41 protein-coding genes, 1 tRNA gene and 2 rRNA genes (2 of these 44 cut by a window edge) are annotated in these 57,671 nt (G+C 65.6%); 24 read left to right on the forward strand and 20 right to left on the reverse strand.

The genetic code is table 11. From position 1 onward, the window contains the following. The 3 genes from ACGGKE_RS16565 to ACGGKE_RS16575 all read left to right on the forward strand — a co-directional run. Positions 1–2,463, forward strand: a 23S ribosomal RNA gene (locus ACGGKE_RS16565) (it extends 335 nt beyond the left edge of the window). Between the two features lie 118 nt (positions 2,464–2,581). Then, positions 2,582–2,696: ribosomal RNA gene (rrf, locus tag ACGGKE_RS16570) — 5S ribosomal RNA — on the forward strand. 184 nt (positions 2,697–2,880) lie between these two features. Continuing rightward, a tRNA-Met gene (locus ACGGKE_RS16575) sits at positions 2,881–2,957 on the forward strand. 360 nt (positions 2,958–3,317) lie between these two features. On the opposite strand, the gene ACGGKE_RS16580 is transcribed toward ACGGKE_RS16575, so the two are convergent. Beyond that, positions 3,318–4,310 carry a 2-hydroxyacid dehydrogenase gene (locus ACGGKE_RS16580; RefSeq protein WP_394442303.1) on the reverse strand — a complete coding sequence of 331 codons (993 nt, stop codon included), beginning with the start codon at positions 4,308–4,310 and terminating at the stop codon, positions 3,318–3,320. A gap of 247 nt (positions 4,311–4,557) precedes the next feature. On the opposite strand from ACGGKE_RS16580, the gene ACGGKE_RS16585 reads away from it, so the two are divergent. Then, positions 4,558–5,208, forward strand: coding sequence for a carbonic anhydrase (locus tag ACGGKE_RS16585; RefSeq protein ID WP_394442306.1), 651 nt, complete (start codon positions 4,558–4,560; stop codon positions 5,206–5,208). Between the two features lie 50 nt (positions 5,209–5,258). On the opposite strand, the gene ACGGKE_RS16590 is transcribed toward ACGGKE_RS16585, so the two are convergent. From ACGGKE_RS16590 to ACGGKE_RS16610, 5 genes are all read right to left on the reverse strand, one after another. Continuing rightward, positions 5,259–6,071: a class I mannose-6-phosphate isomerase gene (locus tag ACGGKE_RS16590; RefSeq protein ID WP_394442309.1), complete on the reverse strand. Its 813-nt coding sequence runs from the start codon at positions 6,069–6,071 to the stop codon at positions 5,259–5,261. Continuing rightward, complete coding sequence (locus tag ACGGKE_RS16595) at positions 6,068–6,988, reverse strand: ROK family protein (RefSeq protein WP_394442311.1); 921 nt, start codon at positions 6,986–6,988, stop codon at positions 6,068–6,070. The genes ACGGKE_RS16590 and ACGGKE_RS16595 overlap by 4 nt, the downstream gene beginning before the upstream one ends. A 381-nt stretch (positions 6,989–7,369) precedes the next feature. Next, positions 7,370–8,623, reverse strand: a complete 1,254-nt coding sequence (locus ACGGKE_RS16600; protein WP_394443075.1) for a DUF3526 domain-containing protein — start codon at positions 8,621–8,623, stop codon at positions 7,370–7,372. Continuing rightward, positions 8,620–10,062, reverse strand: a complete 1,443-nt coding sequence (locus tag ACGGKE_RS16605) for an ABC transporter permease (RefSeq protein ID WP_394442314.1) — start codon at positions 10,060–10,062, stop codon at positions 8,620–8,622. Before ACGGKE_RS16605 ends, ACGGKE_RS16600 begins: the two co-directional genes overlap by 4 nt. Further along, a complete protein-coding gene (locus ACGGKE_RS16610; protein WP_394442317.1) occupies positions 10,059–10,796 on the reverse strand; it encodes an ABC transporter ATP-binding protein in 738 nt (245 codons plus the stop codon). Before ACGGKE_RS16610 ends, ACGGKE_RS16605 begins: the two co-directional genes overlap by 4 nt. 150 nt (positions 10,797–10,946) lie before the next feature. On the opposite strand from ACGGKE_RS16610, the gene ACGGKE_RS16615 reads away from it, so the two are divergent. From ACGGKE_RS16615 to ACGGKE_RS16670, 12 genes are all read left to right on the forward strand, one after another. Beyond that, entirely contained in the window at positions 10,947–13,130 is a 2,184-nt protein-coding gene (locus ACGGKE_RS16615; protein ID WP_394442320.1) for a TonB-dependent siderophore receptor, read from the forward strand. Between the two features lie 13 nt (positions 13,131–13,143). Beyond that, positions 13,144–14,949, forward strand: coding sequence for a M14 family metallopeptidase (locus ACGGKE_RS16620; RefSeq protein WP_394442323.1), 1,806 nt, complete (start codon positions 13,144–13,146; stop codon positions 14,947–14,949). 130 nt (positions 14,950–15,079) lie between these two features. Next, the gene (locus tag ACGGKE_RS16625) at positions 15,080–15,739 is read left to right on the forward strand and encodes a TetR/AcrR family transcriptional regulator (protein ID WP_394442327.1); all 660 of its coding nucleotides are present in this window, start codon (positions 15,080–15,082) and stop codon (positions 15,737–15,739) included. Between the two features lie 202 nt (positions 15,740–15,941). After that, entirely contained in the window at positions 15,942–16,811 is an 870-nt protein-coding gene (locus ACGGKE_RS16630) for an alpha/beta fold hydrolase (RefSeq protein ID WP_394442330.1), read from the forward strand. Then, positions 16,811–18,418: a carboxylesterase/lipase family protein gene (locus tag ACGGKE_RS16635; RefSeq protein ID WP_394442333.1), complete on the forward strand. Its 1,608-nt coding sequence runs from the start codon at positions 16,811–16,813 to the stop codon at positions 18,416–18,418. Before ACGGKE_RS16630 ends, ACGGKE_RS16635 begins: the two co-directional genes overlap by 1 nt. 11 nt (positions 18,419–18,429) lie before the next feature. Then, the gene (locus ACGGKE_RS16640) at positions 18,430–18,945 is read left to right on the forward strand and encodes a DUF3237 domain-containing protein (RefSeq protein ID WP_394442336.1); all 516 of its coding nucleotides are present in this window, start codon (positions 18,430–18,432) and stop codon (positions 18,943–18,945) included. Then, positions 18,942–20,033 (forward strand): hypothetical protein, encoded by a 1,092-nt coding sequence (locus ACGGKE_RS16645; RefSeq protein ID WP_394442339.1) that lies wholly within the window; start codon positions 18,942–18,944, stop codon positions 20,031–20,033. Before ACGGKE_RS16640 ends, ACGGKE_RS16645 begins: the two co-directional genes overlap by 4 nt. A 98-nt stretch (positions 20,034–20,131) precedes the next feature. Further along, complete coding sequence (locus ACGGKE_RS16650) at positions 20,132–20,587, forward strand: type II 3-dehydroquinate dehydratase (RefSeq protein ID WP_394442342.1); 456 nt, start codon at positions 20,132–20,134, stop codon at positions 20,585–20,587. After that, positions 20,584–21,876 carry an MFS transporter gene (locus ACGGKE_RS16655; protein WP_394442345.1) on the forward strand — a complete coding sequence of 431 codons (1,293 nt, stop codon included), beginning with the start codon at positions 20,584–20,586 and terminating at the stop codon, positions 21,874–21,876. The genes ACGGKE_RS16650 and ACGGKE_RS16655 overlap by 4 nt, the downstream gene beginning before the upstream one ends. A 71-nt stretch (positions 21,877–21,947) precedes the next feature. Next, positions 21,948–24,932, forward strand: coding sequence for a TonB-dependent receptor domain-containing protein (locus ACGGKE_RS16660; protein WP_394442348.1), 2,985 nt, complete (start codon positions 21,948–21,950; stop codon positions 24,930–24,932). A 130-nt stretch (positions 24,933–25,062) separates the two neighbouring features. Continuing rightward, positions 25,063–25,857, forward strand: a complete 795-nt coding sequence (locus ACGGKE_RS16665) for a shikimate dehydrogenase (protein WP_394443077.1) — start codon at positions 25,063–25,065, stop codon at positions 25,855–25,857. Then, positions 25,854–27,737 (forward strand): bifunctional sugar phosphate isomerase/epimerase/4-hydroxyphenylpyruvate dioxygenase family protein, encoded by a 1,884-nt coding sequence (locus ACGGKE_RS16670; protein WP_394442351.1) that lies wholly within the window; start codon positions 25,854–25,856, stop codon positions 27,735–27,737. Before ACGGKE_RS16665 ends, ACGGKE_RS16670 begins: the two co-directional genes overlap by 4 nt. 20 nt (positions 27,738–27,757) lie before the next feature. Here ACGGKE_RS16670 and ACGGKE_RS16675 read toward each other — a convergent pair whose 3' ends face one another. After that, positions 27,758–28,696, reverse strand: a complete 939-nt coding sequence (locus ACGGKE_RS16675) for a LysR family transcriptional regulator (protein ID WP_394442354.1) — start codon at positions 28,694–28,696, stop codon at positions 27,758–27,760. A gap of 102 nt (positions 28,697–28,798) precedes the next feature. Here ACGGKE_RS16675 and ACGGKE_RS16680 point away from each other — a divergent pair, with 102 nt between their 5' ends. After that, a complete protein-coding gene (locus ACGGKE_RS16680) occupies positions 28,799–29,881 on the forward strand; it encodes a Rieske 2Fe-2S domain-containing protein (protein WP_394442358.1) in 1,083 nt (360 codons plus the stop codon). Here the strand turns inward: ACGGKE_RS16680 and ACGGKE_RS16685 are convergent. The 5 genes from ACGGKE_RS16685 to ACGGKE_RS16705 all read right to left on the reverse strand — a co-directional run bounded on the left by ACGGKE_RS16685 (position 29,863) and on the right by ACGGKE_RS16705 (position 36,431). After that, positions 29,863–31,188, reverse strand: a complete 1,326-nt coding sequence (locus ACGGKE_RS16685) for an MFS transporter (protein ID WP_394443079.1) — start codon at positions 31,186–31,188, stop codon at positions 29,863–29,865. The genes ACGGKE_RS16680 and ACGGKE_RS16685 overlap by 19 nt on opposite strands. A gap of 22 nt (positions 31,189–31,210) precedes the next feature. Further along, a complete protein-coding gene (locus ACGGKE_RS16690) occupies positions 31,211–31,765 on the reverse strand; it encodes a DUF3237 domain-containing protein (protein WP_394442361.1) in 555 nt (184 codons plus the stop codon). Positions 31,766–31,808: 43 nt separating this feature from the next. Then, positions 31,809–33,968 (reverse strand): acetate--CoA ligase family protein, encoded by a 2,160-nt coding sequence (locus ACGGKE_RS16695; RefSeq protein ID WP_394442364.1) that lies wholly within the window; start codon positions 33,966–33,968, stop codon positions 31,809–31,811. A 70-nt stretch (positions 33,969–34,038) separates the two neighbouring features. Then, complete coding sequence (locus ACGGKE_RS16700; RefSeq protein ID WP_394442367.1) at positions 34,039–34,899, reverse strand: p-hydroxycinnamoyl CoA hydratase/lyase; 861 nt, start codon at positions 34,897–34,899, stop codon at positions 34,039–34,041. 104 nt (positions 34,900–35,003) lie between these two features. Next, positions 35,004–36,431: an aldehyde dehydrogenase gene (locus ACGGKE_RS16705; RefSeq protein WP_394443081.1), complete on the reverse strand. Its 1,428-nt coding sequence runs from the start codon at positions 36,429–36,431 to the stop codon at positions 35,004–35,006. Between the two features lie 99 nt (positions 36,432–36,530). On the opposite strand from ACGGKE_RS16705, the gene ACGGKE_RS16710 reads away from it, so the two are divergent. Further along, complete coding sequence (locus ACGGKE_RS16710) at positions 36,531–36,977, forward strand: MarR family winged helix-turn-helix transcriptional regulator (protein WP_394442371.1); 447 nt, start codon at positions 36,531–36,533, stop codon at positions 36,975–36,977. A gap of 80 nt (positions 36,978–37,057) precedes the next feature. On the opposite strand, the gene ACGGKE_RS16715 is transcribed toward ACGGKE_RS16710, so the two are convergent. The 7 genes from ACGGKE_RS16715 to ACGGKE_RS16745 all read right to left on the reverse strand — a co-directional run bounded on the left by ACGGKE_RS16715 (position 37,058) and on the right by ACGGKE_RS16745 (position 48,591). Further along, positions 37,058–40,279: an amidohydrolase family protein gene (locus ACGGKE_RS16715; protein ID WP_394442375.1), complete on the reverse strand. Its 3,222-nt coding sequence runs from the start codon at positions 40,277–40,279 to the stop codon at positions 37,058–37,060. 67 nt (positions 40,280–40,346) lie between these two features. Further along, positions 40,347–42,572 (reverse strand): TonB-dependent receptor, encoded by a 2,226-nt coding sequence (locus ACGGKE_RS16720; protein WP_394442379.1) that lies wholly within the window; start codon positions 42,570–42,572, stop codon positions 40,347–40,349. 59 nt (positions 42,573–42,631) lie between these two features. Further along, positions 42,632–44,302 carry an amidohydrolase gene (locus tag ACGGKE_RS16725; RefSeq protein ID WP_394442382.1) on the reverse strand — a complete coding sequence of 557 codons (1,671 nt, stop codon included), beginning with the start codon at positions 44,300–44,302 and terminating at the stop codon, positions 42,632–42,634. Next, complete coding sequence (locus ACGGKE_RS16730) at positions 44,299–44,913, reverse strand: FMN-binding negative transcriptional regulator (RefSeq protein WP_394442385.1); 615 nt, start codon at positions 44,911–44,913, stop codon at positions 44,299–44,301. The genes ACGGKE_RS16725 and ACGGKE_RS16730 overlap by 4 nt, the downstream gene beginning before the upstream one ends. 73 nt (positions 44,914–44,986) lie before the next feature. Then, complete coding sequence (locus tag ACGGKE_RS16735) at positions 44,987–46,462, reverse strand: PLP-dependent aminotransferase family protein (RefSeq protein ID WP_394442388.1); 1,476 nt, start codon at positions 46,460–46,462, stop codon at positions 44,987–44,989. A gap of 55 nt (positions 46,463–46,517) precedes the next feature. Further along, the gene (locus tag ACGGKE_RS16740) at positions 46,518–46,820 is read right to left on the reverse strand and encodes a hypothetical protein (protein WP_394442390.1); all 303 of its coding nucleotides are present in this window, start codon (positions 46,818–46,820) and stop codon (positions 46,518–46,520) included. Positions 46,821–46,905: 85 nt separating this feature from the next. After that, a complete protein-coding gene (locus ACGGKE_RS16745) occupies positions 46,906–48,591 on the reverse strand; it encodes a histidine kinase famiy protein (protein ID WP_394443083.1) in 1,686 nt (561 codons plus the stop codon). Positions 48,592–48,746: 155 nt separating this feature from the next. Between ACGGKE_RS16745 and ACGGKE_RS16750 the strand changes: the two genes are divergently transcribed. Next, on the forward strand, positions 48,747–51,335 hold the full coding sequence (locus tag ACGGKE_RS16750; RefSeq protein ID WP_394442392.1) for a PAS domain-containing protein: 2,589 nt from the start codon (positions 48,747–48,749) through the stop codon (positions 51,333–51,335). On the opposite strand, the gene ACGGKE_RS16755 is transcribed toward ACGGKE_RS16750, so the two are convergent. Beyond that, positions 51,332–52,222: a LysR family transcriptional regulator gene (locus ACGGKE_RS16755; RefSeq protein WP_394442395.1), complete on the reverse strand. Its 891-nt coding sequence runs from the start codon at positions 52,220–52,222 to the stop codon at positions 51,332–51,334. The two genes, ACGGKE_RS16750 and ACGGKE_RS16755, sit on opposite strands and share 4 nt — an antisense overlap. Before the next feature lie 138 nt (positions 52,223–52,360). On the opposite strand from ACGGKE_RS16755, the gene ACGGKE_RS16760 reads away from it, so the two are divergent. The 5 genes in view from ACGGKE_RS16760 to ACGGKE_RS16780 are tightly spaced (at most 5 nt apart) and all read left to right on the forward strand, a layout consistent with a single transcriptional unit that may run on beyond the window. Beyond that, entirely contained in the window at positions 52,361–53,476 is a 1,116-nt protein-coding gene (locus tag ACGGKE_RS16760; protein ID WP_394443085.1) for an acyl-CoA dehydrogenase family protein, read from the forward strand. Further along, positions 53,473–55,074 (forward strand): carboxyl transferase domain-containing protein, encoded by a 1,602-nt coding sequence (locus ACGGKE_RS16765; RefSeq protein ID WP_394442398.1) that lies wholly within the window; start codon positions 53,473–53,475, stop codon positions 55,072–55,074. Before ACGGKE_RS16760 ends, ACGGKE_RS16765 begins: the two co-directional genes overlap by 4 nt. A 5-nt stretch (positions 55,075–55,079) precedes the next feature. Further along, the gene (locus ACGGKE_RS16770) at positions 55,080–56,942 is read left to right on the forward strand and encodes an acetyl/propionyl/methylcrotonyl-CoA carboxylase subunit alpha (RefSeq protein WP_394442401.1); all 1,863 of its coding nucleotides are present in this window, start codon (positions 55,080–55,082) and stop codon (positions 56,940–56,942) included. Next, the gene (locus tag ACGGKE_RS16775; protein ID WP_394442404.1) at positions 56,939–57,391 is read left to right on the forward strand and encodes a MaoC family dehydratase; all 453 of its coding nucleotides are present in this window, start codon (positions 56,939–56,941) and stop codon (positions 57,389–57,391) included. The genes ACGGKE_RS16770 and ACGGKE_RS16775 overlap by 4 nt, the downstream gene beginning before the upstream one ends. Continuing rightward, positions 57,388–57,671, forward strand: partial view of an HpcH/HpaI aldolase/citrate lyase family protein gene (locus ACGGKE_RS16780; RefSeq protein WP_394443088.1) — the start only. It continues 553 nt past the right edge of the window; the window shows 284 of its 837 coding nt (coding positions 1–284); its start codon is at positions 57,388–57,390; its stop codon lies beyond the right edge, outside the window. The genes ACGGKE_RS16775 and ACGGKE_RS16780 overlap by 4 nt, the downstream gene beginning before the upstream one ends.

Genomic DNA, 57,671 nt, shown 5'->3' on the forward strand with positions numbered 1-57,671 from the left:
GAACGATCTGGAAAGTTCGGCCATAGCGGGTGACAGCCCCGTATGCGAAAATGAAGTGTCAGGACTTGAGTAGGGCGGAGCACGTGAAACTCTGTCTGAACATGGGGGGACCACCCTCCAAGCCTAAATACTCGTACATGACCGATAGCGAACCAGTACCGTGAGGGAAAGGTGAAAAGCACCCCGATGAGGGGAGTGAAACAGTACCTGAAACCGGATGCCTACAAGCAGTTGGAGGGCTCTTGAAGCCTGACAGCGTACCTCTTGCATAATGGGTCTGTGACTTAGTGTATCGAGCAAGCTTAAGCCGTTAGGTGTAGGCGCAGCGAAAGCGAGTCTGAACAGGGCGACCATGAGTTCGATGCATTAGACCCGAAACCCGGCGATCTAGGCATGACCAGGCTGAAGGTGCGGTAACACGCACTGGAGGGCCGAACCGTTTAATGTTGAAAAATTATCGGATGAGTTGTGTTTAGGGGTGAAAGGCCAATCAAGCCGGGAAATAGCTGGTTCTCCGCGAAATCTATTGAGGTAGAGCGTCGGATGATTGCCGTTGGGGGTAGAGCACTGGATGGATGCGGGGGTCGCGAGATCTACCAATTCTAACCAAACTCCGAATACCAACGAGTCTAGTCCGGCAGACAGACGGCGGGTGCTAAGGTCCGTCGTCAAAAGGGAAACAGCCCTAACCTACAGCTAAGGTCCCCAAGTCACGTCTAAGTGGGAAAGCATGTGGGATTTCCAAAACAACCAGGAGGTTGGCTTAGAAGCAGCCATCCTTTAAAGAAAGCGTAACAGCTCACTGGTCTAAACAAGAGATCCTGCGGCGAAGATGTAACGGGGCTCAAGACGTGCACCGAAGCTTAGGGTTCAGTCCTTTGGACTGAGCGGTAGCGGAGCGTTCCGTAGGCCGTTGAAGCGGGAGGGTAACCGACCGTGGAGGTATCGGAAGTGCGAATGCAGACATGAGTAGCGATTAAGAGGGTGAGATGCCCTCTCGCCGAAATTCCAAGGGTTCCTGCTTAAAGCTAATCTGAGCAGGGTAAGCCGGCCCCTAAGACGAGCCCGAAGGGGGTAGTCGATGGGAACCACGTTAATATTCGTGGGCCTGGTGGTGTGTGACGGATGGCGTAACTTGTTCGGCCTTATTGGATTGGTCCGGGCAGGGAAGTTGTCCCAGGAAATAGCCCCACCGTATAGACCGTACCCTAAACCGACACAGGTGGAATGGTAGAGTATACCAAGGCGTTTGAGAGAAGTATCCTGAAGGAACTCGGCAAATTGCCTCCGTACCTTCGGAAGAAGGAGGCCCCACATATGCGCAAGCACTTGTGGGGGGCACAGGCCAGGGGGTAGCGACTGTTTAGCAAAAACACAGGGCTCTGCTAAGTCGGCTTCAAGACGACGTATAGGGCCTGACGCCTGCCCGGTGCCTGAAGGTTAAGAGGAGGAGTGCAAGCTCTGAATTGAAGCCCAGGTAAACGGCGGCCGTAACTATAACGGTCCTAAGGTAGCGAAATTCCTTGTCGGGTAAGTTCCGACCTGCACGAATGGCGTAACGACTTCCCCACTGTCTCCAGGATATGCTCAGCGAAATTGAATTCTCCGTGAAGATGCGGAGTACCCGCGGTTAGACGGAAAGACCCCGTGCACCTTTACTGCAGCTTCAGAGTGGCATTAGGAAAGAACTGTGTAGCATAGGTGGGAGGCTTTGAAGCGATGACGCCAGTTGTCGTGGAGCCATAGGTGAAATACCACCCTGTTGTTTTCTGATGTCTAACCTCGCACCGTCATCCGGTGCAGGGACCCTCTGTGGCGGGTAGTTTGACTGGGGCGGTCGCCTCCTAAAGAGTAACGGAGGCGCGCGATGGTGGGCTCAGGACGGTTGGAAACCGTCTGTTAGAGTGCAATGGCATAAGCCCGCCTGACTGCGAGACTGACAAGTCGAGCAGAGACGAAAGTCGGTCATAGTGATCCGGTGGTCCCTCGTGGAAGGGCCATCGCTCAACGGATAAAAGGTACGCCGGGGATAACAGGCTGATGATTCCCAAGAGCTCATATCGACGGAATCGTTTGGCACCTCGATGTCGGCTCATCACATCCTGGGGCTGGAGCAGGTCCCAAGGGTTTGGCTGTTCGCCAATTAAAGTGGTACGTGAGCTGGGTTCAGAACGTCGCGAGACAGTTTGGTCCCTATCTGCCGTGGGCGTCGAAATTTGAGAGGAGTTGACCCTAGTACGAGAGGACCGGGTTGAACATGCCTCTGGTGTACCTGTCGTCCTGCCAAGGGCGCAGCAGGGTAGCTATGCATGGACGGGATAACCGCTGAAAGCATCTAAGCGGGAAGCCTCCCTCAAGATAAGATTTCATCGAGCCGTGATAGACCATCACGTTGATAGGTCGGATGTGGAAGCGCAGTAATGCGTGGAGCTAACCGATCCTAATTGCTCTGTTCGCGCTTAAGGGCCCCACCATCAACGACAGCTCTGATCTGTCGCCAGATGGCGGTCGTGAAAGCAGCCAGATATCAAGATAAAGTCCGCACGGGCATCGATTAAACCCAAAAGCGCCAGCTCCATTGCTTGGTGACCATAGCGTCAGTGACCCACCCGATCCCATCCCGAACTCGGCCGTGAAACCTGACTGCGCCGATGGTACTGTGGCTCAAGCCCCGGAAGAGTAGGGCGTCGCCAGGCATTGAAGCTCGCGCTTTTGACAATAAACCCATTCACACCCCTCCCGGGCAAAACGCCAACGGGCCGCAAGGCCCGCAAGGCCAAATGGCCGCCCGGACCCGGCATCAGCCGGGGAGGACAGCCCAAGGATGCGCCCAAAAACATGGATGCATCCGCCGGCGACTGAGGACCGGATATACCACGGCGCGGGATGGAGCAGCCCGGTAGCTCGTCAGGCTCATAACCTGAAGGTCGCAGGTTCAAATCCTGCTCCCGCAACCAAATCCCCCAAGCAGCACATAGCCACAGGCCAACAGCCCAAAGGACTGGGCGTCGTAGCGTCATCGCCCCACGCGAAAAACCTCAAGAGCTGCGGCACATATGTCGTCCCCATCGGGCGAGTTATCCACACAGACCGACCTTCAGCAACCAGGCGCGTCTTTCGCACCTGTGGGAACACGTCTAAAACTCATCCCCCAACGTCGCACGCCGATCCTGCGCCCGCAAACAACATCTATGCCCAGCGCGCAAAACAACCGCGTCCGATTATGCTGTCCGATCAGCGGGGCGCCGCTCACAGCATTATGACGGTCTCGAGCGCCAGACATGTGGCGGAAGGTGGCGATCAGCAAGCCGAGCTATTCAGAGCAACTGGTTGGCCAGCGGCCGCTTGGCTGCAAAATCCGCGATATTACCCAAGGTCGTCCGCGCGATTGCCGTCAACGCCTCCTCGGTCAGGAAAGCCTGATGGCCAGTCAGCAGGACATTGGGGAAGGTCAGCAGGCGCTGGAGCATGTCGTCGTCGATGATCTCGCTGGACAGATCGTCAAAGAAAATACCGGCTTCCTGTTCATAGACATCCAGCGCGACGCCGGCGACCCGCCGCTGTTTGAGCGCGTCGATCAGCGCCCGCGTATCGATCAACGCGCCGCGGCTGGTGTTGACGATGACGAGCCCGGCTTTGGCCACGCGCAGGACCTCCGCATCGATCAGGTGTCGCGTTTCGGGCGTAAGGGGGCAGTGCAGACTGATAATCTCAGCCTCCCGCAGCAATGTTTCGCGGGAAACATATTCGATTCCTATTGTGACCAGGTCTGCGTCGATGACGGGGTCGCTCGCGAGCACTCGGCAGCCGAAGCCTGCATGCAGAGCTTTGGCCACCAGCCCCCCGATCTGGCCGGTTCCAACCACGCCTACTGTTCGCCCAAATAGATTGCGCCCCACTAGTCCGTCGAGCGCGAAATTATTCTCGCGCACCCGCGACCAGGCGCGGTGGATCTTGCGGTCCAATGCCAGCAGTAGCGCGATGGTGAACTCGGACACTGCATGCGGCGAATAGGCCGGCACGCGCACCACCGTGATCCCCAGCGACCGGGCGGCGACCAGATCCACATTATTATAGCCAGCGCATCTCAGGGCGAGGAGGCGAACACCCGCCTGCGCGAGGGCGGACAGCACGGGGCGGTCGGCTATATCGTTCACGAAGAGGCAGACCACGTCATGACCCTGCACCAATGTCGCGGTCGCGGCCGTCAGCGATGTCTCGAAAAAATCAAGGGCGAAGCCATGATTGACGTTTGCGGCGCTGAGAAATTCGCGATCGTAACTGCGGGTGCCGAACACGGCGATGCGCATGGCAATGATCCTCCTCAACTGGGTCCGCCAGCTTGCCTGGTGCAGCCCTTCCTGTCCATCCGGCCTGAACGCACGCACGTCTGGCTCTGGCCGGTATTTCGCTGTAGCATGCTTATATCACCACCGTCGGAGCCGCCTGATGACTCATGCCTCGAAGCCTGATGATGACGATGCGATGCGCTGTCCGTCCACGCGACGTGACCTTTTGGCCGCGTTGGCTGTGACGGGTATCGCAGGCGGGTTGGCGATGACGCCTGACCCTGCGGCTGGCGCCACCCTGGCGGAAAATGCGGCGCTGACGCCGGACCAGGCGCTCGCGGAGATTATGGCGGGTAATGCCAGGTTCGTGGCCGGCGCGCCCGTTGCTCATATGCGCGACCTGGCGATCATCCGCGCCAAAGCCGCCGAAGGCCAGTGGCCGATCGTGGGCGTGCTGTCCTGCGCCGACTCGCGCGTGCCGGTGGAAATGGTGTTCGATGAGCCGATCGGGCGGCTGTTCGTCACGCGGGTTGCGGGCAACATTACCACGCCGGAGATCATCGCCAGCCTGGAATATGGCGTGGCGGTTCTTGGCATCAAGGCGATCGTCGTCATGGGGCATTCGAGCTGCGGCGCTGTGAAGGCTGCGATCGACAATCCCGAAGTTCCCGGTCAGATCAGCGCCCTCTTCCCGGCATTGCTACCGGCCGTCTATATGAGCCAGAGCCGCGATCCGATGGCGGTCACGCGGCAGAATGCGATCATTCAGGCCGCAACGTTGATCAACGCGTCCCCCGTGATCGAGGCGAAGGTCAATGCGGGCGAGCTAAAGGTTGCACCTGCCATCTATGACGTTGCGACCAGCAAGGTGGAGATATTGCCCATCCCGGCCGGGATGCGGGAACAGTCGGTGAAATAGGTCGAAGGGCAGGGGGCACGCCCTTGCGCCTTCGACAACGCCAGCAAATCCTATGGCGTGGGCCGCGCCACCAGCGCGTGCGTCGGAGCATCGACCAAAAGATCGGCGCTGTCCTCAATCAGCCAGCACTCGCCGGCCCGCCATGGCTGACCGTCGATCAGGCCTGATCCGCGCAGGGGAACGAACCAGCATAATGGATGCTCCCAGTGCAGTGCATCACCGGGCCCAGCGATGACGCTTTCCAGTAAGAAGGGCGCGCCGGGCTCATCGAGCAGGACGCTGCTGGCATCTTCCGCAACATAGTGGTCGGGTCGCGCATAAGGTTCGGCGCGGCTCACCGACAGGCCATCATCCAGATGCAGTTCGCGCGGTCGGCCATAGTCGTAGAGCCGATAGGTGACGTCATTATTTTGTTGCACCTCAACTAGGGTGAGGCCGCGGCCGATGGCGTGGATCGTTCCGGCGGGGATGTAGTAGAAGCTTCCAGGCTGAGTAGGCTTCCAGTCGATCATCTGCTCGATCGATCCGTCGAGCGCGGCGGCCCGCAGGGCGTCGGTGCCGACTTGGTGCGTCAGGCCGATGCCGAGGCGCGCATCGCCTTCCGTTTTTAGTACGTGCCAGCATTCGGATTTGCCGCCGGCAAGGCCCCGAGCCTGCGCCTGCCTGTCATCGGGATGCACCTGGATCGACAACCGCTCGCTGGTGAATAGATATTTGACCAGCAGCGGCTGCGGCATGTTGTCGGGCCCAGTGAACCAGACTTCGCCGATGTGCTGGTCCGGCGTCGCGCCGTAGCGCGCCGGAACGTCCGTTCGTCCCCATGGTTTTTCGACGACATGATGCGCGAGTCGATGGCAGGTCATGCGCGTGCTTCTTCCAATGCCGTTGCCGCAAGAGCAATGGCGCCCAGGGGCCCAGCCTGGGCGCCCAGTTCGGGTGCCACGATATAGGGTCTGGTGTCCGGCAACGCCATATAGCCGTTGAGGCTGTCGAGCAGCGCTGCATTGATGCGGGGCAGAAGATGGGGCTGGTTCGCGAGCACGCCGCCCCCCATGGCGATGCGCAAGGGGCCGGTGCTGCAGACCAGGGCATGGACCATGCTCGCCAGCCCATGGACGATCGGTGCCCAGACCGGATCGTCATGGGGCGCGTCGTGGGGCGCACGGCCCTTGAGCCGAGCGACGAGTGCAGGCCCCGATGCCAGGCCTTCCACGCAATCACCATGGTAGGGGCAGCAACTGATGAAATCATCCCCGGCCATGCGCGGCACGCGAATATGGCCCACTTCGCTATGGCCGATGCCGCGCGTCGGTGCGCCATGAACGATCAGGCCGACGCCGATGCCGGTGCCGACCGTCACATAGGCGAAGTCGGCCAGGCCCTTCCCACTGCCCCACAGCATCTCCGCCATGGCGGCACCATTGACGTCGGTGTCGAAGGCGACTGGCACGCCGAAGGGTGCCGACAGGGTTCCCACAATGTCGGCATCCGGCCAGCCGCGCTTGGGCGTGGCCAGTATATGACCATAGGTCGCGGACTGAGGACGGATGTCGACGGGTCCGAAGGATGCAAGACCAAGAGCCGAAAAGCCCCATTGCGCCTGCCATTGTCCCAGGATCGTCAGGATGGCCGGCAATGTGTCTTGGGGCGTGGTGGTGGGGATGGTCTGCTGATCCAGAATGGCGCCCGGCGCCGTCGCCAGCGTGCAGATGCATTTTGTGCCACCCAGTTCGACGCCGGCAAGCGGGCGGTCGTCAGATGGATAGGACGTACCAGGCATGTGGATGAACCTATCCTAAGACATGGGCAGTGAGGGGCGAAGCTTCTGCCTGTAGACCAGTGAAAGAGCAACCTTCTGCCAGCAATCCCTCTACATGGGCAGCTCTTATCGAAACATTCTCATAAGACCCGAAAGTAATGAATTCTCGTGATCGAACCGCCCTCGACATGACCGGCTGAACAAGCATCGTTTCCCCGCATCGACGATCAGATCAGGCGGCTTGGGAGCGTCAGGCTGCGCGTTTGCGACCCGCAGCAGCCTGTCGGGCCACGCCGACTTGGCTGCATGCCAGGAACCAGACAGTCGACGATCATCCTCTCCTAACCCTTGTCCTCCATGCGAAGCATTCCGACCGGAAGGGTTGCAACGGGTCACTTTCGATCAGGAGGACGGAAACCGCGGCGTTCGGGCGAAATCTTCCTTGCCGAACGGGGTGTCGGTGAAGAGATAGCGGTAGTAGAATTGGCGCAGCGTCTGGTGATAGGCGCGGATGCGGTCCTGATAGGCAAGCTGCGCCTGCATGTCCGTATCCGCCAGACGTGCCAGCGCCGCCTGCACTCCGACCGATGGCAGCACCCATCCGAGCGCTCGCGCCGCGCGATCGCGCGCTTCTATGCCGTTGCGATAGGCTGCCGCCTTGGGCGCGACGCTTTCGTCACCGACCTGATGAAAGGCGAAATACCATTTCCAGTGGAAGGCCGGCGGCAGCGGCGGGCTGTTGCGCCATTCGGGATGGCTTGCATAGAAGCGCGTCATCGTTTCGTCGCGCGGGATGTCCCAGGCGCGGTTGACCGCCTCACGTTGCGCCAGGCTGAGTTCGACGCCCTGTCCGACCGGGATCGCCTGGTTGATGGCGACATGCGCTATGGTCGGCAGGATCAGGGTCAGGACCAGCCACAGTCCGGCGAGCGTCGCGGCGTTGGCCACGGAGCTCCAGCGCAGGCGGCCAACGAGCAGGGTCAGGCCGATCCAGAAGAGGAGATAGGCGCCGATCAGCCCGAGCACCGCTAGGCCTTGGCCCGCTGAAACGCCTGACAGCAGCATCCCCACCAGAAGCGGCAGCGCCAGCGCCGCATAAAGCAGGCCGCCGCGCAATGCCACGCGCCGCACCCAGAGCCGTCGTGCGCGACCCGGCAGCGCGTCGAGCATCCGCAGCCGTCCTGCCTCCCGCTCGCCCGACACCAGGTCATGGAACAGCGCAATCACGAACAGCGGCGCCAGGTAAACGAGCACGAACGCGAAATCGAACCGGCCGGGCAGCGCCAGCTCGGGATTGAACGCCTCGCCATCATAAAGCTGCGCCTCCAGCCCGAGCGCGCGCACGCGCAGGATATAGGGCGCAACGTCCCGCAGGCCCAGCGATGCAAAGGCGAGCGGTTCGGGCGTGTCCCAGGTGGCATGGAAGCTGTAATAGGCCGCATTGCCGGGGTCCTTGCCCTGATCCACCCATGCGGCGATGGCGGCAAGGTCGCGCTCCTGTTGCGGCGCGATCCTGGCAATGACGTCCCGCTGGCGCGCCACTTCGGCCATGCCGGCCGCGACCGCCGCGACCGAAAGCAGGACGACCAGGATCAGCGCTAGCATCGCCATGCGCGCCCGCAACAACAGGGTCAGTTCAGTGCGCAGCAACATTATCGACGGGCCTTCTGGACATGACGGGCGATGGGAATGAGCGCCAGGGCGGCAATCGCCAGCCAGACGAGCAGCAGCAGCAGGCCCGGCAGGCTGGCGCGCAGAAGGTCGCTTGCCGGGGCTGGCTGGAACCGGAATTCCGGGACGACATGCCAATTGTGGGCGGAAATGCGCTTGCGCGCGTCGGCGCCTGCATCCTGCGCCACATCGTCGGCATAGGTCACGGCATCGGCCTGCAACTGGTTGAGCTGCTGGACCATGGCGAAGCGATAGGCTTCGGCTTGCTCGAGGAAACGGCGATGCCCGTCCAGATCGGTGCCTGCGGCAGCCATCGACAGCCGGCGCAGCGCCACGGTCGGGCTGATCAGGCCAAAGCCGTTCATCAGCCCGCTTTGCGCCGACTGGATGGCGTAGCTGCGATCGGCATAGTCGTCGAACAGGCGGGACGTCAGCTTCTCTCCCTCCAACGCAAGCAGCCCCTTGTAGTTGACCGGCAGATCCTCGACGCGGCTGACGCCATATTGGCGCAACATCTTCTGCTTGAAGGCGGTGAAGAAAGGATCGTCGGGATTGTGGCTGTCACCCAGGCGGCGCAAATCCTCCTGGATCGCGATGTCGGTTTCCAGCCGTGTGGGCAGGGCATGAGCTTTGGCGGCTATGTCCGGCGCGACGCGCGGAACCAGGATCACCAGCACCGCCCAGAGCGCCAGCAAGGCCAGCAGCGCGTCCCGGCCGCGGCGCATCAGGGCGGACACCAGGATGACGATGACGGCCCATAGCGCCAGATAGGCGGCATAGCCCAGCGCGATGACCGCCATGGGGCCAGCGAGTGCGCCGGGCTGGCCTGCGATCAGCAGAAACGCGATCATCGCCGGCAGGCCGATCAACGCCGCCACGGCGGCGAGCGCCAGCAGCTTGCCGGTCACCAGCTGCCGCGCCGACACCCCCTGCACCAGCATCTGGCGCAAGGTGCCGCGTTCCCGTTCGCGCGCAACGGCCCCATAGCCCAGGAAGATCAGCAGCAGCGGCGCGATGACCTGCAGCACGAAGGCAGGAGTCAATTGGCCAAAGCGGATCAGCAGAGACGATTGGCGGACGTCCCCGAAATTCGCCGTATTCTGCCGGTGCCCCTCCAGGAACATGCTGTTTCCGGTAAAGGCGTCGACACCCGGATCGAAGGCGGCGAGCGGTCCCAAGGGTCGGAAGATGAAATTGCCATAATGCACCATGCGATGCGGATGGCGATCGGGCTGCGATTGAAATGCCTCCGCCGCCTGCGTCTGGAAGCGCGCGCGGGTTTCGGCGATGGACCGTTGGTGCGACCAACTGATGAACGCGGCGGCCAGCGTGAGCAGAACCAGCAGCGCGAAGGCGACGACGGCAACCCGGTTGCGGCGCATCAACCGCAGTTCATCGCGCGCGATCAGCGATATGGCGCTCATGCGGCGACCGCGTCTGCCGCAAACTTGCGGTGCAGGTCGCGCACGTCGAACCGATCCGCGCCTTGCGCCGCGGCTTCGTCGACGATCCGCCCGGCCTCCAGGAAGCCGATGCGGTCGGCGATGTCCGCCGCCGACAACAGGTCGTGCGTCACCATCAGCACGGCCGCGCCCCGGCGCGCGACATCATGGACCAGCCGGTTGAAGTCCGCGGTTGCCCTGGGGTCGAGGCCCGAGGACGGTTCGTCGAGCAGCAGCACCGGCACGTCGCGCAACAGGGCGATCGCGATCGCGACCTTCTGCCGCATGCCCTTGGAAAAGCCGCCTAGGCGCTTGTCCCAGGCGGCTTCCTGCAAAGCGGTCGCCTCGAACGCGGCGTCGATTGCCTGCGGCTCGGGGTGGCGACCGGCCAGCGCCAGCAGATAGGCGGCATTTTCGCGCGCCGTCAGATGATCGTAAAGCGCGACATTCTCGGGCACATAGGCGATCTGCGCCCGCGCCTCATCCGCCTGCGTCGCCGGGTCATAGCCTGCGACCTCGACCGTGCCGGCGTCCGGCCGGACAAAGCCCAGCAGCGCCGACATGGTGGTCGACTTCCCCGCACCATTGCCGCCGAGCAGCGCATAGATCTCGCCCGCCGCGACATGCAGCGTCAGCCCGCGCAGCACGGCATGGCTGCCATAGGAAAGATGAACGTCGTTCACGACAATGCGCTGGCCGTTGGCGGTCAGAGACATGGATGATGGCTCCCTGGATGATCGTCCCCCAGCATTTCGGCAACGCAGCAACTTGTCAATGAAATGTTATAACGTTGTTGACCTCGCGCGCTCTGACTTTGTAAGGGCGGCGTTCAATGAGACGCCGTCTCATCCTGATCAGGGGGAACCATGTCCAGCATCCGCTCGCAGCGCAGCCGCGCTGTCTCCACGCGCATTCAGCGTCTTCGCTCCACCACGCTGGCCCTGCCGCTGGCGATCGCTCTTTGCGTCGCGCCTGCCGCCGCCCAGACCAGCGATGCCGTGCATCACGCCGATGCGATTACCGTCACGGGCGTCCGCCAGGCCTATCGTGGTGACTTCGCCGTGCGTGAAATCCCGCAGTCCATTGCCGAGATCGATGCCGAAACGCTGCAGCAGAACAACATCCTGCGCCTGACCGATGCGCTCGACATGAATGCCTCGGTCGCGCGGCAAAATACGCTGGGGGGCCTGTGGGACAGCTTCGCCATTCGCGGCTTTGCCGGTGATGAAAATCTGCCGAGCGGCTATTTGGTCAATGGGTTCAACGCTGGGCGCGGCTTTGGCGGCCAGCGCGATGTCGCCGGCATCGAACGGGTTGAGGTTCTAAAAGGTCCTGCCGCGGCCCTCATCGGCCGGGGCGAGCCCGGGGGAACGATCAACCTGGTCACCAAACAGGCGGAGGTCGGCCGCAATTTCGGCACGGCGACGCTGCAATATGGCAGCTATGACCGGGGCCGCGCCGACGCCGACGCCAATCTCGCCCTGACAAACGGGGTCTCGGCGCGGCTGATCGGCTATTATGAGGAAGGCGACAGCTTCCGCGACTATGTGCATCAGACGCGCTGGGGCTTCCTCCCCTCGATCGGCGTGGCACTCAGCGACCGCACGCGCCTGACCTATGATTTCGAATGGACGCGGGTGGAGGTGCCGTTCGATCGCGGCATCGTGGTCTTGAATGGCGATTTCGGCACGGTGCCGCGGTCGCGCTTCCTGGGCGAACCCGGCGACGGTGACACGGTGGCGCGCGCGACCGGTCATCAGTTGCGGCTGGAGCATGATCTGAACGACGATTGGAGCCTGCTCGTCGGCGCAAGCCATCGCGACACGTTGCTGACCGGCTTCTCCTCGGATGCCGAAACCGTGGCATCGCGGCAGATGCTGTATGTCGATGGCCATTCGCTCTCGCGCCAGCGCCGGTCGCGCCGCTATGATGCCGAACATAGCGTTCTGCGCGCAGAATTGTCGGGCCAGTTCGACACGGGAGCGCTGCGCCATCGCATCCTGATCGGCGGGGATTTCGACCAATTCGAATATGATAATTATTTCACGCGGTTCCGCCCGCCAGCCGTCAGCAGCGCGCCCAGCAATGAAGCGGGCTATGTGATCGACATCGACAATCCGGTCTATGGCCAATATCCGCTCCCGAAAACGGCCGTCATCACCAATCGCCTCGATACCCAGCGCAGCTTCGGCTTCTACGTGCAGGACCAGATCGAACTGACCGACCGATTGCAAATCCGCATCGGTGGACGTTATGACAATCTACGGCTGGAAACGGAGAACCGCCTTTCCGCCGTGCTGAGCGAGCGCAGCCGCAGCCGCTTCAGTCCCCAGGCCGGCATCGTCTACGAACTGAACGACCCGCTCACCCTCTATGCCGCCTATGGCCAGGGCTATCGCGCCAACGTGGGCACGGATGCGAAAGGCGTCATCTTCGATCCGGAAACCAGCGAGTCGATCGAGGCTGGGCTGAAACTGACGGCGTTGGGCGGCAAGCTGACCGGTACAGTCGCGCTGTATCAGCTGACCAAGGATAATGTGCTGGCGAGCGACGCCAATAATCCCGGCTTCTCGGTCGCCATCGGCAAGGCGCGCAGCCGCGGCGTGGAACTGGACCTCAACGGCCATCTGCCCGGCGACGTCGATGTGCTGCTGAGCTACGCCTATACCGACGCGGAAGCTCGGTCGAGCGTGCTCGATCCCAATTATTCCTTTCAGATCAACCCGGGCGACCGGCTGATCAACATTCCCCGGCACAGCCTCAATGTGCAGGCGGCCAAGCATTTCATGATTGCGGAGCGTGAGGGACAGCTGGGCGCCGGGGTGCAATATGTCGGCAAGCGATCGGGCGAAACCGGAACCGACTTCATGCTGCCTTCGCATACGCTGGTGCGTCTGTTCGGCCATATCGAGCTGATCGACGGACTGGAACTGTTCGGCACGGTGACCAACCTGTTCGACGAACATTGGTATGCCAGCAGCTATGCGTCGGTCTGGGTCCAGCCCGGTGCGCGGCGCACCGCGACCATCGGCCTGCGTGCTCGCTTATGAGAGGGAAGGCGATATGAAAAGCAAGGTCCTCCTGCCGGTGCTCGCTGCCTTGTTCGGCGCTCATGGCGCGATCGCGCAGGATGCGGCGCCAGCGCCGCTTGCGACGCTGCCGGCCGCCATCCTGCCGCCCGCCTTGCCTTGGTCGGGCGCCAGCGAACGACTGATCGTGGCGCAGTCCGATCCCTGGATCACGCCGGCCGAACGATCCGACTTCGCGACTACGCCCCGCTATGACGAAATGCGGGCCTGGCTGGAGCGACTGGCCGCCGCATCTCCGCTCATCACGGTCGAGCATTTCGGCCGCACGGGTGAGGGGCGCGATCTGCTGATGGTGCGCGCCAGCAAGGGCGGGGCGGGCAAGCCTGTCGTTCTGGTCCAGGCCGGCATCCACGCCGGCGAGATTGACGGCAAGGACGCGGGCCTGATGCTGCTGCGCGACATCGCGCTGCGCGGCAAGGACGGCCTGCTGGACGAGGTCGATCTGGTGTTCGTGCCGATCTACAATATCGACGGGCATGAACGGATGAGCCGCTGGAACTTCCCAGCCCTGCGCGGCCCGCTGGAAAAAGGCTATGTCGGCAATGCGCGCAACATCAATCTGAACCGCGACTATGCCAAGGCGGATGCCCTTGAAACCCGCGCGATGATCGCGCTGCTTCAGCGGCTCGATCCCATTCTCTACATCGACTGCCATGTCAGCGATGGCTTCGACATGCAATATGATGTGACCTTCACCTATGCGGGCTGGGGGCGCTACGCCTATCATCGCGCAACGGCCAACTGGCTGATGGGGCGGTTCGGCCCGCATGTGACGGCGGCGCTCGACCAGGCGGGGCATCTCCCGATCCTCTATCCCAGTCCGATCGACACGCGTGATCCCGCCAAGGGCCTTCGCCAGGCGCCCGAAGGCCCGCGCTATTCCACCGGCTATGGCGACTTTATCGGCGTGCCGACGGTGCTGGTCGAAAATCACATGCTCAAACCCTATCGTCAGCGCGTGCTGGGCACCTATGTGCTGCTGGAAGCCGCGCTCAAACTGGCGGGCGAGGACAAGGACAGCATCATCGCGGCGAAGGCGCGCGATCGAGCGAGCCGACCCGCGACGATGCTGGCACGCTGGAAGACGGCGACGCAGCCGGTCGACTGGATCGAGAATTTCAAGGGCGTTGCCTTCAACACCTATCGCTCGGCGGCGACGGGCCGGCTGGAGCAGCGCTGGTCCGGGACGCCCATCCAGTTCCGCATGCCGATCATCGGGCAAGAGCCGGTGGAGACGGTTACATTGCCAAAGGCCTGGTGGATATCGCCCGCGCAGACCGAGGTGATCGACCGACTGCGGCTGCACAATATCCGTTTCGAAACCATCGCGGCGCCGCGCACCCTGATGCTCGATCAGGTTCATGTCCATGAACCCGCGGTGCAGCGGGCGCAGGATGGGCGTCTGCCGCTGAAGGCGCGCTTCACGCACGAAAACAGGACGCAGACCATGCCCGCCGGTTCGATCCGCGTGCCGTCCGACCAGTCGCTCGGCCTTCTCGCCGCCGCGCTGCTGGAGCCCGAAGCGCCCGACTCCTTCCTCGCATCGGGCTTCTTTCCCGAAATGCTTTCGCCCGGTCCCGGCGCCGAGGATTTTGTCCGCGCGCCGCTTGCCGAAGCGCTGCTGGCGCGGGATGCATCGGTCAGGCAGGCGTTCGAAGCCAGGCTCGCCGCCGATCCCGCCTTCGCCGCCGATCCCGACGCGCGTCTCGACTGGCTGACCAATCGCCTGCCCGACCGCAGCCCTTTCCGCCATCTCTACCCGATCCGACGGGAGCCCTGACCCGCGCATCTTCGCGCATATCGACCCGGCGCTGCATCCGGCGGAGCCGGCGCGGTGCGAATTTAGTTGCTGACATTTCGGCGCGCCGAATATGTGAAGGATCGCGAGCAGGATTGAAGGAAGAAAAAACGTGGCTGAGTCCGCCCTGAAGAAGAAGGAGATTGGCCGGGGGACACGGGCAACCGATGCCGAGGAGACGCGCTTCAACATATTGGAGGTCGCGGCCGCAGAATTTGCGGACAAGGGGTTGAGCGGCGCGCGCATCGACGAGATTGCCGAGCGCACCAATTCGTCCAAGCGGATGATCTATTATTATTTCGGCAGCAAGGAAGGCCTGTATCGGGCAGTGCTGGAGCGGGCCTATACTGCGGTGCGTGAAGTGGATGCCGACAATCGCCGCGACGATCTGGATCCGGACGCGGCGCTGCGGGACGTCGTTGGTGTCACCTTTGACTATCACAACCAGCATCCCGAATTCGTCCGGCTGGTGATGAACGAGAACATCCTGCGAGGCGCGCATGTGGGGGAGGTGCCGGGCATCCGCGAGCGCAACCGCAAGGTGATCGATCAGTTGCGCGCGATTCTGGCGCGGGGCGTTGCCAGCGGCCATTTTCGCGAAGGGGTCGATCCGGTCGAACTGCACATGACGATCAGCGCGCTCTGCTTCTACAATGTCTCCAACCGCTATACTTTCTCCTTCGGGTTCGAGCGCGACATGAGTTCGCCCAAGGCGCTGGCGCGGCGGCGGATGAGCGTAATCGACGTGATCGAAAGCTGGTGCCGCGCCTGAGGCGGGTTGCCATCCGGCGCGGCCTGGCCTATCCATGTACGAAATGGTTCGCTCAATGAAGCTGTAGACCATGTGGGAGAGAGATATGCGCCTTCAAGCCGCCAAGTCCGTCGCTGCGTTTCTCATGCTGGCGGGGGTCGCTCCAGCGGAGGCGCAACCTCCCAGTCCTGCAACCTCTCCGGAGCCCGCCTTGGGCGATCCGATGCCCGACCGGGTTCTGATCCTGGCCCACGGCGTCAGCGTCAGCGCCGACGTCATCTATTCGACCATCCCGGGCTACCGGCCCTTGACCCTGGACCTCTACCGTCCGGCCGAGCGATCCACCGCGCTGCCGCTGGTCATTTATGTCCATGGCGGCGGCTGGATGAATGGCCATACGCGTCAGTCCGGCGCGTTCAGCGATTTCACCGCGGTGCTCGCAGACCTGTCGGCGCGCGGTTACGTCGTGGCATCGCTCGAGTATCGGCTGTCGAAAGAAGCGCCTTTCCCGGCCGCGATCGATGACGTGCGCACCGCCATCCGCTTCCTCAAGGGCAATGCCGCGCGCTATGGTATCGATCCGCGCCGCGTTGCCATCTGGGGCGGTTCGGCGGGCGGGCAGCTGGCCGCGCTTGCCGCGCTGGATTGCGGGCGCGAACCAGGCGGTGAGGACAAGTCTCATGCCGAACAGGGCGACTGCGTCCAGGCCGCTGTGGGATGGTATGGCGTCTATGATTTTTCGACCATGCCCCAATCGGCCATTCCGCACGCGGAAAATGCCTATCTTGATTGCGAGAAGGGCGCTTGTCCCGCCGACCGTGTCGCGGCGGCGAGCCCTGCCGCCCATGTCGATGCGAAGGACCCGCCGATGCTGCTGATCCATGGCGCGCAGGACAAGGTCGTGCCCGCCAGTCAGTCTCGCGAACTGGCGGCGAAGCTCGAAGCCGCCAAGGCGCCGGTAACGCTGGAAGTCATTCCCGATGTCGGTCACAGCTGGATTGGCGCGGACGCCGTCGCCACCCGCGCGGCGAGCCTGCGCGCGCTCGATCTCAGCTTCCGCTTCTTCGACGCGCAACTCAAGGCGGCGCGCTGATGCGCGCCTGGTGGGTGGCGCTCGCATGCGCCGCGCTGGCGACGGGTCCGGCGCCCGCGCAGATCGTGGAGCGTCCCGCCGGGCCGCCGGTGCAAACGCAGGCCGGCCTGGTGGCGGGCAAGCAACTGGCCTCGGGCGTGCGCGCCTGGCTGGGGGTGCCCTTTGCCGCGCCGCCGCTGCGGGACCTGCGCTGGCGCGATCCACAGCCGCGGGCTGCCTGGCAGGGCGTCTGGAACGCCGATCGACCCGCGCCCGAATGTATCCAGTCGCTGCGCGGCCGCACGATCAATCATTATTTCGGTGAGGAGGCGACCAGCGAGGATTGCCTCTATCTCAATATCTGGGCCCCGCCCGCCCCGCCCCCCGCGGGCAAGACCTATCCCGTCATCGTCTGGATCTATGGCGGCGGCTTCAATGTGGGGTCGGCGTCCATGGCCAATTATGCGGGCGAAGCGCTGGCCGCCAAGGGCGCAGTCTATGTCAGCATCGCCTACCGTGTCGGCGTGCTGGGCTTCCTCGCGCACCCGGCGTTGAGCGCGGAAAGCGGAGGCGGATCGGGCAATTACGGGCTCAAGGACCAGATTGCCGGGCTGGAATGGGTGAAGCGCAATATCGCCGGCTTCGGCGGCGATCCAGGCAATGTGACTATCGCAGGGCAGTCGGCCGGGTCGATGTCGGTGTCTCTGCTGCAGGCCAGCCCCGCGGCCAGGGGGCTGTTTCATCGCGTGGTGGGCATGAGCGGCGGCGCCTTTGGCGGCCAGATGGCGCCTGCCCCTCTGGACCAGGCCGAAGCGGAAGGACTGGCGGTGCAGCAGGCGGTGGACGCCCCCTCGATCGAGGCGATGCGCGACATGGCGGCCGATCGGCTGGTCGCGCTGTCGGCTACCGTCAGGCGTCGTCCGATCGTGCTGGATGGTCGGGTGGTGACGCAGGATCCGCAGGCGATATTTGCCGCTGGCGCACAGAGCGACGTTCCGACTATGATCGGCTTCACCAAGGATGAAAGCTTCCGCTCGCTGGGGCCGGTCCATTCGGTAGTCGATTTCGAAAAAGCGGTGCGCGTGACCTTCCCCGCCACAGCGGAGCGCGTGCTCGCCGCTTATCCCGCAACATCGGCGGAAACCGCGCGCCGGGCCGCGCGCGATCTGGAGCGCGACCTGACGCTGGGCCTGCAAATGGCGCAGTGGGCCAGGGGGCAGGGTGCGACGGGCAAGGCGCCGGTCTATGCCTATTTCTTCACCCGGACTCATCCCTATCGGCCCGGCGTCCGCTTTGCGGATCATGATCCCGCCACGGTCGGCGCCTATCATACGGCTGACGTGCCCTATTGGCTCGGCACGCTCGACAGCCTCAACCTCTTCCGCCCGACCCGCGACTGGACCGCGGAGGATCGCGCCCTGTCATCGCAAATGATGGCGCATCTGCTGGCCTTCGCCCGCTCGGGCGACCCGGGCGGGGGCTGGACCGCCTGGTCGCCGGCGCGGCCGCGAGTCAGGCGGCTGGACGTGACGGGCGGCATGGCCGACTGGCCGCATTGGCGCGCGCTCCCGCTGCTCGAAAACTCCGCGCCGGCCGCGCCGGTCGAACGTCCGAGGGTACGGGATTGAGCGCCGGACCGATGGTCAGCCGTCGCGGTCTGATCGGCGGCGGCATGGCGTTGCTCGCGGCGCCGCTCGCGGCAGCGCCGCCGCGCGACGACGAGCCCGGCCTGGTCTTCGTCTATGAGGCGATCGTCACGCTGGAGCCCATGGTCGAGGTCGGTCGCACGCCGCTCGGCATGCGCCGGCGCGTGCCGATCACCGGTGGCTCCTTCGCTGGTCCGCGGATCCGGGGCACGGTGCTGAGCGGCGGTGCGGACTGGCAACTCCAACGCGCCGACGACTGGACGGTGATCGAGGCCGATTATATGATGCGGGCGCAGGACGGCGCGCTGATCCATGTGCGCAATGTCGGCCTGACCAACAGCCGTGTTGCCGGTGCGACATCCCGATACCTGCGCACGGTTCCACGCTTCGAGGCGCCCGATGGCCCGCATGGCTGGCTTAACCAGGCGATCTTCATCGGCACGATCGGCCCGCCGCCGGCGGACGCGCCCACACCGTCGGTGCGCATTCGCGTCTATCAGGTGACATGAAGCGGGCCGCGCTCTGCCTCGGCGTCGCCCTGATCGGCGGGTGCGCCAGTTTGTCGAACGAGACAGCGAAGCCGACATGTGCGGCGACGTCGCAATTCGCCTTTGTCTGTGGGGCGACGAAGCCCGAAGATCTGGCGGTGGTGCCCGGAACGCGATGGGTGATCGCGAGCGGCTTTGCGACCGGGGCCGGGCTGAAGATCGTCGATGGCCGCGCGCGCCGGGCGTATAAATGGTTCACCGGACGGACGGACCAGGTTGCGCCCGATGCCCGCTATCCCGATTGCGCAGGGCCGCCCAATCCGGCGCTGTTCACCGCGCGGGGGATCAGCCTGCGGGTAACGGCGCCGGGACGGGCGCGACTGCTGGTCGTCAACCATGGCGGGCGGGAGGCGATCGAGATATTCGCGGTCGATTTCCGCCGCCCCGATGCCGCGCCCCTGCTGCGTTGGCAGGGGTGCCTCGCCATGCCGGCGGGGCATGTCGCCAACAGCGTCGCATCCTATAGCGACGGGACGGTGATCGCGACGGTGCTGACGCGGCCCGGCACCAGCATCACGGACTTCGTGATGGGGCGCGATACGGGCGGGGTGTATGAACGCGGGCCACGGGATCGGGTGTTTCGCCTGCTGCCCGGCACGCAATTGGCGGGTAATAACGGGCTGGAGACGGCACGGGATGACAGCGGCTTCTACGTCATCGCCTTCGGCCCGCGGCAGGTGGTCGCCTATGCCCGGAGGGATACGCGCCAGCCGCTGTGGCGCCTGACCGCCCCCGACTTCATGCCCGACAATATCCACTGGGATGGCGATCGTTTGCTGCTGGCCGGCATGGCGCGGGACGAGCCGGCCTGTGGCGGGACGCGCAAGATCATCGATGGCGTCGCTGACACCATGGCCTGCCATCGCGGTTGGACGGTGGCGCAGCTCGATCCGGTGGCGCAGCGGTTCACGCTGGTCGCATCCGGCCCACCCGACCCGCTGTTCAACGGGGTTTCGGCGGCGGTGATCCTGGACGGCGCCTTGTGGCTCGGCTCCTATCAGGCGGATCGCATCGCCATCCGGAGTCTCAATCACGATGATATGAACTAGTTAGTACATTTTACTTGCGTCGTCGCTTGGCGAGGCCTATAGATATGACTGCAAGATCGGGACGCGCATCCCGGCGGCTTGGGGAGGATGGGCCGATCATGGGCCAGAAAGTCATTCATGTTCTAAACGGGCCCAATCTCGACCTGCTGGGTCAGCGGGAGCCCGCCATTTACGGCCACCAGACATTGGCCGATGTGGAAGCCCTCTGCCGGGCAGAACTGGACGGCCGGGATGTCGGCCTGATCTTTCGCCAGACCAACGCCGAACATGAAATGGTGGGCTGGCTGCACGAGGCGCGGATCGGCGCCTATGGCGTCATCCTCAACCCCGCTGCTTTCTCCTACGCCGGCTATTCCATATTGGACGCGCTCAAAATGTGCGATTGCCCGATCATCGAGGTGCATATCTCCAACATCCATCGACGCGACGAACCCTGGCGCGCGCAATCGATCATGACCCCATCGGTGACGGCGATCTTTTCGGGCGCAGGCATTGACGGCTACGGGCTGGCGGTGCGCCACCTGCTCCAGATCGACCGGCGCAAAGCGGCATGAGGGCGCCGTCGCTCAACCCGCGTCGCACTCGCGCGCGCATCGGCATATTGGCGCTTATCAGCATCGCCACGCTGCTCAACTATATGGACCGGGCGGTGATGGGCGTGGCCGCGCCGTCGCTGACGGCGGAACTGCGGATTTCGCCCGAGATGATGGGATTCATCTTCTCCGCCTTTTCCTGGACCTATGCGGCCGCTCAAATTCCCGGCGGACTGCTGCTCGATCGGCTCGGCACGCGCATCACCTATGCCGGGTCGCTGATCCTCTGGTCCTTCTTCACCCTGCTCCACGGCATAGCCGGAAATGTGGCGATGCTGTTCGGCTTCCGCCTTGCGCTGGGCGTGGCGGAAGCGCCTTGCTACCCGTGCAACAGCCGCATTCTCAGCAGTTGGTTCCCGCAGGATGAACGGGCGCGGGCCAATTCGGTCTATGCCGTGGGGCAATATGCAGGGCTCGCTTTCTTCAGCCCGCTGCTCTTCTGGATCGTGGGCAGTTTCGGCTGGCGCGCGCTGTTCCTGATTGCCGGAGGCCTGGGCGTCGCCTTCGGGCTGGTCATGTATGCCCGCTATCGCGATCCGGGCGAGAGCCCCCGAGTCAATCAGGCGGAGCTGGACTATATTCGCGCGGGCGGCGGGCTGACCGCGATCCGGCAGGAAAGCGCCGCGCCCTTTTCCTGGGCGAATGTCCGCAAGCTGCTGGCGCGGCGGCAGATATTGGGCGCATCGATCGGCCAGTTTTGCGGCAATTCGACCCTGGTCTTCTTCCTGACCTGGTTCCCGACCTATCTGGCGACCGAGCGCGGCATGGACTGGCTGAAATCCGGCACCTTCGCCGTGCTGCCCTATATCGCGGCGTCAGCGGGCGTCTTGCTGGGGGGGCAGGTGTCGGACCTGCTGATCCGTCGCACCGGATCGGCCAATATCGGGCGCAAGCTGCCGATCGTGGCGGGCCTGCTGCTTGCCTCGACGATCATCGCGGCCAATTTCGTCGAGAGCAACGCATTGGTGATTGCAATCATGTCGATCGCCTTCTTCGGGCAGGGCATGGTCAATCTGGGCTGGACGCTGATTTCCGATGTCGCCCCGCGCCAATTTGTCGGCCTGACCGGCGGGGTGTTCAACCTGTGCGCCAATCTGGCGGGGATCGTGACGCCGATAGTCGTCGGCCTGATCGTCGGGCAGACCGGTTCCTTCTACGGCGCGCTAGCCTTCATCGGCATTCTCGCGCTGATCGGTGCGGCCGCCTATGTCTTCATTGTCGGTGACGTGAAGCGGGTCGAACTCGACTGAATGAACAGGGAAGGGTGCGTCACAGCGCTCGCTCGTGAACGAACCAGTTAGTAAAATAATGGGAGGATAGGATGAATTCGATTGTGCATGTGCAGCTTCGCCTGGGCGGATCGCTCGCCGCCCTGGCGCTGAGCGTAGCGATGGCGCCGGCCTTCGCGCAAGGTCAGCCCCCGGCCGAGGACGCCGCGACCGCGCTGTCGCCGCAGGTCGCCGACGCTCCCGTCGATGCCACTGCGGAAACGCCTGCCGGTGTCGCCAGCACGGCTGATATCGTCGTCACCGGGTCGCTGATCGCTCGCCCGAACAATGTCGCGGTTAGCCCGATCGTCACCGTCTCGGACGAACTGGTCCAGCAGAGCGGCCAGATCACGCTGGAGGACTCGCTCAACCAGCTGCCCGGCTTCACCCCGTCGGGCAATGCCGGCACTGGCGGCCAGGGCGGCGGCGGGCGCGCCACGCTCAACCTGCGAGGGCTTGGCTCCAACCGCAACCTCATCCTGCTCGACGGCCGCCGCCTGCCGCTGTCGGACATCAATGGCAATGTCGACATCAACATCCTGCCGGAATCGATCATCGGATCGGTCGACGTCATCACCGGCGGCGCATCGGCCATTTACGGGTCGGACGCCATGTCAGGCGTCGTCAACTTCAAGACCGACAAATATTTCGACGGCGTGCGCGCCGACATCCAGAATGGCGACAGCTTTCGCGGCGATTACGGCAAGTTCAACGCCTCGCTCGCGCTCGGCACCAAATTTGCCGACGATCGCGGCCGGTTGATGCTGGCGCTCAGCTACGCTCAGCGCGATCCGCTGTCGGGCGCTCAGCGCAGCTTTTTTGGCGACAAGGTGCCCTCCAGTTTCATCGGCACCGGCGCATTCGTGCCCGATGCCCTCAACCTGCCAAGCCAGGGGGCGCTCAATGGCGTGTTCGCCCGCTATGGTGTGACCACGCCCGTCAACCGCACGCTGAACCTCGGCTTCAACGACAATGGTTCGCTGTTCGTCCAGACAGGAGCAATCAACTATCAGGGCCCCACGACCGGCGCATATGCCGTGGTCGGCGGCAATGTCCGCATGCCGGTTGGCCCGCAGTTGCAGATACTGAACGCATTCGAACGCAAATCCGCCTTCGCCAAGGGCGAGTTCGACCTGACGGATGCGCTGACCGCCTATGGCCAGTTCCTCTATGTCGACTCCACCGTCACGACCGAAAGCGGCAGCAGCCTGACGCAGTTTGCACCCTTCACCACGATCCCTGTCACCAATCCCTTCATCCCCGCGGACCTGCGCACCCTGCTGGCCTCGCGCGCCAATCCCGGTGCGGCCTTCCGCTGGAGCGCGCGCTATGTCGGCATCCCCGACAAGGGGTGGGACGAAAATTACAAGGTGCAGCAATATCTGGCCGGTCTGAAAGGCACAATCGCCGGCTCGTGGAAGTTTGACGCCTTCGCCTCATATGACGAAACCGTCCACGACCAGTCCATGTTCAACGCGGTGCTCAAGAACCGAGTGCAGACGCTGCTCAACGCGGCGGATGGCGGCGCATCGATCTGCGCGGGCGGGTTCAATCCCTTCGGCATCGTCAACGCGATCAGCCTGTCGCAGGAATGCCAGGACTATATGACCGCAACGGTCAACAGCCGCGAACGGCTGACGCAGACGCAGGTTCAGGGGCAGATTAACGGCCCGCTGTTCAACCTGCCGGCGGGACCCGTGCAGCTGGCGCTGCTCGCAGGCTATCGCAAGAACAAATATAAATATGATCCCAGCCCCGACCTGGTCAGCAACAACGTGGAATCGGTGGTCGGATCCAACCCGGCGCGTGGCGAAATCAGCGTCAAGGAATTCGCGGCGCAGCTGGACGTGCCGCTGCTGTCGGATACGCCCTTCTTCCACGAACTGGGGATCGGCGCGGCGTTCCGTTATTCGGACTATAAGCCGAGCGGCAGCGTCGAAAGCTATGAGGTCGACGCGCGCTGGCAGCCGGTCGAGGCGCTGCTGATCCGCGGCAGCTACCAGCGGGCGGTGCGCGCGCCTAATATCGGCGAGCTGTTTTCACCGGTCACGGGATCGCAGCTGGCGATCGGCACGCCGCCCGCCGCGATCGGCGATCCGTGCGACATCCGGTCGGCCGCGCGAACCGGCGCCAACGGCGCGCAGGTGCGCGCACTGTGCCTGGCGCAGGGCATTCCGGGGGCGGCGATCGACGCCTATCAGTTCGCCACCACCGCGACCGGCGGCAACATCCAGGGCAATCGCAGCCTGACGCCGGAAAAGGCCAACACCTTCAATGTCGGCTTCGTGCTCAACCCGCGCTTCGCTTCGCCCTGGCTGTCAGGCTTTTCGCTGTCGGTCGATTATTACAACATCAAGATCCGCAACGTCATTTCGACCATCAATGGCCTCACGGTGCTGGCGAAATGCTATAATCTGGATGGGTCGAATAGCAGCTATTCCAACAGCAACGAATTCTGCCAGCTGATCGAGCGCGACCCGACCGGGCAACTGGTCGCCATCGCGCAGCCCTATCTCAATCTCGGTGCGCTCGACACCGACGGTGTCGATGTTCAGGTCAACTGGTCCCTGAAGCTGTCGGAGGCCGGACTGGGCGACGGGTCGGGCAATATCTATGCCTCCTCGGCGATCGGCTGGCTCAACCATTATAAGGTTCAGACCCTGCCCGGCACCGCGTCGCAGGATTTCGTCGGCACCAGCACGCCCGGCCGACCGCTGCCCAAATGGAAGGCGCTGACCACCGTGGGCTACAGCTCCGACGTGTTCGGCATCGGCTTGCGCTGGCGCTACCAGGGCAAGCTGCGCGACATCAGCGCGATCACGACGCCGGCAGCCGAGCAGGTCGGGTTGAAGCCCTATAATCTGTTCGACATCTTCTCGACGGTGGATGTCACGCGCAATTTCCAGCTGCGCGGCGGCATCACCAATCTGTTCGATCGGGACATTCCTTTTGTCGCCAGTTCGCAGAATGGCACCGACCCGGGCACTTACGACATGGTCGGCCGGTCCTTCTATGTCGGCGCGAAGTTCAACTTCTGACACCTCTCTCCTTGCCGTCCCGGCCCGGTCCGGGGCGGCTCCTTTTCAATTCTTGGATTCTACAGACTTGACCCAGCCTCGCTACCTCACCGGTCTTATCGGACGCGACATTCAGGCATCCTTGTCGCCCATGCTGCATGAAAGCGAGGGCGATGCGCAGGGGCTGCGGCTGATCTACCGCCTGTTCGATCTCGCCGCCCACGCCATGGGCGTGGAGGATCTGCCGCGCCTGCTCGACGCCCTTCAGCTGACGGGCTTCGCCGGCGTCAATGTCACTCATCCCTACAAGCAGGCGATCACCGCCCTTCTGGACGAACTTTCGCCCCAGGCGCAGCAGATCGGATCGGTCAATACGGTGGTGTTCAGCGCCGGGCGACGCATCGGCTATAATACCGACATCTACGGCTTCGCCCAGAATTTGCGCACCGGCCTGTCGCCGGAAGCGCGTTTTGGGCGCGTGGTGCAGATGGGTGCGGGGGGCGCCGGGGCCGCGACCGCTCATGCGCTGATGGAGCTTGGCGTGGGGGAACTCACCCTGTTCGATCCCGCGCAGCAACGGGCGCAGGAACTCGCCGCCGCGCTCAACGCCGTGCATGGCGCAGGCCGCGCGATCGTGGGCGACGATCTTCCCGCCTCGGTCGCCGCTGCCGACGGGATCGTCAATGCGACGCCCATTGGCATGAAGGGCTATCCTGGATCGGCCATTCCCCGGCCGTTGCTGCGCCCGGCGCTATGGGTGACGGACATCGTCTATTTCCCGCTGGAAACGCAATTGCTGCGGGACGCGCGCGAAGCGGGTTGCGCGACGCTGGATGGGAGTGGCATGACGGTGTACCAGGCGATACGCGCATTCGAGCATTTCACCGGGCGCGCAGCGGACCCGCAGCGGATGAGCCGGAATTTCCGGGCCGCGCTGAAACCATGATCGAGGAGACGCGCGTGACATTGGGCATCGCAACGGTTTCGCTCAGCGGCACGCTGGAGGAAAAGCTGCGCGCGGCGGCCGCTGCGGGCTTCGACGGTGTCGAAATATTCGAAAATGACCTGATCGCCTCGCCGCTCAGCCCGCGCGCGGTTCGGATGATGATGGACGATCTGGGCCTTGCCTGCCTGCTCTACCAACCCTTTCGCGATTTCGAGGGGATGCCCGGCGCGATGCGGCAACAGGCGATGGATCGCGCCGAAGCCAAGTTCGACCTGATGGGCGAACTAGGGGCCGATCGCATCCTGGTTTGCTCCAACTGTTCGCTCCATGCGCTGGGCGAGCGCAACCGCATCGTCGCGGATCTGCGCGAGCTGGGAGAGCGGGCGGCCAGGCGCGGGATCATCGTCGGTTATGAAGCGCTCGCCTGGGGCCGGCACGTATTCGACCATCGCGACGCCTGGTCGATCGTCGAACAGGTGGATCATCCCGCGATCGGCATCATTCTCGACAGCTTCCATTCCCTGTCGCGGGGCATTCCCAGTGACAGCATCCGCGCCATTCCCGGCGACAAGATCGCTTTCGTGCAGCTGGCCGACGCGCCCCGGCTAGACATGGACCTGCTGTATTGGAGCCGCCATTACCGCAATTTCCCGGGGCAAGGCGGGTTGCCGGTGGACGATTATGTCGCCGAAATCCGCAAGACCGGCTATGCTGGGCCGCTGTCGCTGGAAATCTTCAACGATCGCTTTCGCGGCTGGTCGGCGGATCTGATCGCCGCCGATGGCCTGCGGTCGCTGCGCCATGTCGAGGATGCCGCCGGGCGTCTGCTGGGCCGCCCCACTGCCGTGCCGCCGCCGCCAGCGCAGGTGCGGCCGGAATTTGTCGAGTTCGCGGTGGCGCCGGATGACGAGAGCGCGCTGGCAGCGATGTTTCGTTCGCTCGGCTTTGCGCGCACCGGGCGGCATCGCAGCAAGGCGGTGACACGCTGGCAGGCCGGATCGGTCAACCTGGTCATCAATGCCGAACCGGCTGGCTTTGGCCATAGTTTCCAGGTGACGCACGGTCCGTCCATCTGCGCGCTCGGCCTGGTTGTCGGCGATCGCGATGCGGTGGCGGCGCGCGCCGCGCATCTGGGCATCAGCCAGGTCGGCGATCAGGAAGCGCCCGGCAATCTGGCGGTGCCCGCGCTGCGCGGCATTGGCGGCAGCCTGGTCTATCTGGTCGGGGAGGGCGATGTCGCCGCCATGTGGGCGGATGAATTCGCGTCGACGGGCGAAGCGCCCGACCCGCGGCCGCTGACCATCGACCATCTCGCCGCCGTCGTGCGGATCGAGGAATATCTGTCCTGGCAGCTCTACTGGCGATCGCTGTTCGGGCTGCAGCAAAGCGCGCAGGCGGACGTCATCGACCCGTCGGGCCTGGTGCTGAGCCAGCCGCTGCAGTCGCCCGACGGCGCGCTGCGCCTGACGCTCAATGCGTCCGATGCCGCGGGCACGCTGTCGTCCCGCTTCGTCGAGCATAATTTCGGCGGCGGCTATCAGCATGTCGCGCTCGCCGCGCCAGACCTGATGGAGCGGGCGAAGGCGCTGCGGCAATCGGGCGCGGACCTGCTGCCCATCAACGGCAATTATTATGCTGATCTGGCCGCACGATTCGGCCTCAGCGCGGAAGACACGGCGCGCCTCGCCGAAGCGCACATGCTCTATGACCGCGACGAACAGGGCGACTACCGCCAGCTCTACAGCCGCGCCTTTCGCAAGCGCTTCTTCTTCGAATTTGTCGAGCGCCAGCGCTATCAGGGCTATGGCGCGCCCAATGCCGGCGTTCGCCTGGCCGCGCAGGAGCGGTTTCGCACCGATGACGCCCTGATTGATCCCTGACAGGCGCAGGCGCGCGGGCGTCAGCCTTCGTCGCCGGCCTCCAGCGTCGGATCCTGCCCCAGGAACAGCTCGGCGATCAACCGCCGCAGCCACACCGATCCCGGATCATGATGCGACCGGCGGTGCCAGAGCTGCTGCAATGGCACGGATGGCGCAGCGAAGGGCAGGGGCAGCAGATCGAGCCCCGCCATGCGCGCATAGATGCGCCCTACGCCAAGCGGCACGGTGGCGATCATGTCCGATTGGGCGACCAGCAGCGGAACGCTCATGAAATGGGGCGAGCGCAGCAGGATGCGTCGCTGCAGGCCAAGGTCGCGCAGACGCTCCTCCAGCACTTGCTGGCTGCGGCCGGGCTGCTCCACCACCACATGGTCGGCGGCCAGGAAGGCCTCCAGGCTCATCCCCGCGTCCCCATCGCCCCAGCCGGCGCGCGCGATGCAGACGAACCCCTGTTCGAACAGCCTCTGGGTGAAGAGATTCTGCCCTTCCAGCCCCAGGAAGAAGCCCAGCGCCAGGTCGATCGATCCGTCCGCCAGCCCATGCCGCATTTCGGGCAGCGAGGCGGTGACGGAGCGTAGCGTGACGCCCGGCGCGCATCGACGCAGGCTGGCCATGAGGGTGGGCAGGAAGGTCAACTCGCCCAGGTCCGACAGGCTGAGGGTGAAGCGTCGTTCCGACTGCATCGGATCGAAGGGCGCAGCGGTCACGATTTCCGAACGGACCGTCGCCATGATTTTCAGCACGGGTTCGCGCAATCCTTCGGCGACGCGTGTCGGCACCATGGCCCCGCCCTGCCGGACGAACAGCGCATCGTCGAAATGAGTGCGCAGCCGGCGCAGCGACAGGCTGACGCTCGGCTGAGTGACGCCCAGCGCCTGCGCCGCGCCCGATACGCTGCGCGCCGCGAACAGCGCCTCCAGAACGCGCAACAAGTTGAGGTCCAGCGAATCTATTTCCATCGCTTATAGTCTATATAGATTATATTGCTGATGCCTATGGGGCGACTTGGCGGTAAAATCCTTTCTGCCCCGTCTGAGAAGCGGGGCGAATGGAGAGATGCGATGAAACCGACTTCCGACGCCAAGCCTTGGCCCCGCAACGCCTGGTATGTCGCCTGCACCCCCGATGAGCTGACCGACAAGCCCTTCGCGCGCAAGATTTGCGGCGAACCCATGGTATTCTATCGGGGCGCCGACGGTCGCGTCTCGGCGCTGGAGGACTTCTGCCCGCACCGCGGCGCGCCGCTTTCGCTGGGTTTCGTGCGTGGCGGCGATCTGGTGTGCGGCTATCATGGGCTGGCGGTCGGCTGCACCGGCCGGGCGGCCAGCATGCCGGGCCAGCGCGTCGATATTTTTCCCGCCATCCGCGCCTTTCCGGTGCTTGAGCGCTACGGCTTCATCTGGGTCTGGCCCGGAGACCCCGAACGGGCGGACCCGGCCGAGCTGCACCCTCTGCCCTGGGCGGAGAGCGATCAATGGGCCTATGGCGGCGGCCTCTTTCATATTGCCTGCGACTATCGGCTGATGATCGACAATCTGATGGACCTCACCCACGAAACCTATGTCCATGCGTCCAGCATCGGGCAGAAGGAAATCGACGAAGCGCCGGTGGCGACCCGCGTCGAGGCGGGGGAAGTCATCACCAGCCGGATGATGGACAAGGTGGTGGCGCCGCCCTTCTGGCGCATGGCGCTGCGCGGCGCCGGTCTGCCCGACGACCAGCTGGTCGATCGCTGGCAGATCTGCCGCTTCAGCCTGCCCAGTCATGTCATGATCGAAGTAGGCGTCGCGCTGGAAGGGCAGGGCGGCTATGAAGCCGACGCCAGCGTCAAGGCATCCAGCATCGTCGTCGACTTCATCACGCCCGAAACGGAAACGTCGCACTGGTATTTCTGGGGCATGGCGCGCCAGTTCGCGGTCGATGACGCCGCGATCACGGATTCAATCCGGCAGGGACAGGCGCAGATTTTCGGCGAAGATCTGGCGATGCTGGAGCAGCAGCAGCGCAACCTTCTGCGCTGCCCCGACCGGCGCTTGCTCAAACTCAATATCGACGCGGGCGGCGTGCGGTCGCGGCTGATGATCGAGCGGGCGATCGCACAGGAAAATGTGGCGCCCGCGCCGCTTCAGGCTGCTGGGGGCTGAACCGCGCCACGACCGCGACCGAGCGCGAACAGCGCGCCGGCCGCGATCAGTGATCCCGTCGCCATGCCGAGCGCCACCATCGGCAGTCCGACATCCAGGCTGAAGAGAAAGCCGGCGACGATCGGGCCGAGCGCCGCGCCGCCGCGGCCGATGCCGATGACGATGCCGGTGCCCCCGCCGCGCACCGATGTCGGGAAGGACTGGGCGATGATGGCGTAGAGGCCGACAACGCCGGCATTGGTGAAGAAGCCCGCCGCCGCCGCGACCATCGACAGTCCAGACAGGCTGGCCTGCCCCTGGCCGAAGATCGTCACCATGACCGTGGAGACCAGCATCGCCGCGATCACCAGCGCGCGAATGCCAATCCGCCAGCTCAGGATGCTCAGCAGCAGCGCGCCCAGCAGCCCGCCGACATTGGCCCAGACCAGCACGCCGCCCGCCGTCGATGGCGTATAGCCCATGTCGACGACAATCTTGGGCACCCATTTGAGGATGAAGTAGAAGGTCATGATGTGCGCGAAATAGGCAGCCGTCAGCAGGATGGTGACGCGCGCCAGGCCCGGCGCGAACAGCGCGGCCAGCGATGCCTTGGGCGCATGATCCTCGGCCGGCGGCAGCGTGTCGACCGGCCCATGGCCCATGCGGCGCAGCAGCGTATTGACCTTGTCAAGCGCGCCCCGGGGCCGTCGCTGCAGCAGGAAACCGATGGATTCGGGCAGCAGCACCAGCGTCAGCGGCAGGAACACGCCGGTGACGATCGCGCCGAACAGGAAGACGTCCCGCCATCCGCCCGACACCAGCAGCATGGACGCGATCGATCCGCCCAGGATCGCGCCGATCGGATAGCCCGCCGCCATGACTGCGACCGCCAGGCTGCGCGCGCGGGCGTTTGCCAGTTCGGCCACCATGGCGTTGGTGCAGGCGAGCATGCCGCCGATGCCGAGGCCGGTGATCAGGCGGATCGCCGACAGGCTGGTGACGCTGGTCGCCAGCGTCGCGCCGAACATGCCGGCCGCCATGATGACCAGGCACAGCAGGATGGTGGGGCGACGCCCGGCGCGGTCGGCCAGTCCGCCGAGCAGGATCGAGCCCACCGCCATGCCGATCAGCTCCATCGACAGCACAATGCCCAGCGCCGCGCGGTCGACGCCCCATTCGGCGGCGATGCCGGGCGACGCGAAGCTGATCGCCAATACGTCAAAGCCATCAAGCGCGTTCAGCAGGATGCACAGGATGATCGCGGCGATCTGCAGCCGGCCCATCGGCGCCTCATCCAGCATTCGCCTGACATTGGTCGGCTCTTCCATCATCCTCTTTTATCCTTGTCGTTCAGCTTGCGGCGAAAATATCCAGTCGCACATGATCGCTATAGCGCCCTGCGGTGCAGAGAAAAACCGTGCGCCCCAGCCAGCCATGGACGCTGTCGCTCGCCACGTCGAAGCGCGGCGTGGTGCGGAAATAGTAAAGCGCGGGATCGACGACCTGACCGGCGGCAATGCGCGCCAGCACCTCGGGCGGGCCATGGCGATAGCCCGGATTGGTGACGGAAATGAGCGTGCCGTCCTGCGCCTGGAGCGTATAGCGGGCCAGGATATCGGCGGTGCCATCCGCGCGGATCGATTGCCAGTCGGCGCCGCCGGGCAGCACTTGGCCCTGTAGGCGGGGACCCTCCACCGTGCCGCCGGTGATCGGGATCACGCGCTTGCGCACGCCATCCACCATGCCCAGTTCCTGCGGCGGGCCGATGAGGACGCGCAGGCGGAACGCCAGGCTGAGCGCAGGTGGCGTCAGCGCCTCGGCGTCCGCCGCCTGCGCAGGCGCCATGGCGCTCGCCAGCGCGACGCCAGGCATGGCGCGCAGCAGGCTGCGCCGCTCCACGCTCATGCACCCGTCCTCTCGCCGGTCGGCTTGGTTCGGTTCGTGCCGCTCAGCCATCGGCGGGCGCCGTGAGCATCAGCGCATCAAGCGCGACCGCGCCCTGGTCCTGCGGGTAGATGATGACGGGGTTGAGGTCGATTTCACGGATGGCGGGCTGCGCCAGCAGCAGGCGGCCGAGCGTCGCGATAATGTGCGCCACGGCATCGACGTCGAGCGCCGGCGCGCCGCGAAAGCCCCGCAGCAGCGCCGCCTGCTTCAACTGGTGCAGTTCGCGCACGATCGCGTCCAGCGGCAGATCGGGCGTGAACAATCGCACATCCTGCAATATCTCAGCCGTGACCCCGCCGAAGCCGGCCAGGATGACAGGGCCCCAGTCGGGATCGCTCCTGGCGCCGATGATGAGCTCGACGCCGCGCGCACCCATGCCTTCCAGCAAGGCGCCGTCCAGCCTGAGGCTCGCGTCATAAGCCGCGACATTGGCGTGCAGTTGGTCCCACGCCGCGCGCAGGGCATCGGCGTTCCCCAGGTTCAGCAAGACGCCGCCGGCATCGCTCTTGTGGCTGAGCGCGGCGGCCTGCGCCTTCAACACCATCGGATAGCCGATCCGGTCGGCGGCTGCGATCGCCTCCTCGACGCTGGTGCAGAATGCGCCGCGCGGGAAGGGGATGCCCAGCGGGGCGAGCAATGCCTTGGCCTGATATTCCGGGATGACCCCGCTCTGCGACGGCAGGTCGATGGTGGGCAGGGGAGCGGGATCAGCCTCGGCGAAATCGCGGTGGGCGTGGGCGTTCAGTTGCTTGAGCGCGCGGAAGGCGCGCTCGGTCGAGGGAAAATAGGGGATGCCAAGGGCGCGCAGCCGATTGATCCAGTCTCGGGGGATCGGCGCGCCTTCGTCCAGCCCGGCGAGGATCACCGGCTTAGCGGGCTTCCCTTCCTCGACCGCGCGCAGGATCGGCGGCAGCTTGATGCCAACGGTCACCGGATCGGTCTGGATGATGCCAGCGACGATGCTGCCGAACCGATCGTCGCTGAACAGCGCCGCCAATGTGCGCTGATACAGTGCCGGGTCGACCAGGCCCTGGGCGGTCAGATCGAGCGGGTTGGACACGCCGACAAAGTCCGGCAGCGCGGCGCGCAGGGCCGGGGCATTGCCGTCGTCGATCTGCGGCAAGTCGAGCGCCAGGCCCTCGCACAGGTCCAGGGTCAGCGCCTTGAACGCGCCGCTTTCGCCCAGCACCGCCACGCCCGTGGCCGGCACGGCGGGACAGCGCAGCGCGATCTCCGCAATGTCGCCCAGTTCCTCCAGCGTTTCGGCCATAATGACTCCGGCGCGCTCAACCTTGGCGCGCATGAGCTGATAGTCGCCCGCCATCGCGCCCGTATGCGTGGCGGCGGATTCGCGCGCGGCGCTGGACTTGCCGGGATGCAGCAGCACGATCGTCTTGCCCAGCGTCCTCGCGCGGCGCGCGGCGGCGAGAAAGCGGCGCGGCTTGCGGAACTGCTCGACGATCATGGCGATGACCTGCGTGGCGTGATCGTCCAGCAGATAATCGACATAATCCTCGACACCCGACGCCGCCTCATTCCCGGTCGATACCGAGAAGCTGAGGCCAAGGTCGCGGCTGGCGAGGGTGGTGCCCAGCACGCAGGCCATGGCCCCGCTCTGCGACACGATGCCGATGCCCTTGCGGTCCCCCAGAGGGACCGCGTCCGTTTCCACGAAGGTCAGCGGCACCCGGTCGATGAAGTTGGTCATGCCCAGGCAGTTGGGGCCTTCGACGACCATGCCGGATTGCGCGGCGATGCGGCCGATCTGCTGCTGCTCGGCCAGGCCTTGCTCGCCGCCCTCGGCAAAGCCTGCCGAAAAGATGATGGCGGCTCCGACCCTGCGCGCGGCGAGCGCCTTCACCGTGTCGAGCACGGCCACGCGCGGAATGGCCAATACGGCCGCATCCACGCCCTCGGGCAGGGCGTCGACCGATGGCAGGCAGGGCCGCCCGCCAATCTCCGCTCGCTTGGGGTTGATGAGGTGGATGTCACCGGCAAAGCCGTTGCGCGAAAGGTTGGAGAGGACCGAAGCGCCCAGCGCGCCGGGCTTATCGGACGCGCCGACGATCACCACCGAGCGCGGCCGCAGCAGCCGATCGAGCGCCTGATGGTCAGTGCCCGTCGCATCGGCGGCAGGCGGGTTCAGTGTCTCGACCGTCATGGGGTCCGTCTCTCCATTCTTCCATTGCCGACAGGGGCGGGCCGCCATGCCCGGCGGCCCGGTGACAGGGTCAGGCGCTCTGTTTCGACTTGTCGTAGGCGCCCAGGCCGGGCTTGTAGCTCTTGTCGTCGATAAACTGCCGGATGCCTTCCTTGCGGCCTTCATTGTCGAAGCTGTTGGCCGCTTCCTGCGCGCGGATCAGATAATCCTCCGCATTGTCATAGGTCATTTCGCGCACGCGGCGGATGGCATCCTTGGTGGCCTTGAGCGCGACGGGGTTCTTGCCCAGCAGGACATTAGCGACCTGCGTCACGCGCGCCTTGAGCTGGTCCAGCGGCACCGCTTCGTTGACGAAGCCCCACTGGGCCGCTGTCCGCCCGTCGACATTTTCCCCCATCAGCGCATGATACATGGCGTTGCGGAAGCTGGTGAGTTCGGTCGCGACCTTCGCCGCGCCGCCGCCTGGCAGGATGCCCCAATTGATTTCGGACAGGCCAAATTGCGCCTCTTCCGCCGCAAAGGCGAGGTCGCAGGCGAAGAGCGGACCATAGCCGCCGCCAAAGCACCAGCCATTGACCATGGCGATGGTCGGCTTTTGATACCAGCGCAGCCGCCGCCACCAGCCATAGCTTTCGCGCTGCGCGCCGCGCGTGCCCTGAAGGCCCTGCGCTTCGGTTTCGCGGAAATATTCCTTGAGGTCCATGCCCGCGCTCCAGGCGGTGCCTTCGCCGGTGAGGACGAGGACGCCCACATCGTCGCGGAATTCCAGCGCGTCGAGCACGCGCATCATCTGCCGGTTGAGGCGCGGCGACATGCAATTGCGCTTGTCGGGGCGATTGAAGCTGACCCAGGCGATGCCATTGTCGACCGTGAAGGCGACGGTGTCGAGTTCGGCCTGGTCGACCCCGTCGACGGGCAGGATGTTGGTCATGACGGCTCCTTTTAATGCGCTGGTTTTAATGCGCTGGCCCGGCTTCTCTGCGGGGCGATCGTGATCGAATGAAGGAAGGCGGAGGTCAGATAGGCCCGCCGGGCTCAGATCGGATAATGGCCCGGCTGCGTTTCCATTGTGATCCAGCGCAGCTCGGTGAAGCTGTCGATCCCCGCCTTGCCGCCGAACTTCCCGTAACCCGAAGCCTTGACGCCGCCGAAGGGCATTTGGGCCTCATCATGCACGGTGGGGCCGTTCACATGGCAGATGCCCGACTGAATCTGCCGCGCGACGCGCAGGCCGCGGCCGGTGTCGCGGGTGAAGACGGAGGCGGACAGGCCATAGTCGGTGTCGTTGGCCAGAGCGATGGCATGCGCCTCGTCCCGGGCGCGCACAATGCCCACCACCGGCCCGAAACTTTCGTCGCGGAACAGCTTCATGTCGGGCGTCACGCCATCGATCACATGGGCAGGCATCAGCACGCCGTCAGTCTCGCCGCCGTTCAGCTGCCGCGCGCCCGACGCCAGCGCATCGTCGATCAGCGAACGGACATGATCGACGGTCCTGGTGTCGACCACCGCGCCCAGCGGCGTCTGCCCCGCGCGCGGATCGCCGACCGCCAGGGTGCCGACCTTCGCCTGAAATTTCTCGACAAAGGCGTCCGCGATCGCTTCGACGACGATGATCCGTTCGGTCGACATGCAGATCTGGCCCTGGTTCATGAAGGCGCCGAACGCCGCCGCCTTGACCGCTTCGTCCAGATCGGCGTCTTCCAGCACGATGAAGGGCGCCTTGCCGCCCAGTTCCAGCAGCACGGGTTTCAGATTGTCCGCGCAGCGCCGGGCGATGATCTTGCCCACGGCGGTCGATCCGGTGAAGTTGACGCGCCGCACGGCGGGATGATCGATCATCGCGCCCACGACATCGCCGGCGTCCTGCGGCGCATTGGTGACGAGGTTGACGATCCCGTCGCCAAGGCCAGCCTCGACAAAGGCCTGGATGATGAGGCCATGGGTGCGCGGGCATTGTTCGGACGCCTTGAGCACCACCGTATTGCCGCAGGCGAGCGGCACCGCGATCGCGCGCGTCGCCAGGATGATCGGCGCGTTCCAGGGCGCCATCGACAACACAACGCCGGCGGGTTCGCGGATGGCCATGGCGATGCAGCCAGGCTTGTCGGATGGAATGACCTCGCCGCCAATCTGGGTGGTGAGGCTCGCGGCCTCCCGCACCATCGAACTGGACAGCATGATGTTGAACCGCGCCCAGCCTTCGGTCGCGCCGATTTCAGACATCATCGCGTCGATGAAATCATCGGCACGGGCGTCGATTGCGTCGGCCGCCTTCAGCAGCGCCGCGCGCCGCGCGTTGGGGCCCAGCGCCGCCCAGCCGGGGAAGGCGCCCTGCGCGGCATCGACCGCGGCGCGGGCATCATCGACGCTGGCGGCGGCGGCGCGGGTGGCGATCTCTCCGGTCACCGGGTTGGAACGGTCGAAAGTGGATGTCGCGGCGCGCGATTCGCCGCCGATCATCAGGGAAACGTCCGATGCAGGCATATCCTGACTCCTCCTAATTGGTATGAGACATAGCAATGTTGATTGTGGGCGGCAACAGCCTTATCGCCGTGGGTCATGGAAAAGCCGAACGCGCCCAAAGAACTGCATGATCCGATTGCGTCGCGCCTGGGCTATCTGTTGCGCCGTGCGTCGGCGACGATGATGGCCGACCTGGGGGAGGCGCTTGGCGCTGTGGGCCTGCGCCCCGTAGAAGGCACGATCCTGATCCTGGTCGGCGCCAATCCGGGGTGCATCCAGAGCGAGCTGGGACGCGCGCTGGGGATCAAGCGCGCCAATATGGTGCCGCTGGTCGCAGGCCTGACGGCGCAAGACTATCTGGAAAAATCGCCGGTGGACGGGCGGTCCTTCGCCCTGTCGCTGACGCCGCGCGGGGAAAAGGCGCGCGCGCGGGTCGACGAGATCATGGACGCGCATGAGGCCGGCTTTGCGCGCCTGCTGGCCGATATGGACCAGCAGCAATTGCGTACGGCGCTCAGCCTGATCGCGAACGGGCGGGACTAGTCGGCCTGAACGCGGCATGCGTCAAGCTGGGGTAGGAGATGGCGCGGCGGCACTCCCGATCGGCACCGCCCCTTTGCGCGTCAGGGTGCGGTCGGGGCCGCGTCATCGCCATGGAACCAGGCCGCCGGCCGCTTGCGCGCGTTGGGCCAGATTTCGTCCAGCGTCATCGGATCGTATAGCCGCCCATTCTTCATCACCGCGCCGATTTTCATCGCGTTGGCGATGTCGGCCAGCGGGTCGGCATCCAGGATCAGCAGGTCGGCGAACTTACCCGGCTCCAGGCTGCCGACATCGTCGCTATGCCCGATCACCTCGGCCGATCCGATGGTCGCGGCCTTCAGCGTCTCCATCGGGGTCGCGCCGCCGCCGGCGAAGGCCTGCATCTCCCACTGATAGCCCAGGCCCTGCATCTCGCCATGGCTGCCGATGCCGACCAGCCCGCCGGCGCGCTGGATGGCGACGGCGTCGGCCGCGATCGTCCGCCAGCTTTGCGCCTCGGGCGGCATCCAGTGACGATTGCGCAGCTTTTCGCTGACGATGCCGGGCGGCACGAAATGACGGAGTTTGGGGTCGTCCTGCGGCCGCTTGTGGATGATGAAGTCGAACAAGGCGGGCGTCGTCCCATAGGCGACGAGGATGGTGGGCGTATAGCTGGTGCGGCTCTGCGCAAACAGGCGGATGATGTCCTGCCGCAGCGGCGACACGGGAATGGCATGTTCATTGCCCGAAAAGCCGTCGATGGCGTGGGTCAGGTTCAGCACCATGTCGCTGGCGCCTTCGGTCGTGGGCATCATGCCCAGCGCGCTGGCGGCCTCGACCATATATTGCCGCTGCGCGCGGTCGCCGATCATATAGCTTTTGATGTTGCGCGTGCGATAATGGTCGCGATAGCGGGTGAGCACGTCGATCGCATCCTGCCGGCTGTGGATCTCGGCATTGACGAAGACGCCCGGCCCGGTCGACCAGGCGCGCGGCCCGACCATCATGCCGGCGTCGATCATGTCCTGATAGGCAAAGACATCGCTGGTGAAGGGCTGGACGTCGAGCGCAGACGTCACGCCATAGGCCAGGTTGGCGGCGAAATCCCAATGGCCGCGCTCCTGGATGCCCCGCCGGATTTCGAACCAGTGGGCGTGGGTGTCGACGAAGCCGGGCACGATATATTTGCCGCTGACGTCGCGCACGCTGGCGCTCGCCGGCACCGCGACAGAGCCGCTTGGCCCCACCGCCACGATCCGATTGTCGGAGATGACGATGTCGGCATTGGCGATCACCGGCTGCGCGCCCGCCATCGGCAGCACGGTCGCGCCGCGCAGCACGATGCTGCCCTGCGGCACGTCGCGGGGCAGCGCGACCGGGAGGGGGTAGCTTTGCGCCATCGCCTCGCTGCCTTCGGCGGGCGCAGCAAGCGCCTGCGCCGTGGGCACCCGGCGGAAGGTCGATCCGACCGACCAGGTGACGGTTGCGCCTTCATCGGCCCAGTCCGTGAAATCCGCGCCGACGCGCGTCAGCTTGGCCTTGGCGACGATCGGCGCGGACAGGTTGATCGTCGGCGGCTCCGCGCCATTGGCGGGCGGCACGTCGAGAATATAGACCTGGCTGAAGGATCTGACGAGCGCATGGCGCATATCCGGGCTGAGGCGCACTTCCTCGACCGGCGCTGGCCCCGGAAAATATTGGCCCAAGCCTGGCGCCAGCACCCGCAGCGCGATCTGGGGGTCGCCGCCCGACAGCGGCACCGATGCGACACCGGCGGGGCTGTAGAAGAGCAGCCGGCCATCCTGCGCGAAATGCGGCAGCCGCGCGCCCATCGCATGGGTGATCTGCGCCACCGACCCGCCGCGGGCCGGCAGGCGGATGATGTCGGTCGGCCGCGACGGGTCGATTTCCGACACCGCGCGCAGCCGGTCATGCTGGTTCGCGCGCAGGGCGACGATGCTGCCGCCATCGGGGGTGAAGACCGGCTCGGTATAATAAGCGGGGATTTGCGTCAGCCGGCGCGGCGTGCCGCCGCTCGCCGGCACCGACCAGATATGGCCGCCCCCGGTCGCGGTCCAGCGGACATAGACGATCGTGCGGCCGTCGGGCGACCAGCTGGGCTGGAAGGCGTCGGTCTCGACGATGCGCCGCGGCGCGGCGCCGGCGGCCAGATCCTGCACATAGAGGCCGCCCAGCGCGGTGAACGCGACGCGCCTACCATTGGGCGACTGGCGCGGAGCCTGCACCACGCGCACGCGCACCGGGCCCGTCTCTTCCTTCTGCCGCACGCGCGTCAGCGGCCCCAGTCCCAGCTTCACCGGCGCCGTGAAGGGAATATCGGTCAGCGCGCCCGTGGCGATGTCCAGCCGCGCCAGCTTGCCGCCCACGCTGATCAGCAGCGCCTTGTCGCCGGGCATGAAGCTGTAGCGCGGCAACAGGTCGGCATAATAGCCGCCATCCTGCCCGTCCCGGTCGATCGGGAAGGCGATCCACTTGTCCTCGCCCGTCTCCAGGTCGCGCAGGCGAAGCCCGTTCTGCTGGCCCCCATTGGCCAGGCTGCGGCTGGCATAGGCGATCAGCCGCCCGTCATGCGACAGCGCAGGGCGCATCGCGCCGCCCGCCGACTGGATGATCGTCTCGTCCTGTCCTGTCTTGAGGTCGCGGCGCGCGATCGACCAGTTGGGCAGGTCATTTTCGGTCCAGGTATGGCCGCGCTTGGTGGCGTAATAGAGATAGCGGCCATCGGGCGCATGGACCGCGCCCATGGCGTTCAACTTCTCGTCCCAATTGTCGGGCGATCCCGCCTTGGTGATCTGGAGGCCGCTGCCGCCATCCTTGTCGTAGAGGAAGAGTTCGAAGGCCAGGATCGAATGGACGGTGCGCGACACGCTGATGAAGCGCCCGTCCGGCGACCAGGCCGGCGAGGAATAGATGGCGACCTTGTCGTCGTGCGACAGTTGCTTCAGGCCCGTGCCATCGGCATTGGCGACCCACAAATTGGTCGCCCCCGACCGGTCGGACAGGAACGCGAACTGCGTGCCGTCGGGGGAGAAGACCGGGTTGCGCTCGAACGCCATGCCGGTCAGCACCGGCCGCGCCGTCCCGCCCGCCGCATCCAGCGCATAGATGTCGCCCAGCAGGTCGAACAGGATGGTCTTGCCGTCGGGCGCCATGTCCGGCTGCATCCAGGTGCCTTCCTGCGCCGCATAGGCCAGCGTCCGCGTGGACTGAAGGCCGAGCCCGCTGGTCTGGGCGGCGGCGAGGGACGGCGCGGCGACGAGCGCGGCACTCAGCATCAGGAGGGCGGGAAAACGCATCATCATCCTTGTGACAGCAAGGCCGGGCAAAGCAAATGAGGTCGCCGGCGCGAAAGGCCGGCGACCCCGGTTGTTACAGGCTCCAGTCGGCGCGCAGGCCGATGGTGCGCGGGCGGATGATCGACCCGGCCGGCACCGCCTGCGACGTGAACGGCGCATTGAGGATGCCGAACTTGTCGAACAGGTTGTTGGCGAACGCCATGATCCGCAGATTTTCGCTCAGGCCGATCGACGCGCGCAGGTCGATCACGTTGAACCCGCCGCGCTTGGCGTCGTTGCCGAACGCCACCGGCGCCTTCGACAGGTAGCGATGGGCGATCTCGAAGGTCGGCGCGCCGCCCACCGAGCCCAGGTCGAACTTCAGATTGTTCGCGACCGACCATTTGGACGATCCGGGCAGGGTCGTGCCCTTGGCATAGCCGCCACCCACCGCGAAGGTGTCGGGCAGGAATTCGGACAGACGCGCATCCTGGTAGGTGACGTTGCTGCTGAAGCTCACCATGCGGTTGACGCGGATGGTTCCGGAAAATTCGACCCCGTCGATGTCCGCGCCGCCCGCATTGGTGACGTAGGAATAATAATAGGGCGCGTCGGAAAAGAGGCGCGCCTGAATATTCTTCCAGTCGAGATGGAAGCCGGTGAGGTCGAGCAGCAGCCGGTCATTCAGCAGCGAAGCTTTGACGCCGACTTCATAATTGTCGACCTCGTCGCTTTCATAGCTGGTCGGAATGCCTTCCAGGATGGCGGCGTTGGGGTTTGGGCCGCCCACGCGGAAACCGCGCGAGAAGGTGCCATAGACCATCAGCTTGTCCGACGGGCGGAAGGCGAGCGTCACCTTGGGGGTGAAGCCGTCTTCCTTCTGCGTCATGCCAAAGCTGCTGGATACGGGCGTGAAGCTGCCCGGCGCCAGCGTGCCAGCCGCATTGGTGATCTTCGCGCTGTTCTTGGTGTCGTAATAGCGGCCGCCCACGGTAATCTCGACGGTCTCGACCGGCTTGAACGACACTTCGCCGAAAATGCCGAAATCATGGTTGGTGGTGTCGGAAATATAGCCGTAGATCGCGTCGTTCGGCGCCAGCACCGCGCCGGAATAGCCGCCGAACAGGTCGGGATTGGCATCGATATAGGCGGCCGCCCCGCCCTGGTAGATGCGGTCGATGCTGCTCTTGGTCGCCTTCATGTAGCTGGTGCCGATCAGCCATTTGAACGGTCCGTCGCCCTGCGATGCGACACGCGCCTCGATGGTGCGGATCAGCGCCTCGGCCTCGCCCAGCGAATAGGCGGCGTCTGCGCCCTCGGTCACGCCGGTGACATAGGCATAGGGGTAGGAAAAGACGGTCGTGTTGTTCTTCTTGGTGACCGATCCCAGCACCGTCAGCGTCGCTGCGTCGCCAATTTCCTGGTCCAGCCGCAGGCTGTTCATCCAATAATCGGTCTTCTGCGGCTCCGCCCGGGGCGTGTTGCGGATATAGGGATTGTCGAGGTCGAGATAGGTCTGGTCCTCCAGCTTGCTGTCCTGATAGCTTGACAGGAAGGTGACCTTGGTCGTCTCGCCCAGATGCGCGACGATCGATCCGCGCAGCCCGCGCGTGCGATAGTCATTGGCGCCGTTCACGCCCGTGCCGGGATTGTCGAGATAGCCCGCATCATAGCGCTGGAGCGCGACCAGCCGCACCGCCAGCTGGTCCTGCACCAGCGGCACGTTGATCATCGCCTTGGCGGCGTAGTTGAGATCGCGCGACGCATTCTTGGTCGTGCCGATGAGGCCGGACGCGGCCGCGTCGATCTTCGACGGGTCGGCGACATTGGCGACATAGTTGACCAGCCCGCCCAGCGTCGAGGAACCGAACAGCGTGCCCTGCGGGCCGCGCAGCACCTCGACCCGCTGCAGGTCGAACGTATCGACGTCGGGAATGCCGATCGGGAAGCCCGGCTCCACCAGCGGCACTTCGTTCAGATAATAGCCGACCGTGGTCTGGCCCTGTTCATGATAGGTGGTGGCGGCGACGCCGCGGATCACCACTTCGGAAATGCCGGGCTGATAATCGTTGAAGACGACGCCGGGCAGCCGGGTGATATAGTCCGACAGGCTGTTGGCGTTCATTTCCTTGAGCTGTTCGCCCGTGACCGCGCTGATCGACAGGGCAACCTGGCGAATATCCTCGTCGCGCTTGCCGGCGGTGACGATGATCGTGCCATTGTCCTCACCGGGCGCCTGGGCCAGCGCCGGGGCGGTGAACAGGGTGGCGGCCGCCAGCGCGGCGAGGCTGACCGATTTGATGGGCATAATGGTCTTCATGTCATTTCCCCTTCTGTTGCGGGCGCCGCCGTCTTCGGTCGGCGCCCGGTAATCTCACTTCATGCGTGGAACCGCTCCGTCCCGTTGACGATGGTGCGCAGCACCTTGGTGTCGCCGATCCTGGCCGGATCGATGGCGAACAGGTCGGCGTCCATCACGAGAAAGTCCGCCAGCATCCCCGGCGCGATCCGGCCGATGCGGTCGTCCTGGAAACCGGCATAGGCGTTGGTGGCGGTATAGGCGTGCAGCGCCTGCGCAATGGTCAGCTTCTGTTCGGGCAGCCACCCACCGGGATTGGCGCCGTCGATCGTCTGGCGCAGCACGGCGGCAGCGACGCCGGTCAGCGGATCGAGCGGCGCCACCGGCCAGTCCGATCCGAACGCGACCTTCGCGCCCGCGTCGAGCAGCGACTTGAATGCATAGGTGCCCTTCAGCCGCTCGGCGCCCACCCGCTGGATCGCCCAGCGCCCATCGTCGATCGCATGATAGGGCTGCATCGACGCGATCACCTGCTGCCGGGCGAAGCGCGCGATCGCGGCGGGCGCCAGATGCTGGGCATGTTCGATGCGGAAGCGGCGGTCGCGCGAGCCATTCTTCGCGGCGGCGGCAGCGAAGATGTCGAGCGCTTCGTCATTGGCCTTGTCGCCGATGGCGTGGATGGTGATCTGCAGGCCCGCGGCGTCGGCCGCGTCGGTCCATTGCTGCACATCGGCGCGCGTGTGGATCGGTATGCCTTTGGTGTCGGGCGCGTCGTCATAGGGCTGGTAGAACATCGCCGTGCGCGACCCCAGCGACCCGTCATATTGCAGCTTCAGCCCGCCCCAGCGCAACCAGTCGTCGCCGCGTCCCTCGGCGTCGACCAGCGCCTTGACCTTCGCCCAATCCTGCAGCGGCAGGAAGGAATAGAAGCGCATGTCGGTCTCGCCCTTGGCGCGCAGCCGGCGCAGCGCGTCATGCGTCTTCCAGTCGAGTTCGGTCGTGTGCACCTGGGTCACGCCCTTGGACAGGCCATGGGCGATCCCCTTGCGCACCGCGGCTTCGCGATCCGCCTCGGTCGGCGCGGGGATGGCGCGCTTCACCAGGTCCATCGCCGCATCTTTCAGGATGCCGGTCGGGTTGCCCTGCTTGTCGCGCACGATGACGCCACCGGGCACTTCGGGCGTGTTGCGATCGATGCCGGCCAGTTTCAGCGCCAGCGAATTGAGCGCCAGCATGTGCAGGTCCAGCCGCTGCACTGCGACCGGCGTATCCGGCGTCACCGGGTCGATCCAGCTGCGATCGGGCAGTTCCCCGCCCCACAGTTCCGCGTCCCAGCTGCCGCCCTGCACCCATTGGCCAGGCTTCAGCGCGCGCGCCGCCTCGCCGATGATGCGGGCAAATTCCTGCGGGCTCTTCGCCTCGCGCAGATTGGGCTGGGTCAGCAGGTCGGACCCGATCAGAAAATGGGTGTGGCAATCGATGAAGCCGGGCATGACGAACGCGCCGCCCAAGTCGATCGTCCGCGTCGCGCGGCTGGATGCGGCCTTTACTGCGTCGGCGCCGATCGCGGCGATCCGCCCGTCCGCGACACCAATCGCCGATCGCGCCGGCATGCCTTGCCTGGTCCAGACGGTGGCGTTGACATAGGCGGTGTCGAGCGCGCGCCCGGCCGCCCATCCCCGCGTCCCCGCCAGCGCCCAGGCCAGGCCGCCGGCCCCGCCGGCCAGCAGATCGCGACGCCTGATGCTCATGCCTTTTCCTCCTGATCCAGCCGCTCCTGATTGTAGAGCGTCATCCAGTCGCGCAGCGGCCCTTCGCCCATGCCGCCGACGATGGCGTTGATGTCGCGCCGCGTCTCGTCGCGGCCCAGCTTGAAGCGCCCGTCGATCGCGGTCACTTGCGCGCGGAAGGCGATGATGTGCGGCAGCATCCGGGGCAGGCGCGCTTCGGCATCGCTGACCGTCCAGGGCCGGGCGCGGCCCTGCTCCATCCGGTCGGTCAGCTGCTCGATCGACGCGCGCGTCTCCTCGGGCACGAACGCCACCTCCACATGAATGACCGCGGCGGCATAGTTCCAGGTCGGGACCCAGGTCGGATTGTCGAGCAGTTCGGGCGAGATATAGGCTTGCGGGCCGTTCACCAGGACCAGCGCCGCAGGCTGGGCGCGCAGCAGCGCGACCTGCGGATTGGCGGTCGCCATATGGCCGAACAATGAAACCAATCGTCCCTGCGCGTCGCACTCCGCTAGCAAGGGCAGGGGGCTGGCGCCAAAGCCGGCGGCGCCCGCAGACACCAGCCAGCACAGCGGATTCTGGCCGATCAGGGCAACGACGTCATCGAAATCACGCGGGGCATATTTCATTCCTGTGACGATGAGTCGCATTGGACCGGCTGCAAACCTCCAATTCTACAAAGTGGAGGGGTCCAAGCCGATTTCAGCCGATGGCGCAGGCGCGCAGCGTCATGAGCACCTCTCGCGCCTCCGCCTCGTCCATGCTGGCGAAGCCCACCCGCAGCCCGGGCTCGGCCGTTTCGTCCACGGCATAGCTGTGCGAATCGGCGAAGCTCAGCCCCCGGTCCGGCGCGCCCGCCTCGATCCGGTCGAGTATCGCCGGATCGTGAAAGCGCAACCAGAAGGCGAGCCCACCGTCCGGCACGCGATAGTCGATCCAGTCGCCCAGCGCAGCGTCCAGGCTGTGCGCGAAGGCGTCGCGGCGCGCGCGATAGATGGGCGCGGTCTTGCGGATATGGCGGCGCACCTCGCCGCTCTCCAGCAAATGGGCGGCAACCGCTTCGGTGATGCTGTTGCCCATCCCGTCGATCAGCGACACCTGATAGGCAAGCGCCTGAATCAGCCGGGGCGCGGCGACGACATAGCCGATGCGGAGCGCTGGCACGAGCAGCTTCGACATCGACCCGGTATAGATGATCCGCGCCGGCGCGTAGCTTGCCATCGGCAGCAGCGGCTGCGCGCCGAAATGATATTCATGGTCATAATCATCCTCGATCACGGCGAAGGCGAATTGCCGGGCCAACTCCAGCAGCCGCAGGCGCCGCTCGGGACGCATCGCCACGGTGGTCGGAAACTGATGATGCGGCGTGACGAAGATGGCGCGCACCCGGTGGCGGCGGCAGGCGCGCTCGACATCGGATACGTCGATCCCGTCCTCGTCCAGCCCCACCGTCACGATCTTCGCGCCGCAGGCGCGAAAGGCGGCGACCGCCGGCTCGTGCGTCAGCCGCTCCACCAGCACGCAGTCGCCCGGCCGGATCAGGATGCGCGCGGTCAGGAATACGCCCATCTGGCTGCCGCGCGTGATGCAGACATGGTCGGCCGACACCATCAGTCCGCGCTGCCGCCGCAGCATGTCGGCGACCGCCCGCCTCAGCGCTGGGGCGCCGCGCGGATCGCGATAGGACAGGCTGCCTTCCTGCGCGCAGGCTTCGGCCGCCTTGCGATAGGCGCGCGGTAACAGGTCGGCGGGCAGCAGGCGCGGGTCGGGCACGCCTTCGTCCAGCTTGCGCCAGCGGCCGGCCGGGATGGCGATCGGCCGGTCGGGCGCAGCCAGGAAGGGAAATTCGGTTTCGTCCGACGCCGCCCGCACCCCGGGCGCGGGCGCGTCGTCAAAACGTTCCTCGGCGCGGGGCAGCGATGTCGACACCATCGTTCCGCGCGTGCCCGCGCTCACCAGCCATCCCTGCGCCATCAGCTCGTCATAGGCGGTGACGATGGTCTTGCGATTGACCTCCAGCGAGGCCGCCAGCTCGCGGCTGCTGGGCAGATATTCGCCGGGCAGCAGCCGCCCTCGCTCGATCTCGTGGATCAGACCATGGGCGATCTGCATGTAGCGGGGCGTGTCGGGCGCGATGCCGACACGGTCCTTGAGCGGGAGGGTCCAGGGCCGAAGCATGCGCGCCGGTCTATCAGGCGCGCATGCTTACCGAAAGCAGGCGCAGCCCGGCGCGTCAGCGCCCCGGCGGGTCGTGCGGGGCAGGCGTGGTCACCGGCCGCAACCCTTCGCGATCCTGCGCATCCACTGGCGCGGTCGGATCAGGCCGGAAATGCTCGTCGGCGCGCTGCGTGCCGTCGGGATGAGCATCGCTCATCAGATCCTTGGGCACATGGCCGGTGGCATCGACATCCGCGCCCGACTGGGCGTCGCTCGGAGTGAAGCGGCCTTCCTTGACGCCGTGTTCCGGCGTCTGTTTGCCAAAGACACGGCTCGCCAGCCAGGCTGCGCCGGCGATCAGGGCAATTTTTCGGATCATGATGTCGGGTCCTTTCCTGTCACCGCCTCAACGGCAGGCGCGAAAGCCGGGTTCCCGACAAGGGCAAAAAGCGCGATCGCGCCGCTCATCCTTCCTTATGGCCATAATCGCGCGGCTGCGATCGTTCCCCCTGCGTGCGCCGATCCAGCGCCATTCGCACCCGGTCGGCCAGTTCCTCGCGGCGGTATGGCTTGCCGATCACGTCCAGCGCAGTGCCGCGCGGAATGTCGGCGACCAGATCCTCATTATAGCCGGTGGTCATCAGCACGGGGACGCCCGGCGCGATGCTGGCGAACCGCTCCACCAGCTCCAGCCCGCTCATGCCCCCGGGCATGACGATGTCGGTGAAGAGCAGGTCGATCGTCTCCGTCGCCTGCATTTCCAGCGCTTCCTCTCCGCTGCGCGCCAGCACGACATGATAGCCGAGCGCGCCCAGCACTTCGGCCGCAAGCGCGCGAACATCGTCGCTGTCCTCGACCAGCAGGATCGTCTCGGTCCCGTGCGCGTCGGCGCGGCCTTGCACCTGACGCATCGCGGGCCGGCTGGGCCGTTGGCTCTCCTGCGTCGCGACCGGAAAGAGCATCCGCACCTGTGTCCCTTCTCCCGGGGCAGACTCCAACTCCAGCCGACCCAGCGACTGCTGTACGAAGCCATGCACCATCGCCAGGCCAAGCCCCGTGCCGCGATCCTGCCCCTTGGTCGTGAAGAAGGGCTCGGTCGCGCGCCGCCGCACCTCCTCGCTCATGCCCGCGCCTTCGTCGGCGATCGTCAGCACGACATAATCGCCCTCGGGCAGCTGGTGGGCAGCGGCATTGCCGTTGAGCTTCCACAGCTGAGTGGAAATGGTGACGGTGCCGCCCTGCGGCATGGCGTCCCGGGCGTTGATGAGGACATTGAGCAGCGCCATTTCCAGATGCGATGGATCAATCAGCACGTCGGGCAGCCGCCGCTCCAGCGCGGTGACCAGCCGGATCTGCGCGCCCACCGTATTGTCGATCAAGTCGCCAAATTCGTGGATCAGATCATTGAGGTTGATATTCCGAGGCTCTAGCCGGGTCTTGCGGGCAAAGGCCAGCAATTGCCGCGTCAGCTTCGTGCCCCGGTCAGCCGCCTTGGTTGCATTGCTCAGCAATCTGTGCTGCCGTTCGTCCAGGTCGCCGGCCAGCACCAGATCGATATTGCCGGCCACCACCTGCAACAGATTGTTGAAGTCATGCGCCAGCCCGGCGGTCAGCTGACCGATCGCCTCCATCTTCTGCGCCTGGCGGAAGGATTGTTCGGACGAGCGCCGCCGCGTCACGTCCAGCTGGCTGGCAAAGAAATAGATGAGCTCGCCATTGTCGTCGAACACCGGCGCGACGAACACCGCGTTCCAGAAGGCTGAACCGTCGCGCTTGTAGTTCAGGATTTCCAGCGAAATCGCCTCGCGCCGCGCTATCGCCTCGCGCAGGTCGGCCACCGCCGCGCGATCGGTGTCGGCGCCCTGCAGGAAACGGCAGTTGCGGCCGATGATCTCGCTTTCCTCATAACCGGTCAGGTCCAGAAACGCCTTGTTGGCAAAGACGATCGGGTTGTCGTCCTGCTGCGGGTCGGTCAGGATCATCGGCATGCGCGTCATCTGCAGCGCCGCGAAGAAAACCGTTCCGCGCTGTTCCAATCCCGGCTCGGCCACGGTCGAGCTTTTCCAATGATGGCTCGGCTTGTTGCCGGTCGGGCTGAACGATGTCGGATCGGGCAGGTCGCCGGCTGGCTGGCCGGTTGCCTCGGACATATATTCGTCGGTCCGCTCTTCGTTCACCTGAAACCTCGTCTTCGTGGCGCAACTACAATCATCCACCGCGCGTTCGGGTTCCTGCACGTCTGTTTTCGGATGTGCAAGCGCTGGGCAGGGATTAAAGCGGTCTGACCTAGGATGGAGGGAACCATATGAGCGGTGTGCAAGGCGTTGTCCCGATCGAGGAGACGCTTGCGCGAGTCGATTGGACGGCCTCTCCGCTCGGGCCGCCGTCAGGCTGGCCAGCCAGCTTGCGCACCTTGATGGACACGATCCGGGCGGCGCGCGCGCAGATCGTCCTTTTCTGGGGGCCGGACCATGTCGCCCTCTATAATGACGCCTATGCCCCCTCGATTGGCACCAAGCATCCCGCCGCCTTCGGCCGCCCGGCGCGCGAATATTGGGCGGAGCTGTGGGACGATCTGGAGCCGCTGCTGCGCGGCGTCTACAACACGGGGGAGACATTTTCCGCGCGTGACCGCCCCTTCTATATCGAGCGGGGCGCGGAGGGCGAAACCGTCTATTTCGACGTCTCCTATTCGGCGGCGCGGCTGGAGGATGGCGCGATCGGCGGCGTGCTGTGCATCGTGTCCGAGACCACCAAGCGCGTGCTGGCCGAGCGCGACTTGCGGGAACGCGAAGCCGCGCTGCAATTGCGCGAGCAGCAGGCGCGCACCCAGGCGGACCAGCTAGCCGCCATTTACCAGGCCTCGCCCGTCGGCCTGGCCGTGCTCGACGCCGACCTTCGCTATGTCCGCGTGAACGACATGCTCGCGCAGTGGAACGGCGCGCCCGCCGAGGCGCATGTCGGACGCCGCATTTCGGAAATGATCCCCGACCTGTCCGAGCAGGCGAGCGCGCTTTTCCGCCGCGTGCTGGCCGGCGAGCCGGTATGGGGCCAAGAAGTGGTCGGCCCGACGCCCGGCCGGCCCGAAGGCGTCAGCGTGTGGCGCGAAAACTGGGTGCCGCTGCGCGACGCCAGCGGTTCGGTCAGCGGCATCGCCGTCTCGTGCGAGGATGTGACGGAGGAGCGGCTGGCGCAGCGCGCGGTCGAAACGCTCAATCGCGTCGGCATCGCGCTGGCGCAGGAACATGATCTGGAGCGGCTGGTGCAGCTCGTCACCGATGCCGGTGTCGAACTGTCGGGCGCGGCCTTCGGCGCCTTCTTCTACAATGTCGTTGATGCCCGCGGCGAAAGCTATCGCTTGTACGCGCTGTCCGGTGTGTCGCGCGAGGCCTTTGACGGCTTCCCCATGCCGCGCAACACCGCCATTTTCGCGCCCACGTTCGAAGGGCAGGGCATTGTCCGCTCCGACGACATCACCCGTGACGATCGCTATGGCCGCAACGCACCGGGCAAGGGCATGCCCAAGGGGCACTTGCCGGTGCGCAGCTATCTCGCTTTGCCGGTCATGGCGCGCGATGGCGCTGTGCTGGGCGGCCTGTTCTTCGGCCATCCCGACGCCGCGCGTTTCACCGCACGGCATGAACAGCTGTTGTCGAGCCTGGCCGGGCAAGCGGCCATTGCAATCGAAAACGCCCGGCTGCTGCAGCGCGTCCGCGAAGCCAATGAGCAGCTGGAAAAGCGGGTCGAGGCCCGCACCGCCGAGCTGGAGGAAGCTCACGCCGTCCTGCGCCAGTCGCAGAAGATGGAGGCGATGGGCCAGCTGACCGGCGGCGTCGCGCACGACTTCAATAATCTGCTGACGCCGATCGTCGGCAATCTCGACCTCATCTGCATGCGCGAGGACATTGACGCGCGCACCCGGCGGCTGGTCGACGCGGCGCTGCAGTCCGCGCAGAAGGCGAGCGCGCTGGTCCAGCGGCTGCTCGCCTTCGCGCGTCGCCAGCCGCTCCAGCCGATGGCCGTCGATCTGTCCCGTCTGGTCAACGACATGGCCGGCCTGCTCGCCAGCACGCTCGGCCCACAGATCCGGATCCTGCTCGATTGTCCCGCTGGCCTGCCCTTCGCGCTGGCCGACGCCAACCAGGTCGAAATGGCGCTGCTGAACCTCAGCGTCAACGCGCGCGACGCCATGCCCGACGGCGGTACGCTGACGATCCGCGTTGCGCGCGGCGATGTCGCGGGCGATCAGGGGGATCTCGCGCCCGGCGCCTATCTGCGTCTGTCCGTCACGGACACGGGGCAGGGCATGGATGCCGCGACGCTCGCCCGCGCGGTCGAACCCTTTTTCTCGACCAAGGGCGTGGGCAAGGGCACGGGACTTGGCCTGTCCATGGTTCATGGCCTCGCCAGTCAGCTTGGCGGCGCGCTCCAGCTGGAAAGCCATCGCGACCGGGGCACCAGCGCCACCCTGTGGCTGCCCGTCGCGGCCAATGATCAGGCCGCGCCGCACCAGGCCGTGTCGCCGCGCGCGGCCAATGGCGCCGGGCTGGTGCTGCTGGTCGATGATGAGGATGCCGTGCGCGTCACCACGCGCGAAATGCTGGCGAGCCTTGGCTATGAAGTGGCGGAGGCCGCGTCGGCGCCCGCCGCCCTGCGCCTGATCGATGACGGGCTGCGGCCCGACATGCTACTGAGCGACCATATGATGCCGGACATGACCGGCACCCAGCTGGCGCAGATGCTGCGCGAACGACTGCCCGCGACGCAGATCGTCATCATGTCGGGCTATGCCGATCTCGGCTCGCTCTCTCCGCTCTTCCCCCATCTGCCCAAGCCCTTCATCCGCGCCGATCTCGCCCGCGCGCTCCAGCGCGACTGGGAAGATGTCGCCTAGGCCGGTTCTGCGGCGGACATCTCGGCCGCCATCGCCCGGATGGTCTCGGCAAAGCGCTGCAGGCTCGCGCTATGCTCGATCCGCTTGCGCGCCGCCGGGTCGGCGATCAATCCGATGCGCCGCCGCTGGTTGAATCCCGCCAGCGCCGGCATCGCCATGCCCGGCTGCGCGAAGCAGCGCGGCATCACCGTGATGCCCAGGCCGGCCTTCACATAGCTGACCGCCCGCTCGTCGTCGGCGGTGCGCGCCGCGAAGAAAGGCCGCACCCCGCGCCGGGTGAAGAAGCGGCTGACCTGCGCCAGCGCTTCGCAGTTGCGCCGCACGATCATCTCCGCACCGGCGACCGCCTCGGGCTCCAGCGCCGCGTGCCGGGCCAGCGGATGATCGGCCGCCATCGCCAGCGCATAGCCCTCGCTGAACAAGGAGTCGGCCGCGTCCGCGCTCTCGTCCAGCACGCCGATCATCACGTCGATCCGGCCTCGCTCCAGCCGCGGCGTCAGATCCCGCATCCGCCCCTCGACAATCTCGATCCGCTCGCCCTCCACCGCGCAGGCGGCGCGGGTCGCTGCTTCCACCCAGCGCCCCGGCAGCGTGGACAGCAGGCCGATCCGCACCAGCTTGGTCGGCGCATCGCCCGCCATCGCCTGCGCCGCGCGCGCGAATTCGGCCTCGATGCGCCGGGCATGGGTGGCGAAGGCGGCGCCCGCGCTGGTCAGCTCCACGCGCCGGTTGGTGCGGTGGAACAGGACATGGCCCACCAGCGCCTCCAGCTTGGCGATGCCCACCGACAGGGTCGGCTGCGACACCCGGCATTGCTGCGCCGCGCGCGAAAAATTGCCATGGTCCATCACCGCCAGGAAATAATGGATCAAATAGCGTTCGATCATAGACACCGTCTATGATGTGCTTAGCGCCCGGTCAATTTTTCAGACGGATCGGCTACTGCTATGCTGGCGTTACGGTCAGGCAGCAAGGAGAGGCTCGTGACGCCCGATTTCGATTTCGCGCTCGGCGGCAATGCCGATATGATCCGCGACACCACCGCCGGTTTCGCCGCCGACCGCATCGCGCCCCTTGCCGCGCGCATCGACACTGAGGACTGGTTTCCGCGCGATGAACTCTGGACCGCCATGGGTGCGCTTGGCCTGCATGGCATCACGGTCGAGGAACAATGGGGCGGACTTGGCCTTGGCTATCTCGAACATGTGGTCGCCTGCGAGGAAGTGAGCCGCGCGTCCGCGTCGATCGGGCTCAGCTATGGCGCGCATTCCAACCTTTGCGTCAACCAGATCCGCCGCTGGGGCAATGACCACCAGAAGGCGAAATATCTGCCTAAGCTCATTTCCGGCGAGCATGTCGGCAGCCTCGCCATGTCGGAGGCCGGCGCCGGCTCCGACGTCGTCTCGATGAAGCTGAAAGCGCGCGAGACCGATGCTGGCTATGTGCTGGACGGGACCAAATATTGGATTACCAACGCCCCCTATGCCGACACGCTGGTCGTCTATGCCAAGACCGGGGAGGGCAGCCGGGGCATCACCGCCTTCCTGATCGAAAAGGGCATGGCGGGTTTCTCGATCGGGCAGAAGATCGACAAGGTCGGCATGCGCGGGTCGCCCACGGCCGAACTTGTGTTCGACGGCTGCGAGGTGCCGCGCGAGAATGTCATGGGCCCGCTGAACGGCGGCGCGAAGGTGCTGATGAGTGGCCTCGACTATGAGCGGGCGGTGCTCGCCGGCATCCAGCTGGGCATCATGCAGGCCTGTCTCGACACGGTCCTTCCCTATGTCCGCGAACGCCGGCAGTTCGGCCAGCCGATCGGCAGCTTCCAGCTGATGCAGGCCAAGGTCGCCGACATGTATGTCGCGCTCAGCAGCGCGCGCGCCTATGTCTATGCCGTCGCCAGAAGCTGCGACGCGGGGCGGACCACGCGCTTCGACGCGGCCGGCGCCATCCTGCTTGCCAGCGAAAATGCGATGCGTGTCGCGCTGGAGGCGGTGCAGGCGCTGGGCGGCGCGGGCTATACCAGGGACTGGCCGGTCGAACGCTATATGCGCGACGCCAAGCTGCTCGACATCGGCGCGGGCACCAACGAAGTGCGTCGCATGCTCATCGGCCGCGAATTGATCGGGATCGGCCGGTGAGCGGACCGGTTCTCGACACCGCGCTCTCGCCCGACAGCGAGGCGTTCCGGGCCAATGCCGCGCATAACCGCGCGCTGGCCGACCAGCTGCGCGCCGATGTCGCCGCCGCGGCGCTGGGCGGCGGCGACGCATCGCGCGCGCGCCATGTAGGCCGCGGCAAGCTGCTGCCGCGCGATCGGGTCGACCATCTGCTCGACGCCGGCAGCCCCTTTCTCGAAATCGGGCAGCTTGCCGCCCATGGCCTTTATGGCGGCGATATCGCGGGCGCGGGTATTGTCGCGGGGATCGGCCGGGTCCATGGCCGCCAGGTGATGATCGCCGCCAATGACGCGACGGTGAAGGGCGGCACCTATTTCCCGATGACGGTCAAGAAGCATTTGCGCGCGCAGGAGATCGCGCTCGAAAATCATCTGCCCTGCATCTATCTGGTCGACAGCGGCGGCGCGAACCTGCCCCATCAGGCGGAGGTGTTTCCCGACCGCGATCATTTCGGCCGCATCTTCTACAATCAGGCGCAAATGTCGGCGCGCGGCATTCCCCAGATCGCCTGCGTCATGGGCAGCTGCACCGCCGGCGGCGCCTATGTCCCCGCCATGTGCGACGAAAGCGTCATCGTCCGCAACCAGGGCACCATCTTCCTCGCCGGGCCGCCGCTGGTGCAGGCCGCCACCGGAGAGGTCATCAGCGCGGAGGATCTGGGCGGCGGCGATCTGCATGGCCGCAGGTCGGGCGTCGTCGATCATGTCGCCGACGATGACGATCATGCGCTCAGCATCGTGCGCGACATCGTCTCGACCCTCGCGCCGCAGGGTCCGCCGCCGATCAACCTGCGCGATCCCGTTCCGCCCCGCCATGACCCAGCCGATCTCTACGGCATCGTGCCGCAGGACGTGCGCGCGCCCTATGACGTGCGGGAAGTCATCGCCCGCATCGTCGACGGCAGCGCATTGCATGAGTTCAAGCCGCTTTATGGCACCACCCTTGTCTGCGGCTTTGCGCATATCTGGGGCATGCCGGTCGCGATCCTGGCCAATAATGGCGTCCTGTTCAGCGAAAGCGCGGTCAAGGGCGCGCATTTCATCGAACTGGCCTGCCAGCGCCGCGTGCCCTTGCTGTTCCTCCAGAATATCTCGGGCTTCATGGTCGGCGGCCGCTATGAGGCGGAAGGGATCGCCAAACATGGCGCCAAGCTGGTGACCGCCGTCGCCACCGCCAGCGTGCCCAAGATCACCGTACTCATCGGCGGCAGCTTCGGCGCTGGCAATTACGGCATGTGCGGCCGCGCCTACGGTCCCCGCTTCCTCTTCAGCTGGCCCAACAGCCGCATCTCGGTGATGGGCGGCGAGCAGGCGGCCTCCGTCCTCGCCACCGTCCACCGCGACGCCTGGCGCTGGATGCCGGAAGAGGCCGAAGCCTTCAAGGACCCCATTCGCCGCAAATATGAGGAGGAGGGCAGCCCCTGGTATGCGACGGCGCGCCTGTGGGACGATGGCATCATCGACCCGGTGCAGACGCGCGATGTCCTGGGCCTCGCCTTCGCCGCCGCGCTCAACGCGCCCACCGCCGACCGTCCGTCCTTCGGCGTTTTCCGGATGTGATGGCCATGCTTGCTTCCCTCCTCATCGCCAATCGCGGCGAAATCGCCTGCCGCATCATCCGCACCGCGCGGCGGCTCGGCATCCGCACCGTGGCAGTCTATTCCGACGCCGATGCGCAGGCGCTGCATGTCGCCATGGCGGACGACGCCGTGCGGATCGGCCCCGCGCCCGTGCGCGACAGCTATTTGCTGGGCGATCGCATCATCGCCGCGGCGTGCGACGCGGGCGCGCAGGCGATCCATCCTGGCTATGGCTTCCTGTCGGAAAATGCGCAGTTCGCGCAGGCGGTGATCGACGCCGGGCTCATCTGGGTCGGGCCCGATCCTGCCAGCATCACCGCCATGGGGCTCAAGGACGCGGCCAAGGCGTTGATGGCCGATGCAGGCGTGCCGGTGACACCGGGCTATCTTGGCGACAATCAGGATCCCGATCATCTGGCGGATCAGGCCGCCGCGATCGGCTATCCCATACTCATCAAGGCGGTGGCGGGCGGCGGCGGCAAGGGGATGCGGCTGGTCGAACGGCCCGTCGACTTCGCCGACGCGCTTCTCTCCTGTCAGCGCGAAGCGGCCTCCTCCTTTGGCAACGCCCATGTGCTGATCGAAAAATATATCGAGCGCGCGCGCCATATCGAGGTGCAGGTGTTCGGCGACCGCCATGGCAATATCGTCCATCTGTTTGAACGCGACTGCTCGCTTCAGCGCCGCCACCAGAAGGTGATCGAGGAAGCGCCTGCACCGGGGATGGATGCCGCCACGCGCGACGCCCTCTGCGCCGCTGCCGTCCGCGCCGCGCGGGCTGTCGATTATGTCGGGGCCGGAACGATCGAGTTCATTGCCGATGCGTCCGAAGGGCTGCGCGCCGATCGCATCTGGTTCATGGAAATGAACACGCGGCTTCAGGTCGAACATCCCGTGACCGAAGCGATCACGGGGCAGGACCTTGTCGAATGGCAATTGCGCGTCGCGTCGGGCGAGCCGCTTCCGCGCACTCAGGCGGATCTCTCCATCACGGGCTGGGCGATGGAAGCGCGCCTCTATGCGGAAGATCCGGCGAAGGGCTTCCTCCCCTCGATCGGCCGCCTCGACGCCTTCGACCTGGGCGACAGCGTCCGGGTGGATACTGGCGTCGCGCAGGGCGCCACCATATCGCCCTTTTATGATCCGATGATCGCCAAGCTGATTGCCCATGGCGACAGCCGCGACGCCGCGCGCACCGCGCTCGCGGCTGCGCTCGACCGCTCGGTGGTCTGGCCGCTGCGGACCAATGCCGGCTTCCTGGTCCAGGCGCTGCGCCACCCCGATTTCGCCGCCGGCGACATCGACACCGGCCTCATCGCGCGCGAAGGGGAGGCGCTGATGCCGGCGACGCTGCCCAGCGGACCTACGCTGGCGCAGGCGGCCGCCCGGGTCGGCGGCGCGGGCGCGCTTGCGGGCTTTCGCCTCAACGCCGCGCCGCAGCGGCAGGCGCGCGTCCTGGTCGATGGCCATCCCGTCGACGTGGTGATCGATGCGCCGCTCGCGCCCGCCGCCGGGGCGCTCGGCCCGGCGCCGCTCGCCCGCACCCTCGTCACCGAACAGGGGCGCAGCTGGCAGGTCACTCCCTGGCGCGCGGCGACCAGCGGTGCGGCGGCGGCGGGCGACGGCGCGATCCTCGCCCCCATGCCCGGCCGTATCATTGCGGTGTCGGTGGCGCCGGGGGACAAGGTGACAAAGGGGCAGAAACTCGTCACCTTGGAAGCCATGAAGATGGAACATGGACTGACCGCTCCCTTCGACGGCATCGTCGGGGACATGCCGCATGACGAAGGCGCGCAGGTGCAGGAAGGCACGCTGCTCGCGCGCATCGTTGCGGAGGATGCGGCATGAGCGGACGCCATTATGACGAATGGCGGATCGGCGACCGGATCGATCATCCGGTCCGCCGGACCGTGACCGAAACCGACAATCTCCTCTTCTCGACGATGACGCATAATCCGCAGCCGCTGCACATCGATGTGGAGGCCGCGCGCGCCAGCGAGTTCGGCCAGATCCTCGTCAACGGCACCTTCACCTTCGCGCTGATGATCGGCCTGTCGGTCGGGGAAACGACGCTCGGCACGTTGGTCGCCAATCTGGGCTACGACAAATTGGTGATGCCAAAGCCCGTTTTCCTCGGTGACACGCTGCGCGCCGCTAGCGAAGTCGTCGCCCTGCGCGACAGCCAGTCCCGCCCCACGGCCGGGCTCGTCACCTTCCGTCATGACCTGCGCAACCAGCGGGACGAGATCGTCTGCCAATGCCTGCGCACCGCCTTGCTGCACCGGCGGCCGGCATGAGGCTGCGCTCGCTGCTGTTCGTGCCCGGCGATCGTCCGGAGCGCTTCGCCAAGGCCGCGGAGAGCGGCGCCGACGCCATCATCCTCGACCTGGAGGATAGCGTCGCGCCCGCCGCCAAGGACAAGGCGCGGGCCGCCGTTGCCGACTATCTCGCCGCGCCCCTTTCCGGGCCGGTGCGCCGCCTCGTGCGCATCAATCCCGTGGATGGCGACACGCTGGCGGAGGATCTTGCCGCCGCGCAGGGCTGCGACGGGATCATGCTGCCCAAGAGCGAAGGCGC

The organism is Sphingobium naphthae (genome assembly GCF_043589935.1).
In the GTDB taxonomy this organism is placed as follows: Bacteria; Pseudomonadota; Alphaproteobacteria; order Sphingomonadales; family Sphingomonadaceae; genus Sphingobium; species Sphingobium naphthae_A.

Coding starts and splice junctions, on each gene's coding strand:
- ACGGKE_RS16580 (WP_394442303.1), bottom strand. CDS start 4,310: ATGCGCATCGCCGTGTTCGGCACCCGCAGTTACGATCGCGAATTTCTC.
- ACGGKE_RS16585 (WP_394442306.1), top strand. CDS start 4,558: ATGACGCCTGACCCTGCGGCTGGCGCCACCCTGGCGGAAAATGCGGCG.
- ACGGKE_RS16590 (WP_394442309.1), bottom strand. CDS start 6,071: ATGACCTGCCATCGACTCGCGCATCATGTCGTCGAAAAACCATGGGGA.
- ACGGKE_RS16595 (WP_394442311.1), bottom strand. CDS start 6,988: ATGCCTGGTACGTCCTATCCATCTGACGACCGCCCGCTTGCCGGCGTC.
- ACGGKE_RS16605 (WP_394442314.1), bottom strand. CDS start 10,062: ATGAGCGCCATATCGCTGATCGCGCGCGATGAACTGCGGTTGATGCGC.
- ACGGKE_RS16610 (WP_394442317.1), bottom strand. CDS start 10,796: ATGTCTCTGACCGCCAACGGCCAGCGCATTGTCGTGAACGACGTTCAT.
- ACGGKE_RS16615 (WP_394442320.1), top strand. CDS start 10,947: ATGTCCAGCATCCGCTCGCAGCGCAGCCGCGCTGTCTCCACGCGCATT.
- ACGGKE_RS16620 (WP_394442323.1), top strand. CDS start 13,144: ATGAAAAGCAAGGTCCTCCTGCCGGTGCTCGCTGCCTTGTTCGGCGCT.
- ACGGKE_RS16630 (WP_394442330.1), top strand. CDS start 15,942: ATGCCCGACCGGGTTCTGATCCTGGCCCACGGCGTCAGCGTCAGCGCC.
- ACGGKE_RS16635 (WP_394442333.1), top strand. CDS start 16,811: ATGCGCGCCTGGTGGGTGGCGCTCGCATGCGCCGCGCTGGCGACGGGT.
- ACGGKE_RS16640 (WP_394442336.1), top strand. CDS start 18,430: ATGGTCAGCCGTCGCGGTCTGATCGGCGGCGGCATGGCGTTGCTCGCG.
- ACGGKE_RS16645 (WP_394442339.1), top strand. CDS start 18,942: ATGAAGCGGGCCGCGCTCTGCCTCGGCGTCGCCCTGATCGGCGGGTGC.
- ACGGKE_RS16650 (WP_394442342.1), top strand. CDS start 20,132: ATGGGCCAGAAAGTCATTCATGTTCTAAACGGGCCCAATCTCGACCTG.
- ACGGKE_RS16655 (WP_394442345.1), top strand. CDS start 20,584: ATGAGGGCGCCGTCGCTCAACCCGCGTCGCACTCGCGCGCGCATCGGC.
- ACGGKE_RS16660 (WP_394442348.1), top strand. CDS start 21,948: ATGAATTCGATTGTGCATGTGCAGCTTCGCCTGGGCGGATCGCTCGCC.
- ACGGKE_RS16665 (WP_394443077.1), top strand. CDS start 25,063: ATGCTGCATGAAAGCGAGGGCGATGCGCAGGGGCTGCGGCTGATCTAC.
- ACGGKE_RS16670 (WP_394442351.1), top strand. CDS start 25,854: ATGATCGAGGAGACGCGCGTGACATTGGGCATCGCAACGGTTTCGCTC.
- ACGGKE_RS16675 (WP_394442354.1), bottom strand. CDS start 28,696: ATGGAAATAGATTCGCTGGACCTCAACTTGTTGCGCGTTCTGGAGGCG.
- ACGGKE_RS16680 (WP_394442358.1), top strand. CDS start 28,799: ATGAAACCGACTTCCGACGCCAAGCCTTGGCCCCGCAACGCCTGGTAT.
- ACGGKE_RS16685 (WP_394443079.1), bottom strand. CDS start 31,188: ATGGAAGAGCCGACCAATGTCAGGCGAATGCTGGATGAGGCGCCGATG.
- ACGGKE_RS16690 (WP_394442361.1), bottom strand. CDS start 31,765: ATGAGCGTGGAGCGGCGCAGCCTGCTGCGCGCCATGCCTGGCGTCGCG.
- ACGGKE_RS16695 (WP_394442364.1), bottom strand. CDS start 33,968: ATGACGGTCGAGACACTGAACCCGCCTGCCGCCGATGCGACGGGCACT.
- ACGGKE_RS16700 (WP_394442367.1), bottom strand. CDS start 34,899: ATGACCAACATCCTGCCCGTCGACGGGGTCGACCAGGCCGAACTCGAC.
- ACGGKE_RS16705 (WP_394443081.1), bottom strand. CDS start 36,431: ATGATCGGCGGCGAATCGCGCGCCGCGACATCCACTTTCGACCGTTCC.
- ACGGKE_RS16710 (WP_394442371.1), top strand. CDS start 36,531: ATGGAAAAGCCGAACGCGCCCAAAGAACTGCATGATCCGATTGCGTCG.
- ACGGKE_RS16715 (WP_394442375.1), bottom strand. CDS start 40,279: ATGATGATGCGTTTTCCCGCCCTCCTGATGCTGAGTGCCGCGCTCGTC.
- ACGGKE_RS16720 (WP_394442379.1), bottom strand. CDS start 42,572: ATGAAGACCATTATGCCCATCAAATCGGTCAGCCTCGCCGCGCTGGCG.
- ACGGKE_RS16725 (WP_394442382.1), bottom strand. CDS start 44,302: ATGAGCATCAGGCGTCGCGATCTGCTGGCCGGCGGGGCCGGCGGCCTG.
- ACGGKE_RS16730 (WP_394442385.1), bottom strand. CDS start 44,913: ATGAAATATGCCCCGCGTGATTTCGATGACGTCGTTGCCCTGATCGGC.
- ACGGKE_RS16735 (WP_394442388.1), bottom strand. CDS start 46,462: ATGCTTCGGCCCTGGACCCTCCCGCTCAAGGACCGTGTCGGCATCGCG.
- ACGGKE_RS16740 (WP_394442390.1), bottom strand. CDS start 46,820: ATGATCCGAAAAATTGCCCTGATCGCCGGCGCAGCCTGGCTGGCGAGC.
- ACGGKE_RS16745 (WP_394443083.1), bottom strand. CDS start 48,591: ATGTCCGAGGCAACCGGCCAGCCAGCCGGCGACCTGCCCGATCCGACA.
- ACGGKE_RS16750 (WP_394442392.1), top strand. CDS start 48,747: ATGAGCGGTGTGCAAGGCGTTGTCCCGATCGAGGAGACGCTTGCGCGA.
- ACGGKE_RS16755 (WP_394442395.1), bottom strand. CDS start 52,222: ATGATCGAACGCTATTTGATCCATTATTTCCTGGCGGTGATGGACCAT.
- ACGGKE_RS16760 (WP_394443085.1), top strand. CDS start 52,361: ATGATCCGCGACACCACCGCCGGTTTCGCCGCCGACCGCATCGCGCCC.
- ACGGKE_RS16770 (WP_394442401.1), top strand. CDS start 55,080: ATGCTTGCTTCCCTCCTCATCGCCAATCGCGGCGAAATCGCCTGCCGC.
- ACGGKE_RS16775 (WP_394442404.1), top strand. CDS start 56,939: ATGAGCGGACGCCATTATGACGAATGGCGGATCGGCGACCGGATCGAT.